This window comes from Streptomyces sp. NPDC056835 (assembly GCF_042789485.1).
Taxonomy (GTDB): domain Bacteria; phylum Actinomycetota; class Actinomycetes; order Streptomycetales; family Streptomycetaceae; genus Streptomyces.
The window spans coordinates 202,125-259,795 of the sequence record NZ_JBHUBB010000007.1 but is presented as its reverse complement, the minus strand read 5'-3'; the positions used below and the strand labels follow the sequence as shown (position 1 = coordinate 259,795).

Sequence of the window (57,671 nt, the reverse complement as noted above, 5' to 3'; positions counted from 1 at the left end):
GCCAGGTCACGCAGGTGTTCCATGGACCGGCCACCGGTCGCCACCGCCATGGCGGCGACCGCCCGCCCGGCCCGTTCGATCTGCTCCGCCTCAGGGCCGGGGCCAGCGAGCCAGGAGTGCAGCAGGGGCACGAGATCCGTATGGTCGCGGCACAGGACCTCCCACACGGCCTCGGTCACGGCGGGCCAGAAGAAGGACACCGTGTCCCTGGTTCCGTCCTCGGCGCACCGCGCACGGTGCGCCCCGAGAAGCCGCAAGGTCTCGGGCCAGGGCCGTCGGCGGGTACCGGCCGCCCCCGAGTGGCCGTGCGAACTCCAGGCGTCGGTTTCCTGCTCCCCTCCCGGCCCCGCCAGTCGGAGCAGATCCCCGGCACGCTCCGTCACCACACGGCGGCGCAGCCCTCCGTAGACGGTGACGGCGAGCAGGTCGGCGCGGAGGGCGGGATCCGTCTGGGCCCGGGCAACGACTTCGGCGCCCTCGGCCCGGGCCACGTGGCGCAACACCTCGGCGCCGGACGCTCCGCCTGCGACACCCAGCCGGAGCACGGCCTCCGCCGCCCGCGCCGCGTAGCGGGGCGGCAGCCCTTCAGGCAGCAACTCGTCGAGTTGGCCCGGCTCCAGGGTCCGCAGCCACCCGGCGCACGCTTCCTCGTCGGAGGAGCCGTCGGTGCGATGGGCGCTGAAGACCTTCCGTGTGTCCGGTGGGTGGTGGTGCACCACCGGCATGCCCAGGTGGTCCGCCAAGGCGCCGGCCAGCCCCGGGACATCCCTCAGCACGATGATCAGACGCGCCCCGGCCTCGGCCAGGGGTGTCTCCAGGCGGGACAGATCCCATGCCCGGAGCGCGAACGGGTCCGGGGGCTCCATCACCAGGTATCCGTGCACCCCCTGAGCCCGTGGCCCCCACCGGGAGAAGTTGACGGCCGCGTCCACCCGGACGAGCACGGGCTCCTCACCGCCATGGGCCAGCAGGTTGAGGGCGTGTGTCTCACGTCCTGTCCCCGGCTCTCCGAGGAGCACGGTGATGCCGGAGTCGAGCGCGGCAAGCGCGTCCTCGAAGCGGGGCGGCGGCACAAAGCGCCGTCTCGCGGTCTCCAGGTGCTTGGCCCGTACGGGGCCCTGCCTCATCGGCCCCGCGGCCGTGCCGGCCTCGGCCGGGTGGGACACGGTGTGCCGCTGGCCGCCCGTCACCAGGCCGGTGTTGACGGTGCCGTGCGGAGCTACGACCACCATCTCCCGGCCGGCCAGGGCCGCTACGAAAGCGTCGAGGTCGCCGCCTTGAGGAATCTCAGATGTCCCCATCGGCTCCACCGTCGACGTGGCCCGAAAGCTCGATGGTGGTGACGCGCTGGCCTCCGTGGACGGTGCCGGTGTTGATGATCCCGCGTTCGGCGTTCAGGACCGTCGCCGGGGAGGCCTCCGTCTCAGGGCCGGTGTCCGGCACCGCGCGGCGGGCGGCCACCGACTCGGCGGTCTCCTGCGGTCGGGGGAACGCGATGACGTCGTCCGTACTTCGATTCTCTTCTGCTCGCATGTCGCCCTTCAATGCTCTGGACACCCGGAAAGTGGATCGGGCACCCGTCTCCTGGACGAATCGAGAATCCCGCGTATCGGTTTACGGAACCGCTCCCGAGGCCCAGAAATCAGGTGACCGTAGTCACAGAAAAGGACTCGCGGAACCTCATGCAAAGAAAGAGCGAGTGCGCTGCCCGAAGACAGCGCACTCGCCCATTGATTCGATTGTCGAGCACAAAACTTGACGTCAGATGGCCCCGCCGGGAACGGAACGGCCGAGCGCGGAGATCCGGTCCCGCAGGATGTAGGAAATCTCTTTGCGCTCCTGATCGGTCAGCGTGCCCAGCAGTACGGCCAATTCCTCCTGCCAGTCACTGCGCGGAGGGCTCAGCAGACTCTGGTGGTCGACCGACCAATCCAGCACCTGGCGCACCTGGTCGGGATGTCTGAGGAGCCAGAGCGCCGCCAGGGACACCGGCCCGGCGTGCAGCGCCTGGAGGCAGAACTCGTACTCCCCGCGACGGCTGGTCGTCCAGGAGTAGCGGACTCCCTCGCCCGCCTCCTGACCGAGCAGCAGTTCCTCACCGCTTTCACGGAGCCGTACGTCGAACACCCGGTAGCTCAGACCCGTTTCGTCCAAGCGCTGCGGCACGCCGAGGTATTGCATGATCTCCGGGGCCCCCAGCCCGCTGCCGGCCACCGCCTGTGCCTCGGCCAGGTGGTGCAGGGCGCCGGTGAGACGGGTCCGCACGACATGCCAGCCGTGCGCGGTCCTCGTACGCACGACGCGTACGGGGTCGTGGACCCACCACGAGACCCACAGATCCACCGATTCCGTTCCGTACACGGTGGGAAGGCCGACCGCCCGCGTGTCCACGTGCTCGGTCGTGTCCACCCGGAAGACATCGGTGTACCGTCCGCCCAGGCCGGGCGGAGCCGCCTCGTCCGGCGCGGGTCCGTAGGCTCCGGCGTCGTCCGGATCCCCACCACGGCCGAGGAAGCGGTAGTCCCCGGCCTCGTCCCTGAGCACCAGGGACCAGTCCCTGGTCGCGGACCAGCGCTGACGGAGGATTTCCCGCCAGGGCGGGCCGGCGACCCGGAAGTAGAGACGCTCGGTTGACTCGTCGCTCATGCTGCCTCCCCTCGTTCACCGGCGCGCCACCTGCTGAGCGAAGCCCGCGCCGTGTTCAGTCCGGCCCACCCGTCCGCGCCCGCCTCATCCATTTCGACGAACAACCGGAATTCGCCGGATCGCATGGCGCGAGCCAATGCGGCAAACAGGTTCTCCACCGCGCGGAACTGCGTTTCGTCCCATCGCGCCCAGTCGGCCCAGCGCAGTAATGCCGCACAGGTCGCGTCGAACGAACTCTCTGTGTTCAACGCACGGCGGACGATTTCCACTACCGACCCCGCTTCCGGAGTTTCATCCGCGAGTTTCCGCATGAACCACCCCGGGGACTGAAGCAACTGGCCGAACAGCGAAAGCACCTGTTCCGCGTCGCATCGCTCCGCGTCCAGCCATTCGACAAGCCGGCCGAACACCTTCGCCTCGTTACCGGCTTGGAAAAGGCTCAGGATCGCCACCCGCACGGCCAGCAGGACCTTGCCGTCGTCGTCCTGGCCCCTCTCGCCAGGACGGCTCCGCACGCCGAGGAGGAGATCGTGAAGAAGCCGCAGGGCCAGGTCCGGGCGTGAGAGCCCGAACTCCGTACCACAGGTGTACGCCACCGTCGTCCTCAGGTGGACGCCGACCGCCAGGCTCCAGCGCTGGAGGCGATAGCGCACCTCCGCGACGAGTACCGGGTCCTCGGCCGCGATGCCCAGCGCGTTCGCCGCGATGAGACGGCTGGTCGTGCGGTCCGACTCGGCGAGAGCCTGGATGTGCCGCAGTGCGCGCCGTCCGCCTCCCCACTTCGCCGCCCTGCCCATGAACTGGCCCACTGGCCGGGTGAGTTCGGTGGTGCGCTCCACGTCCCGCAGCCACTCGACCAGCAGATCCGACAACTGTCCGTACTCACGCCACACATGTCTGAGCACTGCCTCGGCCTGTCGGTGCCTGACGAAGACGACCCCTTGCACACTGTGCGCGTACGCTCCCTCCGTACTGATCGCGGGTTCCTGGCGGACGGCGCGAACCATGTGCAGTAAATCCGTGAGGGACCGCCGGAAGACGAAGTCCGGGTTGGGCTGCCCGGTCTTCTCGGCTCCTGAGGAGCCCGTCGGCGGCAGCTCCGCCGTCAGGCGGCCCTCGGACAGCTTCAGCAAGCGGGCGGCTTCCTCCCTGACGAGTCGGTGGTCCAGGCCCTCGTAGACGGAGGCGGCCAGCAAGAAGGCCAGCGCGTCCGGGTCGCCGCGCAACTTCCGCATGAGTTCGGGAACTTCCTGTTCGGCCCGGTAGCTCAGCCGGCCCCCCAGGTCACCGAGCGCGTCCGGGTCACCGTCAGCGGTCACGATGGCCGTCACCAGCTCCACCACCTCGGCCGGCACCAGCTCCGGGACCAGCAGGTCGCCCAGCTCATGGCGCCGGTTCAGCGCGGACAGCAGACGCTCCCGCTCCCGCTGATCCGGAACCACCTCCTCGAAGTAGCTGCCGAAGACCATCGCGGGCGGCGGCGGTACACACCTGATGGGACGGACGTGCAGGTCCTGTTCGAGGCGACGCAGCAGCGCCGCGTCATCAGGCAGCGTGATCACCATGTGCGCCGTGGCCTTCTTGAGCAGTGAGCGCACATGCCCCAGGACACCGGGGCCGAGCGGCCGGGACGGGAACAGGCCGTCCATCAGGTAACCGCGCGCCGACGGATCGGTGGGCTGCCAGCGGTCCAGTTCGGTGACGCTGTCCAGTGCCCGCAGCATGGCCCCTGCCCCACAGCTCTCGCGCAGGAGGTTGAGCGCCGCGGTGCGCCGGCCCGAACCCGGCCGCCCGGCCAGGAAGAGCGGCCCTTTCTTCAACTCCGCGAGGGCTCCGCCGAACCAGTCGGGTCGTGCGAACCCGAAGGCGGCGGCCCGCACCTCCGCCTCCGGGACGGGCCCCTCGCGCACCCTGCCTTCCCGGGGCCTCCGCCCTTCGTTCGCGGCCCCGTTGTGAACACGCTGGCCGCCATGGACAGCTCCGGAGTTGACGTTTCCTCGCGGGGCGTACACGAACGAGAGCGGACCCCTCGCGGCCGCGCCGATGGCGTCGAGCAGCTCGGGGACGTCGTGCTCGGCCTCGGTACGCGACGGACCTTCGCCGGGTGGCGGCTGCGGCGCGGCCGGTGCCGAACCGGGCGGCTCCGCCGGCCGCGACTCCTCGTCCGGGGTCACGGCCGCCCCTGGTACTTGTTGCCGCGGACCTGATCTCCCTGGAAACCGCGGACACGGCCCGCCTTGTTGCCCTCCACGTGATCGCCGGCGACATGGTGGTTGGCCACGCTCTGCCCACCGTGGACCGTGCCGGTGTTGATGTTGCCGCTGGGGGCGCTGTTCCTCACCTGAGGAGTCGGTGTGTCCTCGTGCGGCCGCGGACGGACCGCTTCCGGCGCGGGCTTTTCGGTGGTGTCGGCGTCCGAAGTCTCCTCGTAGAGCGGCCCGGACGGCTGGGGTACGTAGATCCAGGCACGCTGGGAGAACGGCTTGCCGTCGACCGTCGCGGCCACCTCCACGAAGTGGTCGGGATGGCGCCCGGTGTACCCACCGGCGACGGCGTCCTCGTAGCACCGGTCGGAGAGGATCGCCGCGACGTGGGTGATGTTCTCCTTGTGAGAGGCGAGCACTGCCTTGACGGGACGTGAGTCGAGCAGGCGGTGCGTGTCGTTGCGCGCCGTGCCGTTGCCGCTGAACTCGTCGCCGGTGTCGGGCAGCGGGCCGACGTGCACACTGGCTCGGAGCCTGATGGGCACCGCCCCGTAGGACAGGACGTTGTAGTCGGTCAGCACGTCCTGAAGCGTGAGCAGCAGCGGGTGGATCACGAAGGGCATCCGTGTGGGGTCGAACCCGAAGACGTAGCCGTCACCGGTCGAGGCGGGGAATGTGCGGTCCTCCCAGAGGTCCCCCAGTTCCGCCCTGGACAGCGCGGTCTTGAGAAGCTCGGGTACGGCCCGGCTGACGGCTTCGTGCTCGATCGCCGGGCGTCCCGTGAAGTCCTTGGCGTCCACGGCCAGGATGCCCCGGTAGGCGGGCAGCGGACGACTGTGGGTGTAGGGGCGGACGATGCCCCGGGGCAGTTCGCTGGTGAACTCGCGCATGTCACTCCTCTGTGAAGCCCACCCGACCTCTCGGAGATCGGGCCGGGGCACTCGTGCGTGCGGTGGCTCGCGTTTCGAGCTTCACAGTGAGCGCGGGAACGTTCCGCGCCGCAGGACCGGACGAGGAGTGACGTGAGCCACACCGCGCTCCAGGGTCGGCACGGCCGGCGATCACCGCGCGCAGCCCTTCCACGCCGGTCACTTCGATCCGGCGTTTCCCGGCCTCCACCCGGTCCTGCCCGAGCCGTTCCAGCGCCTTGCTGACGGCCTTACGGCCCACACCGATGTGCTGGGCCAGGTCTTCCCTGGTGAGGTCGAAGGTCCGCTCTCCGCCGGACACCTCGACCAGACGAAGCAGGGCCACGGCGAGCCGCTCGTGCACAGCCCCGTCATGGATCTCGGTCTGCTCCAGCAGACGACGGGAGGCCATCACAGCCAGCGGGTAGGCGAGCCGGTGCTTGTCCACGAAGCGCCGGAAATCCTCTCCAGAGACAAGGGCGGCTTTGCATTTGCTTATTGCCCACACGCTGGCCATTCGCACGCCCACACCCTGGAGCGCCATCTCGCCCAAGATCTCGCCAGGCCCGCGGAAGGCGAGCAGCCGCTGCCGCCCGTCGCGGTCGGTTCGGACGACTTTCACCAGTCCACCGACCAGTGCGAGTACGTGAGTTCCCTTCTCGCCCTGGCGCAGCAGCGCTCGCCCGGCAAGGTAGGTCTGGTTCGGATATCGCGTCAGCTCCGCCCACTCCTCGTGCGGCACCAGAGCACGAAGAGGCGACAGCAAGAGGGAGTGATCTTCGCTCATGCGATCACATTAGAGGAGGAACCCTCCGAGTAAGTGCCGAATTCTGCATTCCGCGCTCACGGCAGGGCAAAGAGGCCGGAACTCTTCCATTCGACGAGACTTCCGCCGGAATCGACCGAGCGCACTGCCCGGACGCGGAAGGATGATCGCACCACGCCACCAGCCGTGGATCGCAGCGTTCGAAGTCAAACCCAAGCGGAGGGGATCGCAGTATCCGAAGGACGGGGACAGCGGGCTCGGGGGGCGGAAGAATGAGCGCCTGGCTGAGGATGGCGAATTCTTGGCGGTCTCGCGGGACGCGTCGCGAGCTTCGACCGGGAAGGGACCGCGCGAGCCGCTTCCACGGCGACGACGGTCAGCACATATCGAACTTCCGCGTCCACGTTGTACCCACCGTGCTGGCACTGGCCAATCCACCCTGGCAGCAGGGCGTGTGCCTCGACCCGCACACTCGAGAACCTGGACCACATTCTCCACACCCTGTTCGACGACTTCTGCAACGCCGACAACCCCGAGGAAAAACTCCGCGCCGACAACTGGCCGGAGGTCGTGGCCGTCGCCGGACACCTTGCACACCTCGTGGTCGCGAACGACCTGAGCGAACTCGTCTCGCTCCACGAGGTGAGGAGGGGCGGCACATCACCTCTCATGGGCTGACCATGATCATCCCTCGACCGTCGCCAGAGCGAATCCGAGCAGGGGTCCTGACACCCCGGCCGCTTCCTGTAGGCACCCCCTGTGCTGCTCCTCTGGGAATACTCAGTGCCACTACGTGTCATTCGCAGGGGTAACCAGCGGTCGCTACCGGCGCCATCCCGCCGCTGGCCGGGAGCACATCCCCACAGGATTTCCGCTGGTCAGGGATAGGTCTGGTGATCAGGTGCCGGGCGATTCCCAAGCTCAGAGCGCGAGTTCAATTCTCGTCACCCGCTCCAGCACAAAGCCTCAGCACAAAGCCTCAGGCCACTGGCCCGGGGCTTCGTTGTTGTCTGGACCTCTCTAAGCGTCTCGTGACGAAGATCGTAGAAGCGCTCGCCAACAACCCGTCGGCCGGCCGTCAGCTCCGAAGCGGCACGACGAACCCATACATCGACGTTTCAAGGTCCACGTCCGGTCGGCGCATCTCCGCTTGCTCTTCGGGGCGAGTGGGGCCGTACGCGGCGACGTAGACCATGAGCCGCCTCCGAGGGCGCGTAGCAGGGCCGTGGTCCGCACGAGAACCCCACGAGAACCCGCTGTGTCAGCACGTTCGCGTTGAGCGAGAGGCGCGCTTACTTGAGCGGCTCCCCGGTAGTCGTCTGCCAGGTGTTCACTTCGCGCCCATGAGTTCAAGAACCTTGTTGACGGCCTCGACGACCGGTACGCCGAGCGCACCGATGGTCGCGGCGATGCCCGCGACGGCGAGCAAGGCGCGGTGCCGCTCCGGCGGTTGGACATCCGCCTCGGCGCGGAGTGCTGGCAGCGCGTCGTCCAGAGCATCGGAACTGACCGGCGGCACCTGGGCGCGCAGTTCCTGGATCAGGGTGAGGAGCTCGCGGAGGGCCTCTTGGACGGCCTGGGGCAGTTCTTGGGCCGGAGTGACTCGCTTGTCGATACCGATGTTGCCCGAGCCGCCGTACATGGCGACGTGGTCGCCGCTTCCGAAGTAGTAGTGCTGGTTTCCGGCGCTCATCAGCTCGCCATCCCTACGTTGCCGGTGCCGCCGTACATGTTGACGTTGTCTCCGAAGTAATAGTGCGCAGGGCTGATCGTGATGGTGTCCACCCGCACCTCGAACTCCGCCTTCGGGTTCTCGATCGCGTCGGCGATCTGGTGGGCGAGCCGCCGCAGTTGGTCCGGGTGAGGGCTGGTCACCACTGCGGCCGAAAGGCCGGAGGTCTCGACGGCCAGGACGAAATGCGAGGGCGCGCTGAGTACCTTCACCATCTCCACAAGGGAGTAGATCAGCGCCGCGACCGCGACAATCAGGACGAGAGCGGTGAGCCCAGGAGAACCACCGTTGTCGCCGCTTCCGAAGCCGCTGGACGCGTCGATCGCGGCAGCGAGCAGACCGAGGAGTATCGTCACCGCCCCAATGAGAAGCAGCCGCTTCACGAAGAGCAGGCCGGCTTCCTTGCGTCGGGGGTGGATGGTGAGCGTGTGCACCCTGGCGATGTTCTGGATCGGGTAATAGGCGTCACCGACCCAAAGCAGCCGTTTGCTGACCCGCAGGTTGACCCCGGTGATCGGCTGTGCCGAGGCCGCCGGTGCCACATCAGGGTACGGATCGGCAGTGGGCGGCGGACCGACCGGTGGCTGCGGCGGGGCGGCCGGCGGTGGCGGGGCGGTCGGCGGTGGCGGGCCCCCGACTGTGGATACGGCGTCGGAAGGCGTGTTCCATGCCTGTCCCGCCGAGCCTGCTGATGTCACGCGAGCCCCCTTTGGTCCACCTTGCCAGGTGACGTCCATTCACCTGGTTAACCCTCGCTGGCGCAAGTGCATTTCACCATGAAAAGTGTTATCGCAAGCTCAAGTTGATAATCCGTCGCATGGGCAAGATCCGGTGTACCCGGGTCTGGGCTGCCCCGAGTTTCGTAGAGTCCGGCGGTCCTGTTTCAGGCGGACCGAGGTACGCTCCCGGCTCTGCCAGAGGTCGCGTTCGTACTCGGCCGCAGGCACGTAGTCGAGCGCGGAGTGAAGACGGTCTTCGTTGTACCACGTGCCCCACTGGCATACGGCCCGCTCGACCTCGTCGACGTCCCTCCAGAACCCTGCATCTCGACCAACTCAACCTTGCAGGTGCCGTTCAACGCCTCGGCCATAGGGTTGTCGTACGAGTCCGCGACGAAGCCGACCGACACGGAGGCGCCGATGTCGGTGAGGCGGCCAGGGGTAGCGAATTGATACGCATTGCGACCTCCGGTCGCTGGGATGAATGAGGCCGGAGTCCTTTCTTCCGACCACGTGCGCACATACGTCATGTCGACCACCCACAGCTGATCGAGCCGCGTCGCGGCGAAGTTCCGGTCGACGAGATCCGGCCGGGGGGGGCGCCGGGAACTCGGGGATCGCGGTGCGGTGCCGCCAGCCACGGATGACGCCCTCCGGGCCGAGCTCGGCCATCAGCCTCTCGACGGTACAACGGGCCACTTCGGCACCATTGCGCCGCAGCACACGCACGATCCGGCAGGCTCCCGCTCATCCTGGAGGAATGGCCGCAGGGCTCCAGGCTGTGGCAGTACCTCGAACTCGCCCTGCGCAGACCTACGTCCGCCCTACTGATCAGCGGCGAGCGAACCCTGGCTGCCGAGTCGGACTACCCCTCTCCACCAAACCCAGCCGTGAGACCCGCTATCGCATCCACGACCCGTACCTGCGCTTCTGGCTCTCCTTCATCTGCCCCGGCATCCCGGCGGTCGAACGCGGCAGTGCTGACCGCGTCCTCGACACCATCTGTGCCAGCTGGACGTCCTGGCGGCGCAGGGTCATCAAGCCCGTTATCCGCGAAGCCTTGTGGCGGCTGGGCTCCGACGAAGGACAGCTACCTGCGGGCACCCACGCGATCGGCGGCTGCTGGACCCGCACCAACGACTGGAGATCGACATCGTCGGCGCCGACCGCGCCCCCCATCGCCAAGAAGATCACCCTCGTGGGTTCGGTCAAGTGGCTGGAGAAGAAGCCCTTCGACCACCGCGACCTCGCCCGCCTCATCACTCACCGCTTCCTGTCCGCGTTCGCCGCCCTGCACGATCCCGCCCCCCCGGCACCTACTACGACAAGTGCCGGGCCCGCGGAATGACCCACACGCGGGCTCTTCTCCGCCTGGCCCGCCACCGCATCAGCGTCCTGTTCGCGATGCTCCGCGACGGCACCTTCTACGAAGCCAGAACCCCGCGCCTCGCTTGACGAAAGATATAGAGGCCCCCCCCGGGCTGGTGTGGGTGATTCTTTAAGCACCGCAAGGCAAGACCGCAGCCAACGGCACCGGTCGGCCAGTGTGCAGAGATTGTGTCGCTGTTACGGCGACCAACGGCCGTATCTCGCAGCCTGGCCAAGCGTTCGTTCAGGAGCGATCCGCGCAGCAGGGAGCGTCAGCCCCGCCCCGGGCGCAGGTAGCGGGAGGCTGCCAGACAGGAGGACAGCCATGTGGCCTCCGATCGATTAATGATCAGGTCGTCGACGGTGATCATCCCGTCCATGACTCCGTCGACCCGTATCGAATGATCACCGACACGGAACATCTTCCAGTCCGCGTCGCTGTGCCAGAGCCGGGCGGTCTTGTCACCCCGGCTCTGGGCGAAAACGAGTTCCTCGCCGTGCTCGTTCAAGAAGTAGCCGACGTAGTCCTTGCTGGTGATGGTGCCACCGCAAAGCCGGGCCAGGAGAGGCTCAATCGCAGGCGGGGTGTCATTCATGCCGTGGGTCCCTCAATCGGGTCGGAGTCCTGCTCTGCCGATGAGAGCGCCAGCATCCGTTCCGCCGACGCCAGCAGGGTTTCGTAGGTGATCACTTCTATGCGGGCCATGTGCGTGTTGTAGGTCCGCAGCGTGTCCGCGACTTCATGGGGGGAGATGTTCTCACTCACGTACTGCGGGTGTCCGATCACGACGGTCGCCGAGGCTCTCCGAGTATCGATGCCGTACCGCGCAAGGATGCTCTGGCGGCTCTCGTCCAAGGTTCGGAGGTAGTTCTGCACCTGGGAGACTGCGTGGTGTGCCGGGGCACCCAGCATGAGGTGACCGCTGGGCCGGATGATCAGCTTCTCGATGTTGGCGCGCTTGAGTTCCACCACGTGCAGAGATCCATCACCACGTAGCAGCGGAATGTCGAGAATGGTGTCCGGGGTGTACTGGCGGCGGGCAAGCTCGGCCACGTAGGCGCCGCCGAAGATCCATTCCTGGTTCTTGAGACAGGCGTGGAGGGCACCCTCGGAGCTATCAGGGCGGTCCACCGCTGCGCGCAGGGAGGCGAGACCAGCCCGCCTGGCCCGCAGTTCGAGCAGTTGAGCCAGCATTCCCGCGTCAGCCTCCGCCAAGGCGTCACTCATCATCCGGGCCGCCTCGGCGGAGGCTGGTCGGGGCAGGTTCCGCAGGACCAGTTCCATGTTCCCGTACTCCTGGAGGCGCTTCAGGTACCTGGTGGGAAGCTGGATTGTGCCCTCTCCGCTTCCGATGCCCAGGTGCTCGGTGGACCGGGCAATGCCGCGAAAGAGTGCATTGGCGTCGGCGGCACTTGCGTCTGGGCTCTCGGCGCACAGGGCGTCCAGGACGGCCACTGCTCGCTCGGCGCCCATGGAAACCATACGCCGCATGTACTCTTCGCTTCGCTGCCTCGCTTCCTCGTCGTAGTAGTTCTCCAGGGTGTCGAGGAAGAGCTTGCCGCCGGCATAGCCGGCGAATCTCTGGAAGCGCTGGGCGAGCGCGAAGTCCTCATGTAGGAGGGACTCTCGGGCAACATCCTCCAGGGCATCCACCAGCGGTCTGCCCTTGCCGTACGTCCCGCCGAAGCCATCCCCCATGATGCGCAGCACCGCGTCAATCCGCTCCCGCACGCTCGCATGCTCGGTGAGCTTTCGTGCCTTTTCGACCATGAGCCGGAGCGAGTAGCTGGATCGGAATGTCGCCATGCAGGTAACCCTAGAAGTGGGCACTGACAATCACGCTCACAGGATCCGAGGCAGCAGAAGGTGGACGCCAACGCACGACAGGCGCGATAACTCGATCCGACGTGAGAGTGGCGAGCGTAGTCTCCCCCGAGCTCTTCGAGCCGCACTCGGCTGATGTGTCCCTCATCCCAATGCCGCACGTGCGCCAAGATCTGGAGTGACGAGCGCGCATTCGATCTCAAGGGGCTGAAAGCGCGTGCCACTACCTCCCGGAAGGGGCGGTAAACAGCGGGCAGGAGAGGCCACTAAAGCAATGCCACCGACAGACATCTCCGCTGGTCATCGCAGCAGACAAGCCCAAGTGCCGAGTGATTCCCAAGATCAGAGGGCGAGCTCGATTCTCACAGGAGGCCCCAGGCCGACGACTTGGGGCTTCCTCGTTGTGCGGACTTTCGTGCAGATCGCTGCCCGTTCCTGGAAACACCCGTGCGAGTCGGCGCACATAGCTGGCGTGAGGCTTATGCCTGACGCCAAGCCCGCCCGAGTGGATCTCCTGGCTGGTGTGAACCGCCTGCTGGGACAACCTCTCACGCGCTTGGGTCTCGTATCGTCCACCGTTGTCAAAGGGCCGGACCGTGGAAAGGATCCGGCCCTTCTAGGTCTTTGGGCCCAGGGCTCGGGGCATGACGGGTGCCCGCACCATGATGGCCGGGGTCACGGGCAGGAGGTGCCGGTCGCCGAGTAGAGGGAGATGTCCTCGGCTCGCATGCGTACGGCGTGATCAGTGGAGAGACGGCCGCGCTCGTGCGAGGGGTCCCACACCCATAGGTCGCCGCCTTTCTGAGAAAAGACTAGGACCGGCCGACTCGTCGGAGGCGGGCCTGGTTGGACAGGTATCGGCTTGCCCGGATCGACCAGTCGCACGCAGACAAGCCGACCATTGATACCGAAGTATGCCGGAGGCTGCTCGCCCCTGATCGCGGCCAGGTACGTGCGCTCAGCGGCGGCCCGGACATCGTTCAGTGCCTTGTCCGCCATCCCAAGGACGGCGAGCAGGACAAGGAAGGGGAACACCGTGTTCAACATGGCGCTCTGCGAGACATGCAGGTTGAAGTACTTAGCCCATCCGTAGAGGGACACGTAGAACAGCGTGATCGCGAAGGTCAGCGCCACGGGCTTGAGCGCCACGAAGTAGCGCCAATAGAAGGCCACGTGCACGGAAGGCTCGGGGATTCCAAGCACATCTTCCAGGTAGGCGGTGTGGAGGAAGGAGCCGACCCAAGGGAGCACGAGCGGAAGTGGTGCGAGGAGCACGGGCAGGAGCAGCAGCAGATTGCGGCTCAACCACGAGCGCGCGAAAGCATGCCAGCAGCCGAGGGCCGCCGCCAATATCAACAGCGCCTGGAGCGCCCCCCAGACTTGGGCTCCGAGCCCGCCGGGGCTGTTCACCAGCCACTGGTACAACACCCACGTGAAGCCGCCCACGACGAACGCACCCGTCGCGAGCCGCAGCAGCCGTGGCCGCCCCTCATTCGACGTGAACCAGTAGCCCACCGGCCCGAAAGACAGGAGGGGCGCCAGCAACGCCAGGAACCGCCACGGCGAGGAGAATGAGGCGAGCGCCCAGGCACACGCCAGCGGAATGAATACGACAAGGAGTGAAAACGTGACCCACTCAAAGCGCCGAGGACCAGCGTCCGGTGACGTCGATCCGCGTGTCTCAGACCGCGGCCTGGGCCCGATGGACAGACGGAGCTCATGGAGTTCCTCGTCGAACGCCGCATCTCCTTGAGTGAATTCCCCCCACCGCTCCTTCACCCTTGCCTTCAGCTGCTCGCCGTCCTCCTCGGGATCCAAGGAAACGGTCAGCACATGGCCCGTGTCGGCCCCGCCCATGGCCTTCCAGTGGCGCCATAGCCAGCGGCGAAACCTTCCGGAGGCCGGCGGCGTCCTCCGCACCACCCGTACCAGGGCGGTGCCCCGCTCGTCCTCATGAAGAATGAGTTTGGCCTCCCGCACGCGAAACCCGACCGGAGGCTTCCTGAGCAGGTGGACCACTCGGTCGCGCACCGCGCCGACCACCGTCCTCCGCTGACCGTTCGCGAGGGCGTCAACCACCAGGGCAACGCGCCCGTCTGCCACCCTCAGCCTGTCGTGCGGCTGCGCGAGCCTAACCTTCCAGCCCCGCTGGGACCCGAGCGCCTCGATCGCGCGCTCCGTCTCATCCGGGTCGTCGGGCCCTTCGACGATCAGCTGGACACGCTGACTAGCGGCAGTGAGCACCCCGCTCTCCGGTCCGCCCGCACCGCTGGGCGGACCCGCATCGGCCCGGGTCGACCCGGGCTCTCCTCTCTGCGGCGGCACCGCCGGCGGGCGCGCACGACCGGAACGCCAAGCCCTTACCTGGGTGTTCAGAAATCCCGCCATCGCCTTCCTCCTCATGCTTCGGCGAAGCAAGGGAGAAATACTGGCAGTAGGCACTGACAACGCCCCGTTCGGGCAGCAGTCCGGCTACCGGGGTGTCCGTGCGAAGTCGCCCCGGGCCGAACGCCGACGCTGGACGGCCCTGCGGCACCATGAAGCACCAAAGACCCGCTCCCCGCCATCCCACCGAAGGTCGTGCCACTACGTGCCAGTAGAGGCGGTGAACAGCGGTCACCAACGGACTGGACAGAGCGACAACGGCGTGCCCTCGTCTCGCTCGTCGAGGAGCTTGCTCCGGCCGGCTGCTTTCGGCAGCGACGTGAGGGATGCCGGGGCGGCAGAGACCACACATCTGTCGGGGACGTGCTCACGGCATCTGACCGATGCCTCCACGCTTGCCGTCCCCACCTCCTCTCCTCCGCCTCCCATACAGCCGAACCGCCTTTGTTTTGCGTACGTTGCCGTGCTTCTAGCGCGGTTGACCGGAGTTGCTGGTGCCGTGCAGTGCTCGTTCGTATGCGTCCAGTGCCCCGGGAGCGACCTCGACCATCTGCGAGAAGACCTCATGAGGGATGTTCTCGGCCAGCAACGCGTGCTGCTCTTCGGTGGCGACCCTGAGCATCATGCCGAACACGAGTGGCACCTGTGTCGGCGTCAATTGCGGCAGGCCGTGTTCGCCGACCGAGGCCCACTCCGCGTTGGTGCGGTAACGGTCGACCAGCGGAAGAATGTCTCGTTCCTCGGCGGCGAGGTGTTCGTGCATGGGGCCCATCACATCGTCGGCCGACCGGGCGAGGTCCTCACGTTCGACGGCTCCCCTGGTACCGCTGTATTTCTCCGCTCGCTCCGTCACGGAGTCGAGGAGCGAGTGCGGGCGCTGGTGTTGTTGCTCCATGGCGGCCACCATCGGCGTGTCACGGCTGTCGGCCGGGGTCGTTGTCCGGTCTGTCATGACTGTTCGTCCTTGCGATTTCGTGATGCCGGGGCGGTTGCCCCGGCAGTGGCCCGCGACCGGGTCAGCCACGCACGCGGCGCATGAGCGCGGCGGCCGCGTCGACGCTCTCGTCTATCCCGTCGGTGCAGTTGATCAGGTCGATGAGGGCGACATCGGCGCCGCCCGTCCGCGCCTCCTCGGCAGACCGCGCGGGAGCGTCCGCGTCGGCGTCGGTCGCGTTCACCCGCGGAACCCTCTTCAGGGCGTCCGGGTCCCGCCGCGCCGATTCGGCGGACCGGCGGGCGGTGTCCCACAGGTCGCGCTGGAAGTCCTCGGGGAAGCCGGCCACGGCGAGATAGCCGTCGGCCCGACGGCCGACCCTTTCCATCTGCCGCCGCGACCAGCCGCCGAGGTAGACGGGCGGACCGCCGTGCTGGGCCGGCCTCAAATCCACAATGGACCTCGTCAACTCCACGAACTCACCGTGGAATTCGACAGAATTCAGTGTCCACCGGGCGTCCAGGAGGTCGCGTGTCTCGTCGGAGGCGGCCCTCGCTGAGGGCGTCGAGGGTCGTGAGCGCACGTGCGCTCACCACAGGGCTGTGCCACGTCGCCGTCATGGTCGACGAGCCGAGCCGCATCGTGCTGGTGGCCGCCGCAGCCGCGGTCAGGAGCACAAGGGGATCGGCCGCGTGGGTCACCTTCGGCGGATAGGGCTTCGGTTCGCCCATGTACTCGTCGCTCGGTTCGACGGGCGTCAGCGGGCGGTCACCGACCCACAGCGAGTCGGATCCCATCTCCTGCGCGCCGCGCGCGAACTCGGCGACCGTCGCCGGCTTGCCGGCCGCGCCGAACTGAGGGAGTCCGAGCCCGATCTTGAATGTCCACGTCGTAGTACCTCTCCATGTCCGTGATGTCTTTCGAGGCCGACACGTCGACTCTCGACCGCGCGTGATCGCCCGCGCCCGGACAGGACTGCGTCCGAAGCGGCCCCCTGGTTGGGTCGGACCGAGCAGCGGCGGGAAAACGCCGCCTGCGGGGGCGGTTCGATCCGCGCCTACTGCCGGCGGAGCGACGGAATCCGGAGGCGGACGCACTGGACCTAGCTCTGGGGAATTGCGTGATCGTTCACGCGTGCGCACGCGGAGGGCAACGCCCGCTCCATCCCCTTCAGATGCAGGACGTCCAGCTCATGGCCGTACGCCGACCAGGCCGCCGCGCCGTACAACCGCGGCTCGCACGACGGCGAGGAGCGCACGCCCTCCGTCGCCACCAGCGTGTTGAGCAACTGCGTGGTGATGCGGTCGAGTGCCGGCCTGATCTCCTTGTCGAGGTCCGGCCGCTGAGTGGGCCGCTCTTCGGGATGCGCGTCCCAGCGCGTGTACAGCCCGCGCTGCACCAGCTTGTTCGCCTCGATCTGGTCCCCGAAGACGGCGACCACCGCGTCAGGATCCAGCCCGAGCCCGACAGCCCGAGCGGCGACGTCATCGAGGATCTTCTGCTCCCGCGCGGGGTCGTCGATCGGCCGGTCGGTGCCGTACTTGGCGGCGGCCACCTTGTCGGCGATCAGCAGTCGTTCGGCGAACAGGTCGGTCAGCGGGGTGAGTCCATGAGCGGCAGAAGGCGCGGGCGCCGCGGGCCGCGGCTGGGCGACTGCGGGCATGGCAGCGGCACCGGAGAGCAGCAGCGCGGCGGATGCGGCGACCAGCACGGATCGCGTACGTCGGATTCGCACAGGGCGTGTCCTTTCCATAAGGGGGTGGGGTCAGCGCGTGTGTGCGCACATGCCTGACATGAGCCGGCCCAGTGAACTTCTTTCAGGCATCGGTAAGTTGACTTCGCGGTAAGACGTTGCCTCAGTGGAGGGCGCGCCTCAGCGCGGGATGCGCCGGGCTGCGTACACCGTCACGGCGGCGGCCGGCGCGAGCAGGGCGCACAGTGCGCCGGTCGCGGCCCATCGCATGGCACCGATCCGGGAGTACGGCAGATACTCCACCGACCAGCCGGCAATTCCCGTCTCGCGCAGGCAGTCTGCGTTGTCAGCCTCCTGTACGCACGTTCCCCGGCCGTGGAGCGAGCCGTCGGCTCCCAGGCAGGAGATGTCGATCTCCAGGGCACTTTAAGGGATCACCGGCATGTCGTTCTCGGTGAACAGTCCGCCGCCGGTGGTCTTCGTCACTGTGCTCGCGAACGACATCCGCAGGAACGACCACGCCGTCTTCAGTACCAGCGGGACACCGAAGGTGACCACCATCGCGGGCAGTGTGCGCCGCAGCGGCAGCCCGGCGGCGGCACCGCCGACCAGCAGTCCGACGAACTTGGCGGTGCCGCTCTCCAGGTCTCCCGCGAACAGCGGAGCGCCCACGAACACCCCGACCAGCACCGGCGGACACGCCAGGGCCAGGCCGAGGAGACCGATCCTCCTGTACGCGCCGTCGACCGTGTCGTTCTCGGCGGGCGAGGGACTGCCGGCCTGGACGGGCGCCATCGCGTCGTCGCACGGCAAACGAGAACACTGTTCTTGACTTCGCCCGGAGGGTGCGGCATCGTCTCCCTCAACGGAGAACAGCGTTCTCGCTTCTTGGCCCCCTCACCAAAGGATGTCCGTCGTGACCACAGCAACCATCACGGTCAGCAGCACCCCGTCCCCGCGCTGGGACCGCATCGGCCGCGGCCTGATGGCCCTCAACTCCGTAGTCACCTTCGCGGTGTTCATCAACGGGTTCTTCCTGATGGCGGACGCGAGCGACGACCGCATGATGGTGGAGGGCTGGCGGACCTTCGGATACCTCGTGTTCAGCGCGATGTGGGCGATGCTCGCGTACCGACCGCGGCACGTTCCGGCGATCTGGGAAATGGTGATCTTCCACAAGGTCGCGGCAACGGTGCTCGCCTTCACCATCCTGGACACCACCGAAGGCGCGCAGTCCTCGATCACCGACACCACCGTCGCGGCACTCACGATCTTCGCGTACATCGTCTGCCGCGGGTGGCAGTCGTGGCGGGTCATCAAGCGTGGCGATGCCCCGGTGAACACGCTGTGAGCTGTTGTGTCCGCGGGGCCGGCCAGGACGCCCCGGCCGGCCCCGCGCCGCGACTCCGCCCCCGCTTCCGAGCAGGGAGCACCGTTGGTCCAAGAGGGCACACCGTCGACTTATAAGGTGGACGCATGGTCACTCCACGGCAAGTAGCACGCGAGCAGATGATGCGTGACATCGTGCGTGTGGGACGCGAACACCTGGCCACGGTACTTCCGGCCGACCTGTCCCTACGGGCCGTGGCCCGGGACATCGGAGTCGTCCCGTCGGCGCTCTACCGCTACGTCCGTGACCGCGAAGCGCTCATCACCCTGCTGATCGTCGACGCGTACAACGAACTCGCCGACGAGGTCGACGCGGCCCTCGCGGCGGCGTCGAACCTCTCGTACCGCAAGCGGCTTGAGGTGGCAGCACTCGCGGCGCGCGCCTGGGCCGTTCGTGAACCGTCCAGGTTCGCCATGCTCTACGGCACACCGGTACCCGGCTACGCGGCTCCCGGCGACCAGACCGTCCAGCCCGGCACACGATTCGCCCTCGCTCTCGCCGGACTGGTCGAGGACGCCTGGCGAGCGGGCGAGCTGAGAACGGTGGAGGCGCCGCTCAGCCCGACCGTCCGCGCGGATATGGAGCGATTGCGGGGAGTGTTCGGTTTCGAGATGCCGGTGGGCAACGTCTCCCGGGCCTACGGTCTGTGGTCCGCGGTCATCGGCGCCATTCTGTTCGACGCCTTCGGCCACTACGCGGCGGACACACTCAGCGACCCCGAAGAATTCCTCCGCGCCCACACCGACGGTCTCGCGGACACCGTAGGTCTCTGACCGAGCCGGCCGAGCCGGCCGAGCGGCACGACCCGGGAACGCGCGTCCGAGCCATGACGAGTCCCTCCGCGCCAGCAGCCGGTGCTCTCCAACAGGGCCGGAAACCGGGGCGCGGCGGGAACTCCTGCCATGTGATGATCCCTCCGGTGCGCCGGGGCTGCCGGCGCGTCAGTCGCGTTACCACACCCTTGGGGGGTAGCAATGAGACTGTTCTCCGCTGGACGCCCGGTACGTCTCAGATCCGGCGCCGCCGTAGCGATGGCGGCCGGTCTGCTGACTGTCGGCCTCGCCGCGCCCGCGTTCGCCGACGACGACCCGCCGCAGACCGACCAGTTGTGGATCAACACGCCGTACGAGCAGACGCTGCCGGTCGGCACCGACGGCGGTCAGCCGCAGTCCCGCACCCTCGGCGTCGGCATCTACCACGACAACGAGAACTTCACGGTGACCGACGGCAGGCTCACCGTCGATGTCTCCGGCCTCGCCGGGGTCGCCGAGGTGACCTGGCCCGACAACTGCACGCCGAGCGGCACGAGCGCGGTGTGCGACATCCCCGTGGTGCCCGCGATCGGGGGCGACTACGAGGACCAGGTGCTCCTGACGGTACGCGCGGCCGACGGCGCCGAGGTCGGCGCGCAGGCCAGGATCACCTACGAGGCGACGGCCACCGGCGGGCCCGACGGCACGCTCACCGCGCCGCACGAGAGCTTCGACACCACGCTCACCGTCGGCGCCGGGCCCGACCTCGCCATCGACCCCGTCGCCGGCATCGAGGTCGGTCAGCCCGGCGACGAGCGGACGATCCCGTTCAAGGTCACCAACAACGGCAACGAGAGCGCGAACGGGTTCACCGTCAAGCTGTACGCCTCCTACGGCCTGACGGATCTGACCCGGTACGACGCCTGCACCTACACCACGTCGGACGGCGACGACTACGCACCGTCGAGCACCGCGGTCTGCACGTTCGACCAGGTGCTGGCGCCGGGCGACTCCTTCGAGCTGCCCGAGCCGCTGACAGTGCGACTCGCCCCGCACGCGCTGAAGGAGCGGCTCGACATCGACGTGGAGCCGGGCGACGGCGCCCAGGACATCGACTCCGAGAACGACTACGTGGCCCTCCCGATCGGCGCGGACAACACCGCGGACTTCTCCGTGACCGGTGACGCTGTCTCCGGCGTGGCGGGCGAGACGGCCACGGCCGAGCTCACGTTCAAGAACAACGGCCCGGCCTGGCTCGGCAACCTCGGCTCCGGCGACCCGGTCGCCGAGGTCCGGCTGATCGTGCCCGAGGGCACCACGGTCACCGGCGTGCCGTCCGGCTGCTACCCGCGCACGCTCGGCGGCGGCTACTACCCGAAGCGGACGGGCGCCCCGCGCTACGACTGCGACCTGCCGTACTGGGTGCTTGAGGACACCCAGCGCACGTTCGCGTTCTCCGTGCGCGTCGACACCGTGGTGCCCGGCGCGACCGGTGCCGTGAGCATTCACCCCGCGTTCGGCGAGTTCGGCGAGTACCCCTTCGACTTCGACCCCGACCTCACGAACAACACGGCGGTCCTGACCGTCAACTGACCAGCCCGTGGGTTCGGAGCAAGCCGTCCGAGCGGCTGCTCCGAACCCACGCACTTTCCGCGGACTCCGCCAAGGGCATGCAGCGGAGACAGAACCGCTGTTGCTGAGCGATCCCGCCTCCAGGGCTGATTCCCGAGCTCAGTCCGCGAGCGCCGTGTCGAGGCGAGCCAGCGATGCCTGGAGGCTTTTCAACTGCTGCGGGTCCAGCGAGCCGAAGAGCTTGTGCAGGACATGCGCGCCTGCTTCTTCCGCTGCCGCCAGCGTGGTGCTGCCCGCGGCAGTCAGGGACACGGTCTTGCGGCGGCGGTCGTCGGCGTCGTCCGCGCGGGAGACCAGGCCGAGGCGTTCGAGTCCTTCCACGATCTGGGTGACGGACCGGGGTGCCTGGCCGATGGTGTCGGCGAGCTGGGCCTGGTGCAGGGTGCCGTGCGCGGCAAGGGCTTGGAGGACCTTGGTGCGGGACAGGGAGAGTCCCACGGTGGACCGCATGTGCCGGTCCACCGCTCCGCGCAGGCCGTAGGCGACGGTGAGGAAGGTCAGTCCTACCTGTTCAGGGCCGGTGTCGGCGGTGGTCGCCTCGTGCTTGCTCATGGTGTCGGGTATCGTCCCACACAGAAATCATGAGGTACCTCATGAATGGAGTGAAGTGATGAACCGTCCCGTCGCCGTGATCACCGGAGCCACCTCCGGCCTGGGCCGTATTGCCGCTCTCGACCTGGCCGGCCGCGGCTACCGCATCGGTGTGGTGGCCCGCTCCCGCACCAAGGCCGACGCCACGATGAGTGAACTCAAGGCGGTGGCCGGAGGCGCGCCGATGGACGTCTTCTACGCGGATCTGGGCCTGATCTCACACGCTCGACGGGTCGGACAGGAGATCGCCGCGTTCTACCCGCGGGTGGACGTGCTGGTCAATAATGCCGGGCTGCACGCCTTCTCGCAGCGCACCACCACCGAAGGCTTCGCGGTCATGACCGCGGTCAACTATCTGGGTCCATTCGTGCTGACCCACGCCCTGGCCGACCGGCTCCTGGGCTCGGCGCCGTCCCGGATTGTCAACGTCGCCTCCGAGGCGTCCCAGCAGGCGAAGTCGATCTCACCGGCAGAGGACCTGCGCCATGTCGCCCCTTACACCCGCCGGGCGTCGATGCCGCTGTACGGGCGGACCAAGCTGATGACGATCATGTGGACGCAGGAGCTGGCCCGGCGCCTGGATCCCGCGAAGGTCACGGTCAACTGCTGTGATCCCGGCTTCAACGCCACCGGCCTGGGACGCGATCTGCCCGGGTCCAAAGTGCTGCGGCGGGTGCTGAACACGCTGCGCGTCGGTGACCCGCGCAAGGGCGCGGGCATCATTGTCCGGCTCGCCACGGACCCCGCCTTCGCACACACCAGCGGCGGCTACTTCTCCGTGCGCGACGCCAAGCCGCTGGAGTGTCCCGAACCCGGGCGGGATCCGCGCGTACAGAAGGAGCTGTGGGATCAGACCATGGCGCTGCCGGCGGGCCGCGCGTTCGGCTGAGACCTGGCGGCTCCGTCTCAAGGAGGAGGCCGGCCGCCGCGGGCATCGGCATCGGCGTCGGCAGCGTCTCCGGCAGCACGACGGACGACTTCACCCTTCCCGGCCCGCAGTCGCAGCGGGCCATCGACCTGCTGGAGGCGGAGTTGCCGCAGGCATCCGCGAAGAGCGGGCAGGAACTGTTTCCTGAAGTTGCTGTTCCGGTACGGCCCGATGCCGAAGAATGCGCACATGGCTGAGGGTGGGCAGTTCCGGGAAGGGCTCGCTGCGCGCATTGCGCACTTTGATCGGGAGGGAGCGCAGCAGGCCGCCAACCTGGCGGAGAAGGAGCGGCGGCAGGTGCTGGCCTCGTTTCCGCTGGAGAGCTGGGGAGGGCTGGACCTGGCGCAGTACGCGTTGGGGCCCGACAGCCGCAGGAACGGGCTCTCCTTCTGCCGGCTGATGGAGTACGGCACCGACAATTTCGGCAGTATCCGCGGCGGCAGCGCGGCGAAGCACATCGTCTACCAGCACCGGTCGGGCCAGTGGCGAGTCGTGCCCAGCGCGTTGAGCGGGCTTGAGGTGGAAGCGGCGTGGGCCCAGGTGCGCTCCGAGTTCGTGACGGCCTTCGACGCGGGGCGGAAAGGGGCGTACGACCTTCTGGACGACCTGGAGTCGCTGTCGTACGGACAGGCGCTGACCACCAAGGCACTGGCGGTCTACTTCCCCGGTGAGTTCCTGCCCATCTTCTCAGCCGCGCACATCCGCCACTTCACCGCACTGCTGGGCGGCAGGCCGCGTGCGTACTCCTCCGGTGTGCGTACCTGGCGGGCAAACCGCGAGCTGCTCGAACTCCTTGGTGAGTACGAGGAGTTCAAGGGGTGGAGTCCGCATGAGGTGATGGACTTCCTGTACGCCTTCCACGATCCGCGTCCACATGACCGCGTGGTCTGGAAGATCGCGCCCGGGGAACGCGCGAGCCTCTGGGACGACTGCCTTCAGAACCGTCGTATCCGGATCGCCTGGGACGAGGTCGGCAGTCTGGTGCAGTACGAGAGCGACCAGGAGCTCAAGGCCGCGCTGGACCAGCAGTGGCCGCGCAGCACCGGCGGAAACCTGCGGCTTGCACGGCAGATGCTGGCCTTCCGCGACCTGGAGCGCGGCGATCTCGTCGTCGCCAACCGAGGAAAATCGGAGGTGCTCGCCGTGGGCACCGTCGTGGGAGGGTACGCGTACGATTCCGGCGCACAGTCGCACCGCCACACCGTGGGCGTGGACTGGGACACCTCGTACGCCCAGAGCTTCGATGCGCCCCGGCACGCCTGGCAGCAGACGCTCGCCAAGGTGCCCGGCACCTTGATGCGGGAGATCCGGCGAGGGCGGCGCGACGCCGACGAATTCCTCGGCCTGGCCGGTGACGCCGACGGGGCCGGTGAGGCCGGTGTCGTGGAGAAGGCCGCGGCGGCGGAGGGGGCCGGGCAGCCCGAGCTTCCCGATGACGTACGGAAAGTACGGGATCTGCTGGAGCACAAGGGGCAGGTCGTGCTCCAGGGCCCGCCCGGCACCGGCAAGACCCGGCTGGCGCTCAATGTCGCCCTCGCCCTTGCGGGACGCGCGGACCTGATCGAGGCGACTCCGGGAGAGCGGGCCGCGGTTCTCGCGGAACTGTCCGCGGTGCCCGAGGAGGCGGAAGGGGCCAGCGAAGCGGGAGGGCCTGAGGAACCACGGGCGGCACGGCTCACGATGGTGACCTTCCATCCGTCCTACGGGTACGAGGACTTCGTCGAGGGTTTCAGGCCGGATACGACGGCGGACGGGGCTGGGCTCCATCTGAAGATGAAGGACGGGGTCTTCCTCCGGGTCTGCGCGGCGGCCGAGATAGCCCCGGACGACACCTTCCTGATAGTCGTGGACGAGATCAATCGCGGTGATCTGCCGCGCATTCTCGGCGAGTTGATCACTTTGCTGGAACTCGACAAGCGAGGATCGGTCTCCATCACCCTACCGACCAGCGGGCGTCGCCGGACCGTACCGCCGAACGTCCGCATCATCGGCACCATGAACTCCGCCGACCGCAGCGTGGGCCACATCGACTCCGCGATCCGGCGCAGATTCGCGTTCTTCGACGTACAGCCGGACCCGGACTCTCTGGACGGCGAGGTCGAAGGGCTTGGGCTGGCCTCCTTGCTGGAGGGTCTGAACGAGCGGCTCGACGCGCAATTCGGCCCGGACCATCTGCTCGGCCAGGCGTACCTCCTCTCCGACGACCGGCCGCTCGCCACCGCGGAGCAGCTCTCGCACGCCTTCCACCACGAGATCGTGCCGCTCGTGACGGACTACTGCCTCGGCCGCCCCGAAATGCTGCGGGCCGTGCTGGGCGAGCTGGTGGACGACAGTACGGGACGGGTCGTTCAGACGAATCCGAGGGACCTTCCGGGCATGCTGGCGAAGGTCTTCGTCACCGCCGGGACCGTCGACGAGGACGGCGCGTCGGCCGAGCCCGAATGGAACGAGGGGTAGCCGGGTGCCGCGGGGAGCCGCCAGGCGGAAAGTGACGCTCGACGAGTACGAGTCCTGCGAAGTGCCGAAATCAGATCTGAGCTCCGCCGATCTCCACAGGCTCCGTGAGCTCAAGGCCGTCGGTGTGATCGAGAAGCACGACCACTGTGTCCTCACCGCACGGACGATCACCGGGGTTCTGGAGCTCAGCCGCATCCGGCTGGTGCTCCGCCCCAAGTTCCCGATCGCGGGCAATCGACTGATCGACTGGCTCTCGTACGCCAACGGACAGAACAGCACCACCGACGAGGGTCTGCGCGATTGGCCTCTCGGCGAGGACGGGTACGCGGGGCTGGTACCCGCCGCCTTGCTGTACGAGTGTCGCCTGCTGTTGCGCCGCGGTCTGCGCAGGGACTACGTACGCCGACAGCGTGTAGACACCACGCTGCGGGGTCGGCTGAACGTAGAGGCGCAGGCCACCAGATGTTTCGGCGCGGTCGACCAGCTGCACGTCAGGACCTTCGAGTACGAGGACGGGGGCTGGGAGAACCTGGTGTGCGGAGCCGCCCTGGCCGCCGCGGCCGGCCAAGTGAGCGATCCGCTCCTCAAGCACCAACTGGCCGCCACGGCAGAGGACTTCCCGGCCTCTCTCCGGGGCCCGGACGCGTTGCCGCTGCTCGCCCGTGGGCGGTACTCCGTACTCAACGACCACTACCGGCCCGCCCACGCGTGGGCACGCATGGTGCTCGGCGGCGGCGGACCCAACGATCTGCTGAACCCGTACGGCTTCGGGGCGCAAGGGCTGCTGCTCAAGCTGGACTATCTCTGGCAGAGCGTGGTCCAGCGGATGGCGGCCGAAGCAGCGGCTGCTGTTGGTGGCCGGTGGGCCCTGGACGCGGCCCACCGCATCCGGACGCACGGAAGGCACGGGAGCGGAACCCCGCACTTCCCCCCCGACGTACTGCTGTCCTTCGCCCCGCCTTCCGCACCCCCCGGAACCACGCCCTACCTGGCCGTGGACGCGAAGTACAAGAACTACGCGAAGACGAACGTCTCGCATGAGGACCGCCACCAACTCCTCACCTACATCGCCGGCTACACCGACCCCGGCAATCCCCTCGCCCTGGTGGTCCACCCCGACCCGAAAGGACGGTCCGACCACCAGTTGGAAATCCGTGGGCCGCGCGGACTGGTGGGGCGCATCCTGGTGCTCGGCCTGGACACCCGCACCGATCCGAAGACCGCGGCCGAACCGCTGCGGAAGGCGATCGCCGATTTCGCCGCATCCGTGCCGGCCGTGGCCAGGATCTGACCGGGGACGTGCGCGGCTGAGCCTTCGTACGTCGGCATTTCCGCTTCTCGTCACTCGCCCGGACGCGAAACCCTCAGGTCGCTGGCCCGAGGGTCCCCGTCGACCGGGCTCAGCCGCACAGACGGTCCATCCGGTCAGCCCTGCCGCTTAAGTTCACGCACGGCCGCGGGCAGTGCGAGGCGCAGGGCAAGGGAGGTCGCGAAGCCGCCTCCCCCTGTCGGCACGACATCAGTGGTGTCAGCGCCAGATCGGAGCACCAGCAGGCTCACGACGAGGCCAACCACCATGGAGCAGGCAACGTACAGCGCCGGCCACAGGTGCCACGCGAACACTCCTCGCCGACGATGTCCTCGCGTGGCACGACGGCAGCCGAGAAGCCTCGGTCGGCAGCACACACCGCGTACTCCTCGCCGTCCGGGCACTGCTCTCCGTCGAGCCATGGGCGGACCACCGCCGTGATCGCGTCGCGATCACGGCCCCCCTGCGGACAAGGCGCGGCGGATCTCGCGTTCGGCGGTGTTCACCGAGTTGTCTGCCTTCACCGGCATGATCACCGCTGCTCGACCGCCGGGTGCCGGCGCGTCGAGGACGTACTGCACCCAGGCGAAATTGTCATTGCCCCGTGGTGGTGGTCCGTACGGCCGGCCGGTTTCCCGTCCGGCGCCCGGGACCGGGTGCGCCGCTCATGTTGAACGGAGGGTTCGTCAGCACGACGTCGGTGCCGTGCTCGCGATGCGGTGGCCATCGGTCGGACCGGGTGCTGGTCAGCTTCGGCCGCACGCCGAGGTGGAGGAGGTACAGACTCGCGACCGCCCGCAGCCGACCGTTGAGGGTTTCGCCGTACACGGCACGGCCTGCTACTTGTCCGGTCGGCTTGACCAGTCACGGACGACACCCGGTTCGTTCGAGCCCTCTCGCACCTCACGCGCGCCCGTTTTGACCGGTCACCGCCATTTCGTACACTTGATCGAATCCCCGTCCCCTGCCGTGTTAGCTTGTCGCGCCTTCCCGACGGCTGTTCCGCGCCGGACTCCGTGGGTCTGCGTCGAACGGCCAACTTCGCCATGCCTTTTGGAGGTGTTCTGTGACCGCACACCACAAGCCGAACCGAATGCGACCACTCATACGCGGCGGACTTGCCACCACCCTGGCCCTCGCCGCCGCCGGCGGTGCCCTGCCCTTCCTGCTGCCGGGCGCTCAGGCCGCGACCTCCTCGCTGACGATCCCGGCTCCGGACCGCTTCAAGCCGGTCGCCAACCCCGTGTACGGCGCGGGGCCCGGCGGCGTCGTGGAACGTACGGAGGTCAAGGGCCAGAGCCCCGCGCTCGGCTACTACCGCTGGACCCCCGACGGCGGTACCCCGGTCGACCTGCCCGTCTCGTCCCCGTACGACGACATCAACACGATCGACGGAGCGAGCCACGTCTCGGTCACCAGCGGGAATGTCGTCGCGATCCACGACTTCCCGGGCCGGGTGAAGGTGATGGACATGACGTCCGGCACCACCACCACGTACACGCTCCCCACCGGCCACTTCTACCGTGGTGTTTTCGGCTCCGCCGTGCTCACCGCCACCCGGGCCGCGGACGGCGCCAAGGACGTCCTGCATGTGCTGCGCATGGCGGACGGACAACTCACCGACACCCTCGTCACCGGGCTGAACGGCTGGGTCGCCGAGGACGCCATGACACTTGGCGGCGACGACCGTTCGGTGGCGATCTCGTACGAACACCCCGACGGCACCCGCGGTGTCGGTCTGCTGGACCTGGCGACGGCCCGGGTCACCCCGGTGTTTCCGGGTGCCACCGGCACGAACGCCCAGGTCGTGTTCTCCGACGCGTACGTCGCCTGGTACTCGCCCGAGGGCGGCAACACCACGGCCCGCGTACTCCCCCGCGCCACCCCGGAGGCGGCCGACACCAAGCTTGAGCTCGGTTCGGACGGCGAGGGCACCCCGCGGCTCGGGCTCGTCGGTGACTGGCTGCTGACCACACGTCAGTTCACGCAGAGCGGGGGTGACTTCCTGGTCCGCCAGGGTGCCCCGCTCACCGCCCTGCCGATCGCCGGCGGCGCGCCCAGGACCCTGCTGGAACACGCGGGCCGGCGGATGGCGCAGGTCCCCGGCGGCGGCGTGGCCGTCACCGGCGGCGCCTCGGCCGAGGACTGGGCGGTACGCCGGATCTCCGTCGGCGACGACGGGGCGCCCGTGCCGCGTACGGTGCGCGAGGTGGCACCCAAGGAGGGGAACCTCACGCAGCTGTCGATCACGGCCGGGCATCTGGTCACGGCCGAGTCCGACACCACGTATCTTCCGGCGCTCTTCCAGCGGCAGATCATCCTCGGTGCCGCTCAGTCGGCGGGCGAGCGGTCGCTGCTGGCGCGGCCGGACGCGCGGACCACCGGCGAGGCGGCACAGCGTGTCTACGACCACCGGCAGCCGGTCGGCACCGGCGACGGCCGTACCGTCGTTGCCACGACCGACGCGGACGGAGCCCAGGTGCTCGTCGTGCTGGGGGCGGACGGCACGACGACCGTCGTACCTGCCGTGGACCCGCAGACCGGCGAGAAGATGCCGACAGGCTCCGGCCACTACTCGGGCGTGCGCTCGGCCTCCGGCCGCTATGTGGTGTTCGGCGACTCCGGACGCGGTGCGGAGGACCGGCAGTACGTCGTCGACCTGGACGCGCCCGGCGGACCGAAGGTGGTCCGGGTCCACCAGGGCCAGGGCGGGCTCGCCGTATGGGGCACCAAGCTGTGGATGCCGGGCGATACGGACGGCACGCTCCAGGCCGTCGACCTCAAGTCCGGTGAGACGACGGCCACGGAGCAGATCACCGACGGCTGTCTGCCGCAGCAGCTACAGACCGCCGGGCCGTGGGTGTACTGGGACTGCTACCCCTCGGGGTCGATCAGCTCCGGCCACGGCGTGTACAACACGCAGACCCAGCAGTCGCTCTACGCCCCGCGCGGCACCCTCGGCGACGGCTACGTGGTGGTGTACGACCGGGACCGCGCCCAGCTCAACCTCACGCCGATCGGGGACGCGACGCGCACCATCGAGGCGTTCGCGTCCCAGTACAACGGCCCGCTCGTGGAGGCCGACCGCTTCGGCGGCGCGGTCGCGTACGCCAAGGAGGGCAGCGCCCGGATCACCGTGGTCGACTCGGGCGTCGCCGCCTCCCAGGTGGCCGAGATCGAGTCGCGGGTCGAGCGGTCCACCGACCTCAAGTCCGCCGACGCCGTGTGGGACGCGGACTGGCAGCTGTCCAAGCCCGTCACCGACGCCCGGGTGACGGTCCGGAACAAGACCGGCCGCGCGGTGTTCACGGGCTCGGCCAAGGAATACGCCGCCGCCGTCTCGTTCTCGTGGGACGGCCGGACCGACGACGGCCGGTACGTCAACGACGGCACCTACACCTGGGAGCTCACCGGCACGCCGGCGGACGGCAGCGGCGGTGCCCTGAAGGTCACGGGCACGGTCGCGTTCAGCAGCGGCCAGCGCCCGCTCACCAGGAACTGAACGGCGGCGCCGGCGATCCGAACGGCGGCTCCAACGATCCGAACGGCGACAACAAGGGCGTCTCTCAGCTGTTGCCTTCCCACCGTTCGTGGAATATGCGGATCGAACTGGTGTCTCATTCGGGGAACCCGGCGTGCCCAGCACATGAGGTCAGGGCCTCCTGAACAGCTCTTGGCTGTTGAAGCCATAGGAGCATCGGGAGGCCCTGATGTCGCTGTCTTCCGTGGCGGTGCCGATGGCGCCCAACTCAGGCAGCCGGTCGTGTGACTGGGCCGGGCGACGACGGCGTCGGTGGCAGCGTGAAGTGCGGTGGGTCGGTGCTCGGCGCGGGTGGGTCAGACGATGATCGGCACGGAGTTGGCGGGGTTGGTGGCCCAGCCGGTGACGATGGGCTTGTCGACGGTGGCGGTGTCGGGGAGCTTGAGTTCGGCGGGGTTGGGGTCCTCTTCGCTGACGCCGATGATGACGTTCTCGAACTCCTTGCCGGAATCGCGGTTGGTGGTCTTGGGGTTGACGCCGGCGTAGGCGGCGGTGGAGCCGGTGAGCTTGATGGGGTCCTCGCCACCCTGCCCGACGGGGGAGGCGACGCCGTCGGCGCCGGACCCGAAGGACACGCTGGGGGTGTTGATATCCAGGTAGCAGGTGATGCCGGACTTGGCCTTGGCGGTGACGAGGAAGTAGCCGCCGGCCTGGGACTCCGAGGTGACCGTGAAGTCCAGGTCGTTGGTGCCGCAGGACTGCCCGTAGCCGCTCTTCCCGCCGTCGCCGGAGTCGGTCTTGTCGGTGGAACCGCTGGAGGCGGAGCTCTTCGATTCGCCGGAGCCGGAGCCGGAGCCGGAGTCGCTGGTGCTGGAGCCGGAGCCGTCCGTGGCGGAGCTGCCACCGTTGCCACCGGTGTCGGGGGATTCGGTGGAGGAGGAGGTCGCGTTGGCCGCGGCGTCGACGCCTTCGGGGCCGCACGCCGTGGTGGTGGCGGCGAGGGCCGTTACGGCAACGGCGGCCAGGAAGAGGCGGGCGGAACGGGCGGTGAGACGCGAACGCATCTTGATCTCCAGCGGTTGTCGGTTGCGGTGTTTCCTGCTGACACCGATGACACTAGGGCCGAGCCGATCCTGAAATGATCCTGTAAACGTCCGGGTTCTGTCTCAGCGACCGGGCGTTGCCCGATTCTCAGGAGATCGTGACGACACGCGCCCAGGGCGGCGGGGTGTCCGGGACGTAGTCGGGGTTTTCCTCGTCCACCGCGCTCGCCGGACGGGGAAAGAGTCCGACAACGGTGCGACAGGGAGGCTGCGCGGAGGGCCAAGGCGTCTGACCGTCCGTCAGGGCGACGATCACGTCCGGGCGGGGCCGGGAGCGGAGCGCCCGGGCGAAACCGGAGCGCAGATCCCCCACCGCCGCCACTTGTAACACCCCTGTGACCCGAACTGTGGCCTCCATCACCCGTGCGGGGTCCACGCCTTGATGAGATGACCGGATGAGCAGACCAGCCCCTCTTCGCCCACGCCTCGCCGCGACCGCGCCCTTCCTGGCGGCTCTCGCCGCGTTCGCTCCAATGCTCACGGCATGCGGGACGGAGAACGCGGGCGCCGGGAACACCGTCGCGAGCGCGGCCGTACCGCCGTCCCGCACGCAGGTCGACGATTCGGGCATGGACGGCGTACGGATCACCTCGTTGACCCTTCCGTCGGCTTCCCCCTCGCCCACCCGCAGCTTCTCCGTCTCCGCCGGCAGCCTCGGCCTGGACTCGGGGGTCATGGCCGCCTACGAGATCACCAACGAGGGCACCGAGACCCTGACTTACTCGGTTGTCTTCACCTTCATGAGCGGTGACGGCGGGGCCGTGACCAACCAGAGCGCGACCGTGCGCGACGTCCGCCCCGGGAAGACCGTGCGGGGCACGGTCCGGGCCGGGGACCTGCCGCCCTCCGCGCCGCGGGTGACGGGGGCCAAGGTGCTCGACGTGACCAAGGTCCCCGCGGGCGAGGCGCCGGTCGAGCCGGGCACGTGCCCCGCCTCCGGGATCCGGGTCAGCGCCGACGAGGGCGACGCGGCCATGGGACTGCGCGTCGTGGGTCTGCACCTCGACAACTGCGGCACGCGCGACTACACCGTCGAGGGCTACCCGCTGCTGGAACTCCTGGACGACGACCGCGAGCCCGTCGACGGCATCAAGATCCTCGACGGCAGCGGCGAGATCACCACCGGCGCCGGGCCCGACGGGCAGCCCCGGCCCGTCACGCTCAGGCCGGGCGAGTCGGCGACCGCCGGCCTGGTCTGGCGCAACACCACCGAGTCCGGTACGCCGGTGAACGTGCCCTATGTGCGGGTCCGGGTGAAGGCCGGCGCTGACCCGGTGACGGTGACCCCGGGCCTCGATCTCGGAACCACCGGAAAGCTCGGGGTCAACCCGTGGGAGAAGGCGGAGCCCCGGTAGGGCCAGGCCCCGCCGCCCGACTTGAGGATGACGGCTCACTGGTACCGCGGTACCAGTGACACCGCGAGGTATCGCCCTCGGTCCCAGAGATCCGGCCCGTCCTGCTCGTAGCGTCGAATGCGCGGGTCGCGGAGGTTCGCGGCCCGCGTTCGAGGAACGAGAGGACCGAAGCCATGATCGAGGCAAGTGAGCTGACCAAGCGGTACGGGGACAAGACGGTGGTCGACCGTCTGTCCTTCACCGCGAAGCCCGGTGAGGTGACGGGCTTCCTGGGGCCGAACGGTGCGGGAAAGTCGACGACCATGCGCATGATCGTCGGCCTGGACGCCCCGAGCGCGGGCTCGGTCACCGTCAATGGGCGCGCCTACGCCCGGCATGCCGCGCCGTTGCGGGAGATCGGCACCCTGCTGGACGCCAAGTCCGTCCACCCCGGGCGGAGCGCGTTCGGCCACCTGACGGCGCTCGCGCACACGCACGGCATTCCGCGCCGGCGGGTCGACGAGGTGATCGAGCTGGCCGGGCTGAGCAGCGTGGCCCACAAGCGGGTGGGTGCCTTCTCGCTCGGTATGGGCCAGCGGCTGGGTATCGCCGCCGCCCTGCTGGGCGACCCGGCGGTGATCATGCTGGACGAGCCGGTCAACGGCCTCGACCCGGAGGGCGTGCTGTGGGTGCGCAATCTGCTGTCCGGGCTGGCCGCCGAGGGCCGGGCCGTGCTGCTGTCCTCACACCTGATGAGCGAGATGGCATTGATCGCCGACCATCTGGTGATCATCGGGCGGGGGCAGCTGCTCGCGGACACCTCGCTCACGGACTTCACGCGGCAGGCCGGGGGCGGCGGGGTGAAGGTCGTCAGCGATGACGCCATGAAGCTGCGGGATCTGCTGGCCGCACCAGGGATCACCATCAGCTCCTCCTCCGACGAGGAACTGGTGATCCATGGGTGGACGGCCCGGGACATCGGTCTGTTCGCCGCCCAGTGCGGCTTCGCGCTGCGCGAACTGACCCCGCAGTCCGTCTCGTTGGAGACGGCCTTCATGGAACTCACCCGCGACGCCGTGGAGTACCACAGTTCCCCCGTGGACGCCCCTGCGGACACCGATCGGAAGGCCGCCTGATGATCCCCGCCACGCTTACCCGTCTATTCACCGATACCCACGTATCCACCGACCGCACCGGGTGGAAGGTGACCGGTCGGCGGGTGCTGCGATCGGAATGGAGCAAGTTCTGGTCGCTGCGCTCCAGCTGGATCACGCTCGCGGTCTCGGTGGCCGTACTGATCGCGTTCGGTGTGATCGCCGCCGCCCTGTACCGCCCGACCGCCGTCGGCCCCGGCGACGCCACGGCGATTGACGCCGTGAGCCTGGCCCTGACCGGCACATCCATGGCCGGGCTGATCGTCGGCGTGCTCGGGGTGCTGATGTCGGCGGGCGAGTACGGCACCGGAATGGTCCGCTCGACGTACGCCGCGGTGCCGCGGCGCGCACTGGTCCTGGCCTCGAAGAGTGCCGTGATCGGCTCGCTGGTGCTGGTCCTCGCCACGATCGGCGCGCTGGTCGCCTTCGGACTGGGCACGGTGGGTCTGCACGGCGAGAGGATCGCGCTGGCCCTGAGCGACGACGGCGTGCTGCGAAGCCTGGCCGGTGCCGGTGTCTACCTCGCGCTGTTCGCCATGCTCGGCGTGGCCCTGGGGTCGCTGGTCCGCTCCACCTCCGGGAGCATCGCCGCCCTGGTCGGCATCGTGATGCTCCTGCCCGGTCTGGCCGCGGTGCTGCCCGGTGACCTTCAGGACTCGCTCGATCCCTACTTTCCCGGCAACGCCGGTGCGGCCGTCTACTCCCTGCACACGGCGTCGGGCTCGCTGTCGCCCGGCGCGGGTTTCGTGGTGTTCGCCGGATGGGTGGCTCTCGCCCTGGCCGCGGCGGCCATCCGGTTGAAGCGGACCGACGTCTGACCGGCACAGCGATGGATACGGTGACAATGAGGCGCATGCGCCCTGACCGCGCGGCCACCACGGAGCAGGCCCCATCGACGGCACCGCCGCCGCTCGGGTCCGAGGGCGCCTGGGGACACCCGGCCCTGGGCGGTCTGCTGCGCCTCGGCCACCGTCTGCGGGAGCTGGACCGGCGGCATCCCTGGCTGCTCGACACCGCGGTGGTGCTGTGCGTCGCCGGACTGAGCCTGCCCGACCTGCTCTCCGAAGGCGCACACGCCGAGTACGAGGAAGCCGGGGCCCGCGCGCGGCTGCCGGCCGCCGTCCCGTACATCCTGTCCGCCGCGTTCACCGTGCCGCTGTGGTGGCGCCGTCGCGCCCCGGCCACCGTGTTCTTCGTGACCGTGGTGGTATCCCTGGTGCAGGTGGCGCTGGGACTGGCACTCTCGGCCGTCATCAGTTCGCTCGTCGCCCTGTACGCCCTGGCCCGGCACGGCTCCCTCGTCCTGCTGGGCTGGGCCGGGGCGGCATTCGCCGCCGAGACTCTGCTGTGGGCTTTCGTCATGGTGTCCGCGGAACACCGGGTGAGTGCCTTGCTCTCCCCACTGGTGGCGGCGATCGCGGCGATCGCCAGCGGTCTGACGGTACGGATCCGCCGGATGTACCTGACGTCGCTGGAAGACCGTGCCAGGCGCCTGGACATCGAACGGGACCAGCGCGCCAGACTCGCTGTCGCCGCCGAACGCACCCGCGTGGCCCGCGAGATGCACGACATCGTCGGCCACAGCCTTTCGGTCATGGTCACCCTCGCCGACGGCGCCGGGACCCTGGCCGCCCGCGACAACGAGCGCGCGGCTCCGGCCCTGCGCATCCTGGCCGACACCGGCCGGCAGGCCATAGGCGAACTACGGCGCGTACTGGGCATCCTGCGCGAGGACGAGGACAAGGCGGACCGACGGCTCAGCCCGCAGCCCGGCGTCGACGACCTGGACGCGCTCCTCGCCCGGGTCCGCGCGGCGGGCCTGGCGGTGGCCTACCGCACCACGGGCGACCTCGGCGCGCTCGGCAGCGGGCTTCAGCTCGCCGTGTACCGCATCGTCCAGGAGGCCCTGACCAACACCCTCAAACACGCCGGTCCTGCCGCAGGCACGGAGGTCGCCGTGACCGCCGAGGCAGGTACGGTACGCATCCGCGTCACCGACACCGGCACACCGCCCGACGCTCCCGCTCCCGCGCCCGCGGCGCCCGCGGCAGCGGCCGACGAGCCCGGCCACGGACTGATCGGCATCCGCCAGCGCGCCGCGCTCTACGGCGGCACCGTCACCATCGGCGCGCGCGACGACCGGCCCGGCTGGCTCGTGGACGTCCGGCTCGACGCGACCACCGATCCCGCGCACGGGAGGGAGGTCGGACACGCGTCATGACCACCACCGTGCTGATCGTCGACGACCAACCCCTCCAGCGCCTCGGCTTCCGCATGCTCCTCGAAGGCACCGCCGGCGTGACCCCGGTCGGCGAGGCCGCGCACGGGGCCGAGGCCGTGCGCCTGGCGGCCGAACTACGGCCGGACGTCGTCCTCATGGACGTCCGTATGCCCGGCATGGACGGACTGGAAGCCACGCGCCGGATCGTCGCCACCGGCGGGCGCACCCGCGTCCTCATCGTGACCACCTTCGACCTGGACGAGTACGCCTACGAGGGCCTGCGGGCCGGAGCCAGCGGCTTCCTGCTCAAGAACGCCCGCCCCGAGGAACTGGTGGCGGGCATCCAGGCGGTGGCCACCGGCGACGCCGTCGTGGCCCCGAGCCTGACCCGGCGCCTGCTGGACGCGTACGCCCACCAGGTACTCGCCCCGGCCGACCCCACATCGTTCACGGACCCCCGGCTCCAGGAACTCAGCTACCGGGAACGCGAGGTCCTGATCGCGATCGGCAACGGATGGACCAACACCGAGATCGCCGAACGGCTCGTCCTGTCCGAGTCGACCGTGAAGAAACACGTCAGCCGGATCCTCGCGAAGATCGGTGCGCGTGACCGCGTCCAGGCCGTGATCCTCGCGTACGACGCCGGCCTCGTCAGGCCCAAACACTGACCGTGCCCACTCCTCGTCACCCGCAAGACGAACACTGGGAGAGCGCCCGATGCGCAAGCTTCTCGTCGCAGCCGTGATCATCGTCGCCCTGCTGGCCCTGTCGAACCACAGCAAGAACCAACGGGCGACCCTGCCCGATCTGCACGGCCTCACGCTGTCCCACGCCCAGAGCCGGGCCCGCGCCGAGGGCTTCAACCGCATCGAGTCCAGCGACGCCACCCGCGAAGACCGGGCCCAACTGCTCGCCGGCAACTGGAAGGTGTGCTCCCAGATACCGGAGCCCGGAGTCCATCCCGTGACCACCCCGGTCGAGGTGACCGTGGTCAGGACCGGCGAACAGTGCCCGCGCACCTGATCGCCGGAGAGGACAGCCTCCGGTGTCGTCGGACCGGTGGTACCCATAACCGAAACCGCGGGTGATCGTTTCCCTCGGCATGAGCCTTCGCTCCACGCTCGCGGTCGCCGCCACCGCCGTCGTTGCCCTCAGCACCCTTACCGGCGTTGCCACCACCTCCGCGTCGGCCTCAACGCCAAGGACTTGTGGCCGGCGACCGAATCCGTTCATCCACATTTGATGCCAATTCCGATCCTCGCCCTCTGCTGAGAACCGGGGATCGGAAACCCCATTCATCCGCGCGGGGCAATCCCGCCGCGGCTTTTCCGGAGGACACCGATGGCCACCCCCGCCCTGGACCACTCCACGACCAGCTACTCCCTCCCGCACGCCTACTGGATGGCACAGGCCGCCGGCCTGGCCTCGCTCGACCCGGCCGGCATCGAGGCCCAGGCGGCCGCGTGGGGTTTCGGTGAGGTGCGGCACTTCGAGTCGGCACACCGGATGCCGTTCCCGATCGAGGACACCCAGGCCTACGTCATGGCCGGCGACCGCATGATCGTCACCGGCTTCCGGGGCACCGAGGTCGCGAAGATCTATGACTGGCTGACCGACATCGACGCACCGCCCGTCCCCGGACCCGCGAAGAAGGGCTTCGTCCACCACGGCTTCCACCAGGCCCTCCAGTCCGTCTACCCCCAGATCCGCGACACCATCCAGGAACTGCGCACCAACGGGCAGAGCATCTGGTTCACCGGCCACAGCCTCGGCGGAGCCCTGGCGATGCTGGCCGGCACCCGCTGGTACTTCGAGGAGCCGCGGCTGCTGCCCGACGGCGTCTACACCTTCGGCCAGCCCCGCACCTGCGAACGGCTGCTCGCCGGCGCGCACAACACGGCGTTCAGGAACCGCTGCTACCGCTTCGTCAACAACAACGACATCGTTCCCCACCTTCCGCCCGAGCCCGCCTACACGCACGTCGAAGCACTCCGCTACTTCGACGCCGACGGCGGACTCCACAAGGCGATGCCGCTGATGGCCAGGCTTCAGGACCGGGCCAAGGGACTGCGCGCCGAACTCTTCGCCCCCGAGACCGACGTCATCAAGGATCACCACCTGTCGAACTACCTGGCCGCGTTCGAGAAGAACCTCGCCAAGACCGGCTGAGCACCCGACTGCCGTCCGGGCGGCTTTCGGCAGTGGCCGGGTTCCGCTGTTCATATCCGTCTACTGGTACCGGCGGCCCGGGTCGGTATTCGGTGCGGGCGAGCCTCACTCACCGCACGGGCAAGCCGAAGGAGTACCCCTGCTCCCTCAGCCAGGGCAGCACCTCGCGCAGAGCGGCCAGGGTCTGGGAGCGGTCCCCTCCCGCGTCGTGGAAGAGGACGGTCGGCCCGTCGGAGATCTCCCTCTTGACGGTGGCGACCATGGTGTCCACGCCGGGACGCTCGAAGTCTTTGGAGTCGACGTTCCAGCCCAGCGGGCGCATCCCCCGGGACGCGGCGAGCTGCCTGCTGTACGGGGTGAACGCACCGCCCGGGGCCCGGTAGTACTCCGGCCGGACGCCTCCGGACGCCTTGGTGATCATGCGTTCGGCGTCCAGGATCTGCTGGGACTGGTAGGCCTCGGACTTGGTGTCCATGGCGGTGTCGTGCGAGACCGTGTGGTTGCACAGCCGATGCCCGGCCGCCACGACCGCCTTGACCAGGTCCGGGTACGCCTCGGCCTGTGTGCCCACCATGCAGAACGTGGCCTTCACACTGTTGTCCTCCAGCAGTTGCAGCACCTGCGGCGTCCAGACCGGGTCCGGTCCGTCGTCGATGGTGATGTTGACGCCCCGGGGTCCGCGGTCCGAGGCGTGCGCGATGTCCGCCGCCACCTTGGCCACTGTCCGGTCCTGGGGCCGGGCGTCCGGCGCCGAGACACCCGCCTGCGGCTGCCGGTCTCCGCCGGAGTGGGCTTGCGCGGTCCACACCGAGGTGGCAGCGGCCGCCACTGTCACCCCGAGCGCCGCCGCGAGAAGCCGGCCGTGCCATCCCCTTCCCTTACGCCTTGCCATGTCCGCCCGCCCCTTCGCTGTCTCCGCCGATGTCGTGCACCCATGAAGACATACGAACGCCCGTGCAAGATCCCTCTGTTACCGATCACAGACGAATCCGCAGAGGGCCGGCGACAAACGCGGGACTGCCGCGACAGACGAGGGGGCGCGCCCTGCCACTTGGCTCATCGTTGTCCGGAACCGGCGGGCGGGCCGGCCGGAACGGCCGGGCCGCCCGCCGCCGTTCAGAACAGCAGGTTGTACTTGTTGTAGCCGTCGGCCAGCCACTTGCGCGAGCCGAAGATGTCCACGTTCGCCTTGCCGGTGCCCGGGTACAGCCACAGGGTGCCGTTGGAGTCCCGCGCCATGATGTCCGCGCGGCCGTCGCCGTTGACATCGCCGGAGGCGATCAGCGCCGTGAAGTTCCAGCCGGTGCGGACGGTGACGCGGGCCGAGAACGGCGCGGTGGCGCTGCCCGTGCCCCGGTACAGGAACACCTTGTTGAGGGTGTCGCGGACCAGGAGGTCGGGCTTGCCGTCACCGCTGTAGTCGCCGCGGCCGAAGATCTTGTAGCCCTTCAGCGACCCGGTGGCGAACTTGACCCGCGCGTTGTACTCGCCGTTGCCCTTGCCCGGGTACACCCAGCCGTTGCCGTCCGTGTCGGTGGCCACCAGGTCGGGGCGGCCGTCCCCGGTGACATCACCGGGGAGGGCGTACGAGGGGTAGGCCGCCCACACCGTCGTCACGACGATGTCCTTCATCGTTCCGGTGAGCGGGTCGCCCTTCAACAGGTGCAGCCGGCCGTCGGCCTTGTCCCGGAGCAGGATGTCCCAGCCGCCGTCCCGGTCGATGTCCGTCTGCAGGGCCCAGGACAGGGACTGCCAGCCCGACCCGAAGGTCGTGGCCGGGTTGAGAGAGGTGCCCTTGCTGGTCTGGACGGACAGGTTCCCGGATGACGACCGCACCACCAGGTCCGCACGGCCGTCGTAGTTGTAGTCGGTGTCGTTGATCCGTGGCTCGGCCGCCCAGGTGTACGGCGACACCTTGGTGAACACCGAGTAGGCGCCCTTGGCCGTGCAGCCCTCGACACCCCACGAGACGATGCCGATGACCTTGCCGCCGACGATCAGCGGACCACCCGAGTCACCGCTGCAGGTGGCCTTGGTGCCCGCGTCGGAGCCGGTGGCCGGGGTGCCGGCGCAGATCATGCCGCCCTCGAAGAAGTAGTCCTTGCCCAGGATCTTCTGCATCGAGGTGTTGCAGGTGGTGTCACTGACCAGCGGCAGGGTGACCTTGCGCAGGTTCGTGGCCAACGCGTCCGACGTGCCCGAGGTGACCCCCCAGCCGTAGACGGTGGCGGTGGTGCCCGCCTTGTACAGCGCGCTGTCCTGCGTCTGGGCCAGCCGCAGCCACTGCTGCTTCAGCGGCGTGTCCAGGGTGAGCACGGCGATGTCGTTGCGCACCGTCGCGTCGTCGTACGAAGGGTGCTGCCACTGGCGCGCGACGCCGGTGAGGACGCCGTTCGACTCGGTGCTGGTCACCCCTGCGTTGACGGCGCCGTAGCTGCGCCAGTCGAGTCCGTCCACGCAGTGCGCGGCGGTGAGCACCTTGTTGGGGGCGACCAGGGTGCCCCCGCAGAAGTAGTACTCGCCGGCGGCCTCGTCGGCGTACCACAGCTGGACCATCCACGGCGCGGTGGCGATGGTGGTCCCGGTGCCGCCGATGATGAACGGCGACGGCGTGCTCGTGTCACCCGCCGTGCTCGGCTTCGTGGGCGCGGCTGCCGCCGGCTCCTCGGCCCGCTGGGCGGCGACCGCGCGGCCGGCGGAGACCACGCGCTCGCGCAGGGTGGCCTCGTCGGTGACGGTCTTGTCGGCGGTGACACGGGTAGTGCCGGCGCCCGTGAGGGCGGGGCCGTCCACCGCCTGGGCAGGGCCCGCCATGGGCAGCGCGAGAGCCAGCGCCGCACCCGACAGGCAGAAAAGGGCCGCGCGGCGTATGAAGCCGCGCTTGACAGGTATCACTCGGTGTCTCCGGATCCCCCAGGAAAGAACATCGGACTGCCCGAGGGACACACAGGCTGACGGCACTCAAGAATCGGCGGCTCGGACAACTTGGCCACCCCCCACCGCGGAGCCCCCCTCCGGCGAGGTGATGCTAGGCCCCGGCGGCGGGGCCCGGCCACCGCCCGAGGCGTACTCGGCGAAGTGTTCACCGAAAAGTTTCCTATTGCTGTGAGAAATCCGCTCCGGTCAGGCCGTTGAGCACGGCTGCCGCGCCGGTGCCTCCCATAACGGGGTGCGTTCCGAATCGCACAGCCCGGGGGCGTCCGGCACGCACGTACACACGCACGTCGCAGACGCCCCCGGGCCCGCCCTTCAGGCGGAGGACGCCACTTAGGGCTTGCTCGCCCCTGTTACCGCCGGGTCAGATCGTCGGTGTGTCATCAACGATCTCCTTGTGCGGTTCGACAATGAACCTCCAGCCATCGCTGGGCTCCAGGAACCGCACTCGGGTCGGGTAGATGTCCAAGGCGCGGCGGTCACGGTTCTGACCGCTCGCGTTCTTCCGCCCCCGGGTCGGCTCCTCGAACAGGTCGACCTTGACATCCGGTACCGCGACGACTTCCTCGCTCCAGCGCTGAACGATTCCCACGCCGAACGCGTCCCGCGCGGCGGAATAAAGCGAATCCAGGGATTCCTTGCTCCCGTCGGGCACGAAGAGGGCGAGGTTCAGGAGAACGCCGGCACTCTGCAGAACCTCGATTTCCTCCCCGGCTTTGTCGGCGACCCAGATCCCGCGCCCTTCGGCATCGTCCGGGAGGACATGGATTTCCTCACCGAAGATCGTCCTCGCGGTGAAGGACCCTCCCTCAAAATTCTTACCCGGCTCCGTAAGGAAAGCCGGGGCGTAGCAGTCGAGAGGAAGGCCATCCATCTCTGCCGAGACGAAGATGCCGTCCTGGAGGCCCAGTTGTGAAACCTCCTCGGCCGCAAGACGTCGAGCCGTAACCTTCTCGGTATTCACGCCATTCCCCTTTTTTCGCGGCGTCCTGTGAATTCAACAGGACTCTATCACGAAAACGACCGGCCAGTTCCCGTTACCCATGCCCGCGCGCTCAAGCCAGTACTGGTCAACTCTCCGAGTAATTCCTTCCGGCAGAACAGCGGACGAATCCTCTCGCATTCGCGGATAAACGCGAAAGCCCCGTTAACCGCTTCGGCGGTTTTCCGGAAACCAAGTCAGTCGTCAAGTGGAATGCGAGCCGGCTCAACACGCCCTATGCCTCCTTCTCCCGCAGTCGCCCGTCCGCCCAGTCCCCGTGGTCCGAGTCGATGCCGTCGCCGCCGTCCGTGACGCGCAGCGTCAGCCGGCGCACCCCGCTCACGTCGACGTCGAACGCGTACGCCGCGTCCGCCGGCCCCAGCACACCGCTGGCGGCCAGGACCCGGCCGTCGCCGATGACCTCGAAGACCACCGAGCCCTTGTCCGGCTTCTCCTCGTCGATGCCGGTCCAGGCCGCGAAGCGGTCGTACGCGCCGTTCAGATCGACGGTCACCTCGGACCGCGCGTGCACCCCGAGCCCCTTGTCGTACGTCGCGGCGCCGAGCCGCAGCGGGCCGCCGTCGCCCGCGCCGTTCTCGCCGTTGGACAGGTCGCGCTCGACCGGGCCCCAGCCGTTCGTCTCGGAGACGAACGGCAACGAGCTGACGTACACGGTGCCTTCGCGCGCCACGAAGACACGCACCGTGCGCTCGACCGTCAGCGGCGGCGCGCCCCGCGGGGCGTCCGGGTCCCGGTAGGCCACCGTGACCGGGATCTCCGTCGCCCCGTACACCGGGTCCGCGGGGACCGTGACCCGCCAGGACGCCGTCAGTTCGGCGCCGTCGGCCAGCTCGTCCGCCGTCGCGCCGGCGCCGTCCACCGCCCAGCCGTCGGGGGTACGGGCGCTCAGCGTCACGTCCTCGGCGGGGCCCGCCTCGTCCAGCACGAAGCTCGCCTCGACGTCGACCGTCGTCGCCGGCCGGGCGTCGGCCTTCGCGGGGGTGACGGACAACGTGCCGACCGGCACCGCGTCCACGGGCCGGTCGCAGCTCTCGCGGCCCGGCACGGCGCGGCAGAGCTGGGCGACGAAGCCCCCGTCCGCCGGCACCGGTACCTCGATCGTGTCCTGCCGGCCCAGCACCTGGCTGTGCCTGACCAGCCCGTCGGTGCCGTCCCGCACGACATCGACCCGCCACGAACCGGGTCCCAGGAACGTCAGCGGCACCCGCTCCGTACCCGCGTCGCCCGCCCTGACGGAGCCGAGGAACCACCGGTCGCCGTTCCTGCGCGCGAAGGTCGCCCCCTCTCCGGGCGCGCCCGCGACGAGCCGGCTCTCGTCCCAGACGGTCGGGACCTGTTCGAGGAACCGGGCGACCTCGGGGCGGGCCCGGTACGCCTCGACGCTGCCCGCGTAGTTCTGGAACCCGGACTCGTACACGACGGAGAGCGCCAGCTCGGCGGCCTCGGTGTTGTTGCGCTGCCCGAACTGGAAGCCCATGGGGGTGAAATCCATGGAGCCCACCACGTTGCGGGTGTAGGGCAGCGTCGCCATGTCGTCGGCCTGGACATCGCCCTGCTCGGCGCCGTGCACGCCTTCCATCGCCATGACGTGCGGCCAGGTGCGCTGGATGCCGTGCGGGAGGGTCGAGCCGTGGAAGTTGACCATCAGCTCGCGGTCGGCGGTCTCCCGAAGGATCTCGTCGTACCACTCCATGCGTTCGCGTGAGTCGGAGTCCATGAAGTCGATCTTCAGTCCGGCGGCGCCCCACCTCTTGACCTTGTCGAGCTGCTCCGTGCGCTCGGCGGCGGTGTCGAGATCGGTCCAGTGCATCCACAACAGGACGCCCACGCCGCGCCGTTCGGCGTACTCCATCAGCCGCGGCATCCAGTCGGTGGTGTTCTAGCCGTCGTCGACCAGGGAGTACTCCCAGCCGTGCGCCGCCGCGTAGTCCACGAACCGCTGCTGGGTCTCCAGGCTGCGCTGCGCCGCGCCGAAGCCGGCGAGCCAGGACCAGGCGACCGTGCCGGGGCGGATCCAGGAGGTGTCAGCGACGCGGGAGGGCGGAGCCAGGTCGTCCACGAGCGTGGACTCGGTCACGGTGGCGAGATCGCCCGCGATCACGGTCCGCCAGGGGGTCGCGAGGGGCCCGTCGGAGGGTGCGGGCACGGAGGGGTCGGCCAGCGCCACGTCATAGCGACCGCTGCCCGCCGTGTGCACGACGCGGCTCGCGGGATAGCGGCCGTCGACATCCGCCTCGGAGAGCAGGACGTGTTCGTCGCCCACCTGGAAGAGCGCGGGGTAGGCGTACTGTCCGCTCTCCGCGCCGGCTGCGGTCGTACCGTCGTACGGCTGCTCGTAGTTGACCGAGTAGTCGCTCAGCCGGGCGGGCGCGTCGCCCGGCAGCACGAAGCCGGACGCCTCGCGCAGCACGGCGCCCGAGCCGCCGCCGTCGCCGTCATCGCCGCCGCCGTCGCCGCCGCCGCCGGGGAGTACGTAGCGGTACGCGACTCCGTCGTCCGCCGCGCGCACGACCAGATCGACCCGGGCCCCGCCCTCCCCTCGCAGGGTGAAGCGCGACTCGGCCATGTCGACGGTGCGACGGCGCTCCTTGCCGACGACGGTGGTGTACCGCTCCGCGATACGACGGTCCTCACGGTCCACCAGGCGCAGCCCGCGCGTCAGGTCCGCGCCCTCGGTGACGATGCCGACGGGCGAGGGCTCCACGAGGGTGCGACTCCCGTCGCGTACGGCGAGGGTGACGGAGCCGTCGGCGGGGTCGAGCCGTACGGCGGCGGCGGGCCCGCCACGGGACACGGTCCAGGCGGAGCCGTCGGTCCGGCCCGGGACACCGGGCCGGGTGTCACTCCCGTCGCCCTGAGCCACTGCCGGGGTCCCCAGGCACAGCACCCCCGCGAGTGCGGTCACACACGCGGCACGTAATCGATGGGCTGGACTCGGTCCGCTGTTCGTCATCGCTTGTCCCTCTCACTCGGGAGCGGCGCGTCGTGGGTGCGGCCGCGGCCGCACCCACCTGGCAAACACGGGGCGCGAGTTGAGGACGACAGGGCTGAGCCTGAAGGGGCGCCCGTGCTGCGGATTGTCCGCCGGAATCCACCGGATCCGCCAGGGTCTGTCGCACAGAATCCAACAGAATCCATAACGCGCCTACGAGGCCGCGCGGATAGGCCGCGCGGCCTCTTACTCCTCTAGACCTTGTCGAGCCAGATCACGATCCCGGTCAGGTCGTTGAGCACGGCCGCGACGCCGGCCCTGATGGCCGCCGCGCAGCGCTCGGTGGTGAACGAGTCGGGGTCGTACGTCGAGGACGCGCCGAGCCCTTCGCCACGGAACGACGCGCCGGACCAGTCGACCGCCGTGACGTTGTCGGTGGGCTCGGCCAGCTCCGCTCCCACGACGAGGAACGGCTGTGACAGGTGGTTGGGGGTGACCATCGCGAGGGGGTCGATCAGGTCGTTGCCCGCGCTGACGATGAGGTCGGGGCGCATCTCCATGGCTTTGCTGATGCTGGGTATGAAGTCGTGGGAGGTGTCGGCGACGACCGTTCTGAGGTCGACGTGCTCCTCCTCGGCCCAGCCCTTGACCGCCGTCACAAGGGCCTTGGTCGGACGGTCGTCACCCGTGGTGAGCAGTACCACGCGGTAGTCCTTGGAGGGGTGGACCCCGGTCCAGGAGCCGGGCCGGGGCGTCGCGGTCGCCTCCGGAGCGAGCGAGGCGGAGGGGTCGACGAACCCCCGGCCGAGAGTGCCGATGGCGGTGGGCTCAGGATGCGGCCGTGACCAGTCGTCGCCGGAGCCGCATCCGGTGACGAGCGCGGCGGCCGCGGCCAGCGTGGCGACGGCCCGAAGCGGGGAGCGCAAGGCGATCTTCCTCCGAGTGGTGGTGGATGGTGCGCCTACATCCTCCTATCCAGGTTTCTGCCTCCTTCCTTCTCGGGTGTCGTCTTCGCACTTGTTTTTCCGCTCTTCGTCACTTGGCCGGAAAGTGTTCACCCGTGACATGCACCGTGCACTGGCAACCTGAAGGAGCCAGCCACATGTCACGACACCTCCGCCGCGCCCTCGTCGGGGTCACCGCCGCGGTGATCGCTCTCCTGAGCGTCGGTCCGTCGGCGCAGGCCCACGGATTCACCTCGACCGTGTACGCCGACGTCACTGCGGGCGACGGGGGGCATATACGGACGAAGTTGGAGCTTGAGTACGACCTCTTCGTCGTATCCGCCGCCGACTCCGAGAACGACGATCCTCTCTTCCGGACGGGAAACGCCGCGTTCGAGGACGGTGACACCGACGCACAGGCCGCGGCGCTCAACGCCCACGCGAAGTCGGCCGTCTCGTATGTCACCAAGCGATTTTCGGTCACCTCGGGCGGCGCGGCCTGCGCGCCGGTCCGGGTCGGCGACTTCACGATGGGCCCGCGGGAGGGCGTGCCGTACGCGGGCCTGCTGCTCGATTGGTCCTGTCCCGAGGGGGGCGACGACCGCGAGGTGCGCAGCACTCTGTTCCCCGACTCCGAGACCTACGTCACCGGCACCAAGACGATCGTCACCTACGAGATCGACGGCCGCTCCGGCAGCGCCGCGCTCGACGCCGGTCATCCGTCCTTCTCGATGGGGCAGTCGTGGTACGAGCGGTTCTGGGAGTTCTTCCGGCTGGGCGCCGAGCATCTGCTGAGCGGGATCGACCACATCCTGTTCCTGCTGGCGCTCATCGCCGGGTCACGGCGTCTGCGCGAAATCGTGCTCGCGGCCACCGGTTTCACCCTGGCGCACTCGGTGACGTTCATGCTCGCCGCCCTCGGTCTGGTCGATGTGCCGTCGCGGGTCGTGGAGCCCGTCATCGCGCTGTCGATCGCCGTGGTGGCCGGCTGGTACCTCTGGCGGATCCGGCGGCGCGGCGGCCATGCCGCCGACCTCGGCCTCGACGGGGCCGCCGGGCGCGGTCACTTCAGCCTGGACCGTGCGGGCTGGACGCGGCTCGTGGTCGTGTTCTGCTTCGGCCTCGTGCACGGCCTGGGCTTCGCGGGCGCGCTGGGCATCGACGAGGCGTTCTCGTGGACCCTGCTGTGGTCTCTCCTGGTGTTCAACGTCGGTATCGAAACAGTGCAGTTGGCGATCATCGCCGTTGCCTTCCCGCTGCTGACCGTGCTACGGCGCCGTGCGCCGACGGCCGGCCTCTGGGCGACCGGCGTGATCTCCGCGGGTGTGTGCGTCATGGGGCTGGTGTGGTTCACGCAACGGCTGTTCGGGGTGTGAGACCGCCGGGCACCTCGGGAAAAGTTCAACCTTCAAAGTTCAAAGTTCAGCCCGGGCGAGGGCCGCATTCGCATCCGGTTCACCAACGACCGGGAACTTATGGATCCCGAACACATCCACCAATGTGGGTAAAAGGAACGTAAAATAATGACATTCATACCTTCGACGCAGGCCTCCGGGCCTGCGCGACGCCGCCTGGCCACTGGGGCGGCGGCGGCATTCCTGGGCTTGGCCGTGGCCTTCGGCGGCGGCATGACGTCCCCCGCCGGCGCCGCTGAGCCCGCCACGCTCACCGGCGTCATCCTCGGTGTGGGCGCCAACGAGACCCAGCGCACGGTGACCTGGTACTCCTCGGCCGACACCGCGCAGAAGCTCCAGGTCGCCCCGACCGCCGAGCTCGTCAACGGCGACTTCCCGTCCGGCGCCGCCACCTTCGACGCCATCGGCGGGGCGAACATCGCCACCAGCGGCGGCTTCAACCGCCACGCCACGATCACCGGCCTGAAGGAAAACACGCGGTACTCCTACCGCGTGGGCACCGAGGGCAACTGGTCCTCGGCGTACTCCTTCAAGACGCAGGACTTCGAGGGCGAGTACGACTTCCTGTTCTACGGCGACCCGCAGATCGGCTCGTCCGGCGATCTGGCGAAGGACCAGGCCGGCTGGCAGGACACCGTGGACGTCTCCCTCGCGGCCAACCCGAACGCCGAACTCCTGGTGTCGGGCGGTGACCAGGTCGAGACCGCCAACAACGAGTCGCAGTGGAACTCCTTCCTGGCACCCGACAAGCTGCGCCAGTACCCGTGGGCCGCCACCATCGGTAACCACGACGTCGGCGGCAAGGCCTACGAGCAGCACTTCTCCACCCCGAACACGGACCGCTCGGCGCCGTACTACTCCAACGGCAACCCGGCGTCCAACACCTCCGGCGGTGACTACTGGTACATCTACAAGGATGTGCTGTTCATCGACCTCAACAGCAACAGCTACGCCACCTCCCAGGGCGGCGGCGGCGACGCGGCGCACCTCGCCTACGTGACGGACGTCATCAACAAGCACGGCGCCGAGGCCAAGTGGAAGGTGCTCACCTACCACCACGCGATCTACTCGCCGGCCGACCACGCCCAGGACTCCGACAACAAGACCCGCCGCGTCGACTTCCCGACCACCTTCTCCAAGCTCGGCGTCGACCTGGTGCTCCAGGGCCACGACCACAGCTACTCCCGCAGCTACCTGATCAAGAACGGCGAGAAGGCGAACCCGGCCGAGCAGCCCGGCGCCTCCGACGTGTACGCCGGTCCCGGCGGTGTCCTCTACGTGACGGGGAACTCCGCCTCGGGCTCGAAGTACTACGACATCACCAAGCCGGACAACAGCGGCACGAGCGGCGCCGGCAACGGTGCGGACCCGCTGAACCCGGACAGCTACTGGTACAACTCGGTCCAGAACCAGGAGCACGTCCGCACCTACGTCAAGGTCCAGGTGCGCAACGACAAGCTCGTCGTGGAGAACGTCCGCAGCGGCACCTGCGCCGCTCCGAACGCCGCGGTGGAGAGGGGCAACTGGTGCAACAACACCACTGAGGCCCAGCCGGTCGGCTCGCTCGTCGACAAGGTCACGGTGCACCCGTACCACGGCGACGGTCAGGACCTCCAGGTCAACGTGCCGAACCCGGCTCCGGGCGAGTTCGGCTGGACGATCGACGGCTACAACGGCCTGGTGGACCTCGGCACCGCCAAGGAGACCAACGGCACCCACTTCGAGGCGAACGGCAAGATCAACCCGATCGTCGTCTCGGACAGCCGCCGCTCGCTCGCTCCCTGGTCGATCTCGGCCAACGTGAGTGACTTCAAGGACGCCGGCAAGACGTTCTCCGGCTCCTACCTCGGCTGGACGCCGCGCGTGCTCGTGAACGGCGCGGGGTCCAAGGCAGGCGCGAAGGTTGCCTCCGGCTACGACGACCAGGGCAAGGGTCTGTCCCTCTCGCGCGGCCTCGGTTCCGCCGAGCAGGGCCACACCCGGGGTACGGCCAAGCTGGGCGCCGACCTGGCGCTGAAGATCCCGGACAGCGTCGACAAGGGTGGCTACCGCGCCACTCTCACGATCACCGCGCTGAGCAGCTGATCTGACCCGTTCCACTGGCGGGGCAGGCGCCTTCGGGTGATCTGCCCCGCCTCCCGTTCCAGGAGAACCCCGACATGCTCACGCCCGTAACGCGCCGGAAGACCGGCGTCATCGCCCTCGTCCGTACCGTCGCCCTCCCCCTGCTCATGGCCTTCGCGATCGCCGGCCTGTGTACCGGCCCCGCTCAGGCGGCTGACGGCGACGTCACCTGGACGGTCAGGACGGCCGCGAACGGGTACGGCGACGACCGGTCCAGCTACAGCTACACCGTCAACCCCGGTGGCCAGGTCAAGGACGCCATGGTCGTCGCCAACCGCAGCAAGTCCCCGCTGGAGCTCACGGTCTACGCCGCCGACGGCTTCACGACCGACACGGGCCAACTCGACCTGCTCACCAAGGACAAGAGGTCCACGGGCATCGGCGCCTGGGCCCGCGCGGGCCGCGACAGCGTCGTGATCAAGCCCGGTAAGTCCGCCGAAGTTCCCTTCACGGTCAGCGTTCCCGGCAACGCCACACCCGGCGACTACGTGGGCGGCATACTCACCTCCCTGAAGCAGGCCGACGAAGCCGAGGGCATCAACGTCGACCGGCGCCTCGGTATCCGGGTCAAGCTGCGGGTCAGTGGCGAGCTCAAGCCGAAGCTCGCGATCGAGGACCTGGGGGTGGACTACGCCGGCTCGTTCAACCCGTTCGCCAAGGGCGACGCCACCGTCACCTACACGATCCGCAACACGGGCAACGCCCTTCTGTCGGCCCGGCAGACGGTGTCGGTCTCGGGCCCGTTCGGATGGCTGCGGGCCGAAGCGGGCGATATCGCCCCACCGCCGGAGCTGCTTCCGGGTGAGAGCTGGAAGATGAAGGTGCCCGTTCACGGCGTCGCGCCCGGAGTCAGCCTGGCCGCGACCGCGACCCTCACGCCCCTGCACACCGACGCGTCGGGCTCCACCACCTCGCTCAAGCCGGTCGAGGCCACCGCGCACGGCTGGGCCGTCCCATGGACGCTGTTGCTGGGGATCGTCGTACTGCTCGCCGCCGTCGTCGGCGCGTTCATCCTCAACCGCCGCACCCGCGCACGCCGCAAGGTACGTGAGGACGCCCGCGTACAGAACGCCGTCGAGCAGGCGCTTCGCGACAAGGAGCAGGGCCGGCGGAGCTGACGCCGCCGACGTCGTCACCCCGTTCCTCTAAACTTGTCGGAAATCCGGACAGCGGGGGCGGGATGGGCGACTCGAAAACTCCTGAGGACATCGTGGCCGCGCAATGGGAATGCGTTCTGTCCGACGGTGCGGAGCGGATCGACCCGATCGTTCCCCGCACGGCGTACGGGCACCCCTCGTTGCGGGAACTCTTCCCCATGGTCAGCCACGGTGTTCTGTATCTGAGCCGGTGCACCGAATATCCGTGGACACGCGATGTCGGAACCGCCTACCCCCTGGTCGCCGGCGGTTACCGAGTGCGGCGCGAGTCCGACAAAACACTCATCGGGGAGGTGGACACGGCGGAGGAGGCCTACGAGTTGATTGCCGCCCATCTTCCGGAGGGTTGCGGACCGGCTGTCGACGGCACACCGGATGACCTGTGACCGCTACGTCGTCCCCGCGCGATGACGACGGATCCCGGCCCGCCCGGCACGGGTGGCCCTCGCGGCGGGGCAGAGGCATCTCCGCGCCCGCACACGCCCGTGAAAAACACGCCGGTGAGAAAACACGCCCGTGAAAAAGGCGCCCCCGGGTAAGGAGGGCGCCCTTTCTCATGGCGCGGCTGGATGAGGCCGCGTCAGAAGGTCGTCACGGGTTGTCAGGAGGCGGAGCCGGCCCGGTGGCGGCGGCCGACGAAGACCGCGACGGCGCCGAGGGCCACCGCCGCGCCGGCCGCCGCGGCGAACTGCGGGAGGGCCGAGGGGGAACCGGTGCTGGCGAGGGAGCCGGTGCCGACGGGGTCGCTGCCGGAGTTCACCGGAGTGGTGGACGTGGCGCCCTGCGCCTTGTTGTCCGGGGTTCGCGGCGTGGTCTTGCCGGGCTCGGCCTCTTCGGCCTTGTCGGGGACGCTGCCGGCGGCGAGGAGTTCGAAGTCGTACTCGGTGGAGAAGTTGCCACCACAGGACTCGTCGTCGTTGATGTAGTCACCGGAGACGAAGGCGAGGCCGTCCCCGGCCGGGGCCTTCGCGTCGACCTTCAGGCGCAGCTTCACGTCGGCGTGGGCACCGTTCTTCAGCGGACCGATGGAGCCCGTGCGGCTGCCCTTGCCCACGTTCTTCCAGGCCGGGGACGCGGTGGTCGACCACTGCAGGTGGAAGGCGTCGTCGATGACGTTGTAGCCGCTCTTGTCCGTCGCGTGGAAGTAGACGCGCGGGGAGACCTCGTCCAGCGTCTTGCCCGTGCCGTTGGTCACGCGGACTGAGAAGTCGGTCGTGGAGCCCGCGACGATCTTGGACGGCAGGCCGGTGACGACCGTCCTGAGCTCGCTCTCGAAGACGCAGTCCGGCCCCTCCTGGGCGTCGGCGAGCGCCTTGTCGGCGGCCTGCTTCACCTTGAGGGCCGCTTTCACGGCTTCCTGGACCTTGGAGTACTCCCGAACGGCGGCGACGCGGGCGTCGTCCCTGACCCGGTAGGCCGTCGCGGCCTTCTCGTCGGCGGTGGCCTTGGCGTCCGCCGCGGACAGGGCAGCGGTCTCGGCGTCGGCGACAACCTTCTCCGCGGCCTCCTTCTCCGCGTCGGTGGCGGTCTCGGGCAGCGCGGCGAGTGCCGTCTTGGCGTCGGCGAGCGCCTTGTCGGCGTTCTCCTTGGCGGTGGCGGCGTCGACCGCCTCCTTCTTGGCGGCTTTCGCGGCGACGCTGAGAGGCGCGTCATCGGCGAGGGCGGCTTCGAGGACGACCCGCGCGGCCTTCTCCGCGGCAACGGCGTCGTCGTACGCCTTCTGCGCCTTCTCTGCGGCCTTCTCAAGTTCCTCGATGGAGGGCTTGTCCTGCCCGTCCTGCTGCCGCGCCTGCGACGCGGCGGACGACTTGGCGTCGGCGAGCGCGGGAGTGACGGTGAGCAGGACGACAGGGGTGGTCACGGCGGCGACGACGGCCGTGGCAAGAATGCGGCGAATCTTCAACGGAGTCCTTCGCGGGTCCGACAAACGGGTTCGAAAAGCAGGCTCAAGCGGGTTCGAAAAGCGGGTTCGAAAAAGTGTTGAGGCAGCCGCTGCGGCAGCATCCACGCAGGGCCTTGTTGGTGATCGTATGACCGGAAACACGTTTGTCGGAAGCGCGTTAGGAAGGCGACGAGTGCCGCACGCCGCTCTCACACGGCGGGCAATTACCCCATAAGGGGATAGTTGCCTTCCCTGTCCGGGCCACTTTAGTGATCCATGTCATTTTGTGGAGGCGCGCCGGGAGCCGGCCGCTCGCCTCGACATGGTGGGGTGAGGCCGGTCAGGCGGTCGTTCCGAACGGGGTGATCTCCACCTGGCCCTCGCAGAAGCCGAAGTTCGAGCGCAACGTCAGTGTGAGGGGCGTGGTGTCGCCCGGGACCCAGAAATGGGCGCCGTACGGAGAGTCGTACAGCTTCTCGCAGCCGGGCCCCGAACTGCCGGTCCACAGGAGGGTGAAGGGAGTGGAGGCCCGGGGTGCGAGCAGGACGGTGGGGGGAGGGGTGTCCGTGTTGCGGGTGACCGTCAGCGGGCGCGGCTCGGTCGTGCTCACCGGCTTGCCGCAGGCGGATTCCGGCACGCCGTCGCCAGGGACGCACAGTCGGACCGTCTGGGAGCCGTAGACGCTCATGCCCGGCCAGCCGCGCAGGAGGCAGGTTTTGGCCGAGTGGTTGCGCAGGAGGATCTGGCCGGCGAAGTCGCCGGGGGTGCCGGACCGGGGGAGGCCGGTGCGGCCTTCGGTGACGGTCAGGTCGCGGGAGGCGCAGGCGTCGGTCCGCGCGGTCGCGGACGAGGGTGACGCCGCGGCCGCGGGGGGCCGGCCCACCGGGAGCGGTGAGGACTCCGCGGGACGCGAAGGGGTGGCGGAATCAGGTGAGTTCGGGGAACGGGACGCGCCCCGTGCGTCCGCACCCGTACTCGCGCCCGCACCCGTACTCGCGCCCGCGCCCGCGCCCGTACTCGTGCCAGTGCCTGTGGTCGCGCCCGTACTCGTACCCGTACCCGTCGCGTACGTCGCCATCGGCGACGCGAGATCTGACGGCATGTCCGGTGCGCCCCCGCACCCCGCCGTCAACAGCGCGAGACCCACTACGAGCCACGCCCCACTCCGCCATATCCCCATGCGTCGCACCATATGCGTGGGGCATGACGAACACGGGCCGCGGAATCGTGCGGACGTCCACTCTTTGCCCCGCGTTCATGGGGCTCACGGGGCGGCAGGATGACCGCGGGCGGGGAACACGAACTACCTCAGCGGTCGCAGCGCCCCTGTCTGTTCACATCACCCACACCCGCTCATACGACAAATAGCCCAGTGGGAGGAAATCTGGGGCAGTGACCTGCCTCCCCACTCCTGCCGGTGCCACGATCACGTCATGAAGCACATCACCGCGTTCGTGGCGCCTGTCGCCGCGGCGACGATGCTCCTCGTCGGCTTCGCCGCCCCTGCCCACGCGGGCCCGTACTGGAACAAGGCCGCCAAGTGCAACGCGACCGACCCCGACGGTCGGAAGATCCCCACGCGAGTGGGCAACGGCGAACTGGGCTGGAACCACTTCTCCGGTAAGCACAACATCAAGAAGTGCGCGATCGTCAACATCCCGCTCCAAGGCAACGTCGACAAGAAGAACGGCGCCGACATCCAGTACTGGGGGTGGGCCACGAACCGTGCGCACGGACGAGTAGAACTCGTCGTCAAGGCGCGCTATGCGCGCAAGACGCGGGACGGCAGATATGACGCGGGCCGTGGCCAAGTGATCGGCGTGATCACCGCGTACTGCAAAGGCATGCGGAAGTGCCCACACTGGGTGAATGAGTGAGCCGGTGAGCGAAGACGATGACGAGATCGAAGACCTTCAGGCGGAAGTGGCCGGGCTCCTGTTGGACTTCGTCTACGCACCGCTGCTGGAGGACCAGCATGTACGGGGAGTCCTGCCCGCCCCGTCGGGGGCCCCGGCCGTCCGGGTCGCCCTCGGCGACAAGGGTGAGTGCGCGCCGGCCAGGCTGACGGCGTACGAGATTCCCCTCGGCGCGGGCGAGGAACTGCGTACCTCGCACGACGTCGTCGCCCTGCTGCGAGCGGTGCACACCGGCACGCACATCTACCCCTCGAACAGGGTCACTTCCGTCATGGGGATGGATCTTTACCTGGTCGATCCGGCACAGGTGAAGGAAGCCCCGTTCACCACGGACGACTGGGCTTCCACCCTCCTGCGGTGCCTCGCCCGTCCGTCGGAGTCGGAGGAGGAACGGCCCGAGGCACGGCTGCGCGGTTTCCTGTTCAGGGAAGGGGGCCTGCTGCGCCTGTACATGGAAAGCGACGAAGTCTCCGACGTGATCGCCGCCGACGTACGACCGGGCGGTGCGCTGACCGCCCTGCTGGCCGCGCTGCCCTCACTGCTCGGCGAGGAGTGGCGGACCTCGGATGCCGTGGAGGACCCGCACTGCCGGTACCTGGTGGATCTCACCGACTGGTGACGGTCACGGCTGACGGCCGGCGGCGTCCAGCCGTGACACGTGCGTCGTCACCGTATGCGCGCGCGAGGCCCAGTCCGTAGGGCCCAGAGACCCACCTCGGGGCCCAACTGAGCCTGTGCACAGCCTCAGGAGCGGTCAGACGTGCCACTCGGAGCCGTGCGGTTCGGGGCGTGACGAAGGTGCCGCCCGTGTCGGGCCGGCCGTCGAACCGGGAGCGGCGTCCGTACGGCGAACAGCGGGCGGCCCTGAAGAGTTCGCTGGTCAACCACCAAATGAACGCTTGCCGGATCGGCCCCTGCTGAGCCCTCAAGTGGGTCCGTGGGCCCTGCGTATGGACCCTGACGCGTTCTTAGGCTGCTGTCGCTCGGGGGCGACAACGGCGTGGGGTGGGAGATCAGGTGAAGGGCGCCGGCAGGTTTCGACGTTGGTATCGGCATGGGCACGAACGTGGTTGGAGTGACCGGCGGCGGCGTGACCGGGGTCAGAGCGGGGCCGAGTACGCCGCGATGGTCGGTGTCGTCTCGCTGGTCGTGGCGGCGATCGTCGGTCTGAGCGTGCCCGCCGACGAGGCGACCGGACTGAAGAGCGCGGTGTGCCGAATACTTCACCCGCTCAGCGGCGCCGAGGCGTGCTCCACCGGCGACTACGCGGGCGACGGGAACGGCGGGAACGGGGACGGCGACGGAGGCGGGGGCGACAACGGCGGAGGCGGGGGTCCCGGCGATCCGTTCGTACCCAACGGCGACCCGTTCGAGCCCGCGCGGTGTCTGCTGTCCCAGGACCAGACCAAGGACACCGTCGTCATCCAGATCGTCTTCATCAAGATCAGCAGCTCGGAGACGGTCAAGCTCCAGCAGTGGTCCGACGGCACCGTCACCCTGGAGCGGGTGAATGACACCTCGGGCGGGGTCTCGGCAAGCGTCTCCGCGGGCATCCCGGGACTGAAGGACTGGGGTGGCAGCGCCAAGCTGAGCGGCACATTCCTGGCGGGCAGCGGCAGCGGCGGACAGTGGCTCTTCAACGGGAACAAGACCGGCGATCCCCAGGCTGATCTGGCGGCCAACCTGGAGGACGCACAGCAGTTCGCCGCGTACCTCAAGGCGAACGACGGTTGCAAATACCAGAGCGGCTACAACCCCGGGGCGGCGATGGCGGCCTGCCAAGGGGACGCGGCCGCCAAGAAACCCGATCTCGCCCCGGAGCTGGCGCCGGACGTCGACATCACCAAGACCTCCACCGAGGCATCCGGCAGTGTCAGCTTCGGCGGAAAGTTCACGGGCGGCAAGGGCGGCAAATTCTCCGGCGAGCTGGCCTCCGGCACGATGACCGAGGACGTGGTGGTCATGCGTTCTCACAACGGACCGAACGCCGGGAAGATCACCTTCATCTACACCTTCACCGTCAAGGGGTCGGCCGGCGCGTTGGGGGTCGCCACGGGCGAGAAGATGCAACAGGTCTCCGTCACCTACGACGCGGCGGCCTACGACGAGGAGGAGAAGAACGGCGACCCGCACCGCCCGGAGAAGCTGCTGATCACCACCAGCCAGGAAGCCGGGGAGGGCACCGGCGTCAAGGTCGAAGGAGGCGCCAACGCCGGCCCCCTTCCCGTCACCATCGATGTCGGTGGCGGCGGCGGAAACACCAAGTCCCGGATACACACCGAGTCGGCCGAACTCATCCTCGACAACGACACCGACAGCACCACCGTCGAGGACTGGCTGCGCGGAAACGGCGACCCCGCCAGTAACCCGCTGCCCTCCCCCTCTGACGCCGCCGAAGTACCGGACTCCGACGCCGGCCCCCTCGAACGGCTCCTCCACGACAAGGGAAAACTCAGCCGACTCGACTACAACGCCAACACCGACTGGTGGAACGCCTCCCTCGGCATCGGCTTCGGTCTCTCCGCCGGACAGCTCTCCCTCGGCTTCAAACTCTTCGGCATCGAGATCACCCACGAATCGAAGAACCAGACGATCACCGGCAACCCCACCTACGCCACCGGCCCCAAGAGCGGCGGCGCCCGCCCCTGGGTCGAATGGAAGAACTGCACCCAGACCAAACCCATCCCCACCTAAGGGCTGTCCGGTGCGTACCCTCGCCGGAGGCGGCGAGGGTGCTGAACACCGCCCCGTCCGGGGGTCAGTTGACGAACGGGACGGCGTCGGCGCGCTTCGCGTGCCAGTTGGTGGTGATGGGCTCGTCGACCAGGACGGTGCTGGGGAGCTTGAGGGTGACGGCGTTGGTCTCGTCGCCGGCGACGGCGATGATGAGCCGGCTGAATTCCTTGCCGTAGTTGGTGTTGGTGCTCTTGGGGCTGATGCCGGCGTAGGCGACGGTGGAGCCGGAGAGCTTGACGGTGTCGGAGACGGCCTGCTCGGCGGGGGATGCCTGGGTGTCGGGGACGGAGCCGAAGGCGGCGGAGGGGATGGTGCCCTCCAGGTAGCAGGTGATGCCGGGCTTGGCCTTGGCGGTAACCAGGTAGTAGCCGCCGGCCTGCGTCTCCTCGCGGAGCTTGAAGGTCAGGTCGTTGGTTCCGCAGGCCTGTCCCCAGCCGCTCTTCTGAGCCGCGGCGGTGGTGCTTCCGCCGTTGTCGGCAAGGGCGGTGGCGGAGGCGGTGGCGGAGGCGGTGAGGGCCACCGCGGCGAAGGCGGTCAGGACGAGGCGGGCGGAACGGGTGGCGAGACGCGAAAGCATCGGGATCTCCATGTCGTGGAAGACGTCGTGGAACACGTCGTGGAACCGTGTTCGTCCAGCGGATCGCTTGAACGGCCACAGCTTGTGCCGCGATCCGTCCCGCCCGCCACAACAGGCAGGCACTACGGGACGCTGGAATGCTGGAACGGGCGCTGACCAGCGGAGATGCCGACGGCCTGGGACGTGCGGCTGGGACACGGGGCCGGGACACGGGGACATCGCGAACGGGCGCCCGCGGGTCGCCGGCGGGCGGTGGGGGTTGTTTTTTTAGAGGGGGGGGCGGGGAGGGCCGCGGGGGGTCAGCGACCCCCCCCCTAATTATTTGTGGTGGCGGGGGGGGGGTAGTACCG

The 57,671-nt window shown here is 68.9% G+C and carries 47 protein-coding genes and 3 pseudogenes (1 of these 50 only partly in view); 22 read left to right on the top strand and 28 right to left on the bottom strand.

Annotated features, from left to right (window positions below):
* The 8 genes from ACFRMN_RS10695 to ACFRMN_RS10660 form a co-directional block, all read right to left on the bottom strand.
* Positions 1 to 1,301: the 5' portion of a hypothetical protein gene (locus tag ACFRMN_RS10695; protein ID WP_383016452.1), read on the bottom strand. Its footprint begins 733 nt before the window's first position; only the first 1,301 of its 2,034 coding nucleotides appear in the window; it begins with the start codon at positions 1,299 to 1,301; the stop codon falls past the left edge of the window.
* Positions 1,288 to 1,557 (bottom strand): S-type pyocin domain-containing protein, encoded by a 270-nt coding sequence (locus ACFRMN_RS10690; RefSeq protein ID WP_383016449.1) that lies wholly within the window; start codon positions 1,555 to 1,557, stop codon positions 1,288 to 1,290. The genes ACFRMN_RS10695 and ACFRMN_RS10690 overlap by 14 nt, the downstream gene beginning before the upstream one ends.
* A 204-nt stretch (positions 1,558 to 1,761) precedes the next feature.
* The gene (locus ACFRMN_RS10685; protein ID WP_383016446.1) at positions 1,762 to 2,646 is read right to left on the bottom strand and encodes a hypothetical protein; all 885 of its coding nucleotides are present in this window, start codon (positions 2,644 to 2,646) and stop codon (positions 1,762 to 1,764) included.
* Entirely contained in the window at positions 2,643 to 4,820 is a 2,178-nt protein-coding gene (locus ACFRMN_RS10680) for a hypothetical protein (protein WP_383016444.1), read from the bottom strand. Before ACFRMN_RS10680 ends, ACFRMN_RS10685 begins: the two co-directional genes overlap by 4 nt.
* A complete protein-coding gene (locus tag ACFRMN_RS10675; RefSeq protein WP_383016441.1) occupies positions 4,817 to 5,740 on the bottom strand; it encodes a hypothetical protein in 924 nt (307 codons plus the stop codon). Before ACFRMN_RS10675 ends, ACFRMN_RS10680 begins: the two co-directional genes overlap by 4 nt.
* Position 5,741: 1 nt before the next feature.
* Complete coding sequence (locus tag ACFRMN_RS10670) at positions 5,742 to 6,545, bottom strand: Crp/Fnr family transcriptional regulator (RefSeq protein ID WP_383016439.1); 804 nt, start codon at positions 6,543 to 6,545, stop codon at positions 5,742 to 5,744.
* Positions 6,546 to 7,854: 1,309 nt separating this feature from the next.
* Positions 7,855 to 8,217 (bottom strand): hypothetical protein, encoded by a 363-nt coding sequence (locus ACFRMN_RS10665; protein ID WP_383016436.1) that lies wholly within the window; start codon positions 8,215 to 8,217, stop codon positions 7,855 to 7,857.
* Positions 8,217 to 8,798: a DUF6232 family protein gene (locus ACFRMN_RS10660; protein ID WP_383016433.1), complete on the bottom strand. Its 582-nt coding sequence runs from the start codon at positions 8,796 to 8,798 to the stop codon at positions 8,217 to 8,219. Before ACFRMN_RS10660 ends, ACFRMN_RS10665 begins: the two co-directional genes overlap by 1 nt.
* 1,447 nt (positions 8,799 to 10,245) lie before the next feature.
* On the opposite strand from ACFRMN_RS10660, the pseudogene ACFRMN_RS10655 reads away from it, so the two are divergent.
* Positions 10,246 to 10,430, top strand: a pseudogene (locus tag ACFRMN_RS10655) (IS110 family transposase); the annotation flags it as partial.
* Positions 10,431 to 10,615: 185 nt separating this feature from the next.
* On the opposite strand, the gene ACFRMN_RS10650 reads toward ACFRMN_RS10655, so the two are convergent.
* The 7 genes and pseudogenes from ACFRMN_RS10650 to ACFRMN_RS10620 all read right to left on the bottom strand — a co-directional run bounded on the left by ACFRMN_RS10650 (position 10,616) and on the right by ACFRMN_RS10620 (position 17,993).
* Positions 10,616 to 10,939 (bottom strand): hypothetical protein, encoded by a 324-nt coding sequence (locus tag ACFRMN_RS10650; protein WP_383016430.1) that lies wholly within the window; start codon positions 10,937 to 10,939, stop codon positions 10,616 to 10,618.
* Positions 10,936 to 12,150: a Shedu anti-phage system protein SduA domain-containing protein gene (locus tag ACFRMN_RS10645; RefSeq protein ID WP_383016427.1), complete on the bottom strand. Its 1,215-nt coding sequence runs from the start codon at positions 12,148 to 12,150 to the stop codon at positions 10,936 to 10,938. The genes ACFRMN_RS10650 and ACFRMN_RS10645 overlap by 4 nt, the downstream gene beginning before the upstream one ends.
* A 693-nt stretch (positions 12,151 to 12,843) precedes the next feature.
* Positions 12,844 to 14,412, bottom strand: coding sequence for a hypothetical protein (locus ACFRMN_RS10640; RefSeq protein ID WP_383016423.1), 1,569 nt, complete (start codon positions 14,410 to 14,412; stop codon positions 12,844 to 12,846).
* A 610-nt stretch (positions 14,413 to 15,022) separates the two neighbouring features.
* A complete protein-coding gene (locus ACFRMN_RS10635; protein ID WP_383016420.1) occupies positions 15,023 to 15,505 on the bottom strand; it encodes a hypothetical protein in 483 nt (160 codons plus the stop codon).
* Between the two features lie 64 nt (positions 15,506 to 15,569).
* A pseudogene (locus ACFRMN_RS10630) lies at positions 15,570 to 16,284 on the bottom strand (LLM class flavin-dependent oxidoreductase).
* A gap of 305 nt (positions 16,285 to 16,589) precedes the next feature.
* Positions 16,590 to 17,240 carry a chorismate mutase gene (locus ACFRMN_RS10625; RefSeq protein ID WP_383016417.1) on the bottom strand — a complete coding sequence of 217 codons (651 nt, stop codon included), beginning with the start codon at positions 17,238 to 17,240 and terminating at the stop codon, positions 16,590 to 16,592.
* Positions 17,241 to 17,606: 366 nt separating this feature from the next.
* Positions 17,607 to 17,993, bottom strand: a complete 387-nt coding sequence (locus tag ACFRMN_RS10620) for a hypothetical protein (RefSeq protein WP_383016414.1) — start codon at positions 17,991 to 17,993, stop codon at positions 17,607 to 17,609.
* 103 nt (positions 17,994 to 18,096) lie between these two features.
* On the opposite strand from ACFRMN_RS10620, the gene ACFRMN_RS10615 reads away from it, so the two are divergent.
* From ACFRMN_RS10615 to ACFRMN_RS10605, 3 genes are all read left to right on the top strand, one after another.
* Positions 18,097 to 18,531 carry a hypothetical protein gene (locus ACFRMN_RS10615; protein ID WP_383016411.1) on the top strand — a complete coding sequence of 145 codons (435 nt, stop codon included), beginning with the start codon at positions 18,097 to 18,099 and terminating at the stop codon, positions 18,529 to 18,531.
* Positions 18,532 to 18,656: 125 nt separating this feature from the next.
* Entirely contained in the window at positions 18,657 to 19,343 is a 687-nt protein-coding gene (locus ACFRMN_RS10610; protein ID WP_383016408.1) for a TetR/AcrR family transcriptional regulator, read from the top strand.
* Positions 19,344 to 19,544: 201 nt separating this feature from the next.
* Positions 19,545 to 20,915, top strand: a complete 1,371-nt coding sequence (locus ACFRMN_RS10605) for a hypothetical protein (RefSeq protein WP_383016405.1) — start codon at positions 19,545 to 19,547, stop codon at positions 20,913 to 20,915.
* A gap of 138 nt (positions 20,916 to 21,053) precedes the next feature.
* Here the strand turns inward: ACFRMN_RS10605 and ACFRMN_RS10600 are convergent, their stop codons facing one another.
* Entirely contained in the window at positions 21,054 to 21,506 is a 453-nt protein-coding gene (locus tag ACFRMN_RS10600) for a MarR family winged helix-turn-helix transcriptional regulator (protein WP_383016402.1), read from the bottom strand.
* A 58-nt stretch (positions 21,507 to 21,564) separates the two neighbouring features.
* On the opposite strand from ACFRMN_RS10600, the gene ACFRMN_RS10595 reads away from it, so the two are divergent.
* The 3 genes from ACFRMN_RS10595 (at position 21,565) to ACFRMN_RS10585 (ending at position 26,221) form a co-directional block, all read left to right on the top strand.
* Positions 21,565 to 22,434: an SDR family NAD(P)-dependent oxidoreductase gene (locus ACFRMN_RS10595; RefSeq protein WP_383016399.1), complete on the top strand. Its 870-nt coding sequence runs from the start codon at positions 21,565 to 21,567 to the stop codon at positions 22,432 to 22,434.
* Positions 22,435 to 22,662: 228 nt separating this feature from the next.
* Positions 22,663 to 24,930, top strand: a complete 2,268-nt coding sequence (locus ACFRMN_RS10590; protein ID WP_383016396.1) for an AAA family ATPase — start codon at positions 22,663 to 22,665, stop codon at positions 24,928 to 24,930.
* Positions 24,931 to 24,961: 31 nt separating this feature from the next.
* Positions 24,962 to 26,221, top strand: a complete 1,260-nt coding sequence (locus tag ACFRMN_RS10585; RefSeq protein ID WP_383016393.1) for a PE-PGRS family protein — start codon at positions 24,962 to 24,964, stop codon at positions 26,219 to 26,221.
* 470 nt (positions 26,222 to 26,691) lie between these two features.
* Here the strand turns inward: ACFRMN_RS10585 and ACFRMN_RS10580 are convergent, their stop codons facing one another.
* Positions 26,692 to 26,820, bottom strand: coding sequence for a hypothetical protein (locus ACFRMN_RS10580; protein WP_383016390.1), 129 nt, complete (start codon positions 26,818 to 26,820; stop codon positions 26,692 to 26,694).
* Between the two features lie 512 nt (positions 26,821 to 27,332).
* Here ACFRMN_RS10580 and ACFRMN_RS10575 point away from each other — a divergent pair.
* Positions 27,333 to 29,741 carry a FlgD immunoglobulin-like domain containing protein gene (locus ACFRMN_RS10575; RefSeq protein ID WP_383016387.1) on the top strand — a complete coding sequence of 803 codons (2,409 nt, stop codon included), beginning with the start codon at positions 27,333 to 27,335 and terminating at the stop codon, positions 29,739 to 29,741.
* A gap of 335 nt (positions 29,742 to 30,076) precedes the next feature.
* Here the strand turns inward: ACFRMN_RS10575 and ACFRMN_RS10570 are convergent, their stop codons facing one another.
* The gene (locus tag ACFRMN_RS10570) at positions 30,077 to 30,784 is read right to left on the bottom strand and encodes a hypothetical protein (protein ID WP_383016384.1); all 708 of its coding nucleotides are present in this window, start codon (positions 30,782 to 30,784) and stop codon (positions 30,077 to 30,079) included.
* Positions 30,785 to 30,911: 127 nt separating this feature from the next.
* Positions 30,912 to 31,143: pseudogene (locus ACFRMN_RS10565) on the bottom strand (hypothetical protein); the annotation flags it as partial.
* A 75-nt stretch (positions 31,144 to 31,218) separates the two neighbouring features.
* Between ACFRMN_RS10565 and ACFRMN_RS10560 the strand changes: the two are divergent.
* The 7 genes from ACFRMN_RS10560 (at position 31,219) to ACFRMN_RS10530 (ending at position 37,701) form a co-directional block, all read left to right on the top strand.
* Positions 31,219 to 32,178 (top strand): DUF4232 domain-containing protein, encoded by a 960-nt coding sequence (locus ACFRMN_RS10560; RefSeq protein WP_383016381.1) that lies wholly within the window; start codon positions 31,219 to 31,221, stop codon positions 32,176 to 32,178.
* Positions 32,179 to 32,351: 173 nt separating this feature from the next.
* Positions 32,352 to 33,293 carry an ABC transporter ATP-binding protein gene (locus ACFRMN_RS10555; protein ID WP_383016378.1) on the top strand — a complete coding sequence of 314 codons (942 nt, stop codon included), beginning with the start codon at positions 32,352 to 32,354 and terminating at the stop codon, positions 33,291 to 33,293.
* Positions 33,293 to 34,129 carry an ABC transporter permease gene (locus tag ACFRMN_RS10550; RefSeq protein ID WP_383016375.1) on the top strand — a complete coding sequence of 279 codons (837 nt, stop codon included), beginning with the start codon at positions 33,293 to 33,295 and terminating at the stop codon, positions 34,127 to 34,129. The genes ACFRMN_RS10555 and ACFRMN_RS10550 overlap by 1 nt, the downstream gene beginning before the upstream one ends.
* 35 nt (positions 34,130 to 34,164) lie before the next feature.
* The gene (locus ACFRMN_RS10545) at positions 34,165 to 35,532 is read left to right on the top strand and encodes a sensor histidine kinase (protein WP_383016372.1); all 1,368 of its coding nucleotides are present in this window, start codon (positions 34,165 to 34,167) and stop codon (positions 35,530 to 35,532) included.
* Positions 35,529 to 36,200, top strand: a complete 672-nt coding sequence (locus ACFRMN_RS10540) for a response regulator (RefSeq protein WP_383016369.1) — start codon at positions 35,529 to 35,531, stop codon at positions 36,198 to 36,200. The genes ACFRMN_RS10545 and ACFRMN_RS10540 overlap by 4 nt, the downstream gene beginning before the upstream one ends.
* Before the next feature lie 49 nt (positions 36,201 to 36,249).
* Complete coding sequence (locus ACFRMN_RS10535; RefSeq protein WP_383016366.1) at positions 36,250 to 36,555, top strand: PASTA domain-containing protein; 306 nt, start codon at positions 36,250 to 36,252, stop codon at positions 36,553 to 36,555.
* Between the two features lie 318 nt (positions 36,556 to 36,873).
* Positions 36,874 to 37,701 carry a lipase family protein gene (locus tag ACFRMN_RS10530; RefSeq protein ID WP_383016363.1) on the top strand — a complete coding sequence of 276 codons (828 nt, stop codon included), beginning with the start codon at positions 36,874 to 36,876 and terminating at the stop codon, positions 37,699 to 37,701.
* A 109-nt stretch (positions 37,702 to 37,810) separates the two neighbouring features.
* On the opposite strand, the gene ACFRMN_RS10525 is transcribed toward ACFRMN_RS10530, so the two are convergent.
* The 6 genes from ACFRMN_RS10525 to ACFRMN_RS10500 form a co-directional block, all read right to left on the bottom strand.
* Positions 37,811 to 38,593: a polysaccharide deacetylase family protein gene (locus ACFRMN_RS10525; RefSeq protein WP_383016360.1), complete on the bottom strand. Its 783-nt coding sequence runs from the start codon at positions 38,591 to 38,593 to the stop codon at positions 37,811 to 37,813.
* Positions 38,594 to 38,817: 224 nt separating this feature from the next.
* Entirely contained in the window at positions 38,818 to 40,596 is a 1,779-nt protein-coding gene (locus ACFRMN_RS10520; protein WP_383016357.1) for a trypsin-like serine protease, read from the bottom strand.
* Between the two features lie 403 nt (positions 40,597 to 40,999).
* Positions 41,000 to 41,599, bottom strand: coding sequence for a hypothetical protein (locus tag ACFRMN_RS10515; RefSeq protein ID WP_383016355.1), 600 nt, complete (start codon positions 41,597 to 41,599; stop codon positions 41,000 to 41,002).
* Positions 41,600 to 41,852: 253 nt separating this feature from the next.
* Entirely contained in the window at positions 41,853 to 43,502 is a 1,650-nt protein-coding gene (locus tag ACFRMN_RS10510) for a glycoside hydrolase family 97 catalytic domain-containing protein (protein WP_383016352.1), read from the bottom strand.
* A gap of 15 nt (positions 43,503 to 43,517) precedes the next feature.
* The gene (locus ACFRMN_RS10505; protein WP_383016350.1) at positions 43,518 to 44,543 is read right to left on the bottom strand and encodes a glycoside hydrolase family 97 N-terminal domain-containing protein; all 1,026 of its coding nucleotides are present in this window, start codon (positions 44,541 to 44,543) and stop codon (positions 43,518 to 43,520) included.
* A gap of 281 nt (positions 44,544 to 44,824) precedes the next feature.
* On the bottom strand, positions 44,825 to 45,496 hold the full coding sequence (locus tag ACFRMN_RS10500; RefSeq protein WP_383016347.1) for a hypothetical protein: 672 nt from the start codon (positions 45,494 to 45,496) through the stop codon (positions 44,825 to 44,827).
* Between the two features lie 176 nt (positions 45,497 to 45,672).
* Between ACFRMN_RS10500 and ACFRMN_RS10495 the strand changes: the two genes are divergently transcribed.
* The 4 genes from ACFRMN_RS10495 (at position 45,673) to ACFRMN_RS10480 (ending at position 50,596) form a co-directional block, all read left to right on the top strand.
* Positions 45,673 to 46,890, top strand: a complete 1,218-nt coding sequence (locus ACFRMN_RS10495; RefSeq protein ID WP_383016344.1) for a HupE/UreJ family protein — start codon at positions 45,673 to 45,675, stop codon at positions 46,888 to 46,890.
* Between the two features lie 147 nt (positions 46,891 to 47,037).
* Positions 47,038 to 49,014 carry a fibronectin type III domain-containing protein gene (locus tag ACFRMN_RS10490; RefSeq protein WP_383016341.1) on the top strand — a complete coding sequence of 659 codons (1,977 nt, stop codon included), beginning with the start codon at positions 47,038 to 47,040 and terminating at the stop codon, positions 49,012 to 49,014.
* Between the two features lie 74 nt (positions 49,015 to 49,088).
* Positions 49,089 to 50,171 (top strand): WxL protein peptidoglycan domain-containing protein, encoded by a 1,083-nt coding sequence (locus ACFRMN_RS10485; protein WP_383016339.1) that lies wholly within the window; start codon positions 49,089 to 49,091, stop codon positions 50,169 to 50,171.
* A 62-nt stretch (positions 50,172 to 50,233) separates the two neighbouring features.
* Positions 50,234 to 50,596 carry a DUF6193 family natural product biosynthesis protein gene (locus ACFRMN_RS10480; protein WP_383016336.1) on the top strand — a complete coding sequence of 121 codons (363 nt, stop codon included), beginning with the start codon at positions 50,234 to 50,236 and terminating at the stop codon, positions 50,594 to 50,596.
* Positions 50,597 to 50,811: 215 nt separating this feature from the next.
* Here the strand turns inward: ACFRMN_RS10480 and ACFRMN_RS10475 are convergent, their stop codons facing one another.
* Positions 50,812 to 52,113, bottom strand: a complete 1,302-nt coding sequence (locus tag ACFRMN_RS10475; RefSeq protein ID WP_383016333.1) for a peptidase — start codon at positions 52,111 to 52,113, stop codon at positions 50,812 to 50,814.
* A 319-nt stretch (positions 52,114 to 52,432) separates the two neighbouring features.
* A complete protein-coding gene (locus ACFRMN_RS10470; RefSeq protein WP_383016330.1) occupies positions 52,433 to 53,194 on the bottom strand; it encodes a DUF4232 domain-containing protein in 762 nt (253 codons plus the stop codon).
* A 331-nt stretch (positions 53,195 to 53,525) separates the two neighbouring features.
* Here ACFRMN_RS10470 and ACFRMN_RS10465 point away from each other — a divergent pair, with 331 nt between their 5' ends.
* From ACFRMN_RS10465 to ACFRMN_RS10455, 3 genes are all read left to right on the top strand, one after another.
* Entirely contained in the window at positions 53,526 to 53,969 is a 444-nt protein-coding gene (locus ACFRMN_RS10465) for a hypothetical protein (RefSeq protein WP_383016328.1), read from the top strand.
* On the top strand, positions 53,962 to 54,627 hold the full coding sequence (locus ACFRMN_RS10460; RefSeq protein WP_383016325.1) for a hypothetical protein: 666 nt from the start codon (positions 53,962 to 53,964) through the stop codon (positions 54,625 to 54,627). Before ACFRMN_RS10465 ends, ACFRMN_RS10460 begins: the two co-directional genes overlap by 8 nt.
* Positions 54,628 to 55,133: 506 nt before the next feature.
* On the top strand, positions 55,134 to 56,702 hold the full coding sequence (locus tag ACFRMN_RS10455; RefSeq protein ID WP_383016322.1) for a hypothetical protein: 1,569 nt from the start codon (positions 55,134 to 55,136) through the stop codon (positions 56,700 to 56,702).
* Positions 56,703 to 56,766: 64 nt separating this feature from the next.
* On the opposite strand, the gene ACFRMN_RS10450 is transcribed toward ACFRMN_RS10455, so the two are convergent.
* Positions 56,767 to 57,357, bottom strand: coding sequence for a DUF4232 domain-containing protein (locus tag ACFRMN_RS10450; RefSeq protein ID WP_383016319.1), 591 nt, complete (start codon positions 57,355 to 57,357; stop codon positions 56,767 to 56,769).
* Between the last annotated feature and the right edge of the window lie 314 nt (positions 57,358 to 57,671).

Bases quoted from the DNA above. Each gene is read 5' to 3' on its own strand.
- ACFRMN_RS10685 (WP_383016446.1), bottom strand. From the start codon at position 2,646: ATGAGCGACGAGTCAACCGAGCGTCTCTACTTCCGGGTCGCCGGCCCG.
- ACFRMN_RS10675 (WP_383016441.1), bottom strand. From the start codon at position 5,740: ATGCGCGAGTTCACCAGCGAACTGCCCCGGGGCATCGTCCGCCCCTAC.
- ACFRMN_RS10670 (WP_383016439.1), bottom strand. From the start codon at position 6,545: ATGAGCGAAGATCACTCCCTCTTGCTGTCGCCTCTTCGTGCTCTGGTG.
- ACFRMN_RS10665 (WP_383016436.1), bottom strand. From the start codon at position 8,217: ATGAGCGCCGGAAACCAGCACTACTACTTCGGAAGCGGCGACCACGTC.
- ACFRMN_RS10650 (WP_383016430.1), bottom strand. From the start codon at position 10,939: ATGAATGACACCCCGCCTGCGATTGAGCCTCTCCTGGCCCGGCTTTGC.
- ACFRMN_RS10645 (WP_383016427.1), bottom strand. From the start codon at position 12,150: ATGGCGACATTCCGATCCAGCTACTCGCTCCGGCTCATGGTCGAAAAG.
- ACFRMN_RS10635 (WP_383016420.1), bottom strand. From the start codon at position 15,505: ATGACAGACCGGACAACGACCCCGGCCGACAGCCGTGACACGCCGATG.
- ACFRMN_RS10625 (WP_383016417.1), bottom strand. From the start codon at position 17,240: ATGGAAAGGACACGCCCTGTGCGAATCCGACGTACGCGATCCGTGCTG.
- ACFRMN_RS10610 (WP_383016408.1), top strand. From the start codon at position 18,657: ATGGTCACTCCACGGCAAGTAGCACGCGAGCAGATGATGCGTGACATC.
- ACFRMN_RS10605 (WP_383016405.1), top strand. From the start codon at position 19,545: ATGAGACTGTTCTCCGCTGGACGCCCGGTACGTCTCAGATCCGGCGCC.
- ACFRMN_RS10600 (WP_383016402.1), bottom strand. From the start codon at position 21,506: ATGAGCAAGCACGAGGCGACCACCGCCGACACCGGCCCTGAACAGGTA.
- ACFRMN_RS10595 (WP_383016399.1), top strand. From the start codon at position 21,565: ATGAACCGTCCCGTCGCCGTGATCACCGGAGCCACCTCCGGCCTGGGC.
- ACFRMN_RS10590 (WP_383016396.1), top strand. From the start codon at position 22,663: ATGGCTGAGGGTGGGCAGTTCCGGGAAGGGCTCGCTGCGCGCATTGCG.
- ACFRMN_RS10575 (WP_383016387.1), top strand. From the start codon at position 27,333: ATGCGACCACTCATACGCGGCGGACTTGCCACCACCCTGGCCCTCGCC.
- ACFRMN_RS10570 (WP_383016384.1), bottom strand. From the start codon at position 30,784: ATGCGTTCGCGTCTCACCGCCCGTTCCGCCCGCCTCTTCCTGGCCGCC.
- ACFRMN_RS10560 (WP_383016381.1), top strand. From the start codon at position 31,219: ATGAGCAGACCAGCCCCTCTTCGCCCACGCCTCGCCGCGACCGCGCCC.
- ACFRMN_RS10555 (WP_383016378.1), top strand. From the start codon at position 32,352: ATGATCGAGGCAAGTGAGCTGACCAAGCGGTACGGGGACAAGACGGTG.
- ACFRMN_RS10550 (WP_383016375.1), top strand. From the start codon at position 33,293: ATGATCCCCGCCACGCTTACCCGTCTATTCACCGATACCCACGTATCC.
- ACFRMN_RS10545 (WP_383016372.1), top strand. From the start codon at position 34,165: ATGCGCCCTGACCGCGCGGCCACCACGGAGCAGGCCCCATCGACGGCA.
- ACFRMN_RS10540 (WP_383016369.1), top strand. From the start codon at position 35,529: ATGACCACCACCGTGCTGATCGTCGACGACCAACCCCTCCAGCGCCTC.
- ACFRMN_RS10535 (WP_383016366.1), top strand. From the start codon at position 36,250: ATGCGCAAGCTTCTCGTCGCAGCCGTGATCATCGTCGCCCTGCTGGCC.
- ACFRMN_RS10530 (WP_383016363.1), top strand. From the start codon at position 36,874: ATGGCCACCCCCGCCCTGGACCACTCCACGACCAGCTACTCCCTCCCG.
- ACFRMN_RS10525 (WP_383016360.1), bottom strand. From the start codon at position 38,593: ATGGCAAGGCGTAAGGGAAGGGGATGGCACGGCCGGCTTCTCGCGGCG.
- ACFRMN_RS10510 (WP_383016352.1), bottom strand. From the start codon at position 43,502: ATGCCGCGGCTGATGGAGTACGCCGAACGGCGCGGCGTGGGCGTCCTG.
- ACFRMN_RS10495 (WP_383016344.1), top strand. From the start codon at position 45,673: ATGTCACGACACCTCCGCCGCGCCCTCGTCGGGGTCACCGCCGCGGTG.
- ACFRMN_RS10490 (WP_383016341.1), top strand. From the start codon at position 47,038: ATGACATTCATACCTTCGACGCAGGCCTCCGGGCCTGCGCGACGCCGC.
- ACFRMN_RS10485 (WP_383016339.1), top strand. From the start codon at position 49,089: ATGCTCACGCCCGTAACGCGCCGGAAGACCGGCGTCATCGCCCTCGTC.
- ACFRMN_RS10480 (WP_383016336.1), top strand. From the start codon at position 50,234: ATGGGCGACTCGAAAACTCCTGAGGACATCGTGGCCGCGCAATGGGAA.
- ACFRMN_RS10470 (WP_383016330.1), bottom strand. From the start codon at position 53,194: ATGCCGTCAGATCTCGCGTCGCCGATGGCGACGTACGCGACGGGTACG.
- ACFRMN_RS10465 (WP_383016328.1), top strand. From the start codon at position 53,526: ATGAAGCACATCACCGCGTTCGTGGCGCCTGTCGCCGCGGCGACGATG.
- ACFRMN_RS10460 (WP_383016325.1), top strand. From the start codon at position 53,962: ATGAGTGAGCCGGTGAGCGAAGACGATGACGAGATCGAAGACCTTCAG.
- ACFRMN_RS10455 (WP_383016322.1), top strand. From the start codon at position 55,134: ATGGTCGGTGTCGTCTCGCTGGTCGTGGCGGCGATCGTCGGTCTGAGC.